Source organism: Pseudomonas sp. 05N36, from assembly GCF_056397385.1.
Window position 1 is genome coordinate 57,672 of sequence record NZ_JBFTNH010000013.1, and the last position, 57,142, is coordinate 114,813.

Sequence of the window (57,142 nt, forward strand, 5' to 3'; positions counted from 1 at the left end):
GACAGCAGCGGGGTTTGTCGAGCTGGAGCATTACTACCGGCCGGCCGGGCTGCCACGTGATCAGCAGCCTTGGTTGGCCAGCGTTTGGCGCAAAGGATAACTGTGAGAGGGTCTCAGGGTTTCAAGTCGACTTGATAATCCATCACGCTGCCGTCCGCCCCAAACGCCGTCATGCTCTTGCCTGCCAGCGGCCTGCCAAGTGCTTCGCGCACGTGTGAATCAAAATTCGCCACCAGCCGCATGCCATCGGCAAAAGTGGTTTGCTGCACCAGTCGATCAACCGTCAAGTAACGAAAATCCGTCATCGGCTGCGTCGCCAGCTGTTCATGCAGCGGCCGGAAGAACGTGTCCTGACGCTGGATCAGCGACAATCGCTGTTTGAGCGTTGCAGCACTCAGGTGATACAGCGGCGGTACGTTATAAAGCAGCTGGGTCAGCTCATTATCAGCCCGCACATTACTCAGTTTCAGGCTGTCGAACAGCCAGTGATGAGTGGTGATCACCGAGCCGTGGAACACCACCTGATACAACGGCAACCGGGTGGTCGGGTCGAAGTGAACCGCACGATAAGGTTCCTTGATCGGCACTGATTTGAAAAACACACTCGGTTGTTCCGGTGGATACCAGTTGCCCAGGTAATACGGCGACTGTTTGTTCTGGCTCAGGTCCGGGTCGCCCCAGCCAATCACCGGGGTTTGCATGCCGTGGGCAAACAGGATGCCTTGCGCGGTGACGGCGTTACCGTCCTCGGAGCCTGCCGGCAGTTTCAACACCTCATTGATCCAGCGCGAGGCATCGATATTGCCCTCGGCATTTTGCGCCTGGGTCATCGTTGCCCCTGGGCGGTAGCTGTCGAACAACATGCTGGTGGCATAGGCATCGAGAAACCAGCTGTTGAAGCCTGCCTTGGCCTGTACCGCCTTGACCCGTGCTTCGAGCAAGGGGCGGACACACGTCGGATCGGTGTAATGCCCGGATTGCTGAAAACCGCTTTTGAAGGCCCCGCTCTTCAAGATAATCGCGCAATTGACGTTGGCCCCGGAGCCCAGGTGTGCGGTGGTCCAGTCCGGATTTTCAGTCGGTGTCAGCGCCGTCTCATAGGAATCATAGGGCGCCATCAAATACCCGGCCGCCACGCCAGCGCGCACGGCTTCGGGATGCCAAAGCCCTCCTTCCCAGCCTTCGCCGAGCCCCAGCCACAAACGTGATAGCCCGGCCGACTGCAACTGCTCAACGGTCGCGAGAGACAAGGTACTGCCCCAGTGTTCAGGCGTCGGCGTCAACGCCGCAGAGAAGGTGGCCGCCAGTTCTGCGCGTACTTCGCCATAGCGACTGGCGAGCCGCTGCATGTCCGGCTCGTGGGTGGCCTGCCAGCTTTTGCGGGCATATTTGTTCAGCGCGCCATTGAGGCTGCGCAGCAGAGTAGTTTTTTGATAGGTATTGAGCGCTGGTGTGGTGCTGGCGAGTATTTGCGATGCTTCGCGGTCCAGCCCCGTACGCAGCTCGCGAGCCAATGCGTCGTTACCTCGCAGCTGTTTGAGCAATTGGGGCCAGTTGCGCACGTCGCTGAGACCCAGCAAGTCGTTGCCCCACAAGTAAACATGACTGGCACCCAGCAGCTTTTTGGCCTCGGGAGTTTTCAGCAGGTTGTCAGTGAGGGTTTCATAACGCCCGCTGTCGATCAGCCATTGCCGATAGCGCTTGGCGCCAGCCAGCAGATCGGCGTCCCCTAAAGACAGACTGAAGGTCAGCGGCACTGAAAGATCCAGCGAGACGAATTCATGGCTGGCGGCCAACGCCAGGGCCTTGCTCTCGGCGCTGAGGGTCAGGCGATTGTTATAGGGATTGGTCATCAGCCAATTCAAGGTAAAACTGCCGTGATCCACACCCCACAGCGGCAGGCTCAGGTCCTGAGTAGTATTGAACGCCCCCTGATCGATGAGGAAGGTTTGCCAGACGGCATCGCCGCTGGGCACGTAATGCCCTTCGGCCAAGGGCCAGATCAACCCCTTGCCCATCGCACTGCCGGGCTGATTGAGAAAACGCAGTTCGCCAGGGGCCCGCGCCTTGATCGACAGCAAGAGATCACGCTGCTTGAGTTCGGCGCTGAGGGTCCAGGCGCCGTCGTCCCATTGCCAGTCGACGCGGTTGGCACTCTGACGCAGGTCACCAACGTGATGTGCGGCGATACCGCTGGAGGCCTGCACCGCCTGATCTCGGGCCGGCGTGACGCGGATCGCCAAGGTGGCGGGATCGAGTTCGACGCGCCACAGAGGGTTTTCCAAAACCGTGCTGGCCGCCGCCCAGGAAGACAGAAACAGCGGGCAGATCAGCAGCAGACAGCGAGCGATGGACTGCATGGGGTGTCCCTTTTCCATTCAAGGGACGCAGGGTAATACAATTGGATAAGGCTGTACGTCAGACCCTTCCCACGCTCCTGGGTAGGAACAAATAACACTCAACCCTTCTTAGGCTCCTTGATCTTGTACCACGCCACATACAGCGCCGGCAGGAACAGCAGCGTCAGCAAAGTGGCGACGATGATCCCGCCAATCATGGCGTAGGCCATCGGCCCCCAGAATACCTCCCGGGCAATCGGAATCATGCCCATGCTCGCGGCTGCGGCAGTCAGCAGGATCGGCCGACGACGGTGTTCGGTGGCTTGCACCACGGCGTCCCAGGGTGTGAGGCCGCCGTGCTCGAATTCTTCGATCTGGGTCACCAGAATCACCGAGTTGCGGATGATGATGCCGATCAGCGCAAGGATCCCGAGAATCGCCACGAAGCCCATCGGCGTCCCCGACGGCACCAGCGCCAGCACCACGCCGATCAAGCCCAGCGGCGCAACACTGGCCACCAGAAACAGCTTCTGCACGCTGTGCAACTGGATCATCAGGAACGTCGCCATTAAAAACAGCATCAACGGCAAGACTTTGGCGATGGGTCCCTGGGCCTTGCTACTGGACTCGACCGTACCTCCGGTGGCGACTGTGTAGCCCGCTGGCAAGCCTTCAGCAAACGAGTCGATTTGCGGCTTGAGCAACTTCACCAGATCCGTCGGCTGGATTGCATCGCGCACCGCCGCCTTGATGGTGATGGTGGGTTTTCGGTCGCGTCGCCAGACCAGCGGTTGCTCCAGCTCGTAACGCACCGTGGCAAAGGCCAGCAACGGAATCGACGTCCCGCCCGGTGTAACGATCTGCAGGTTCTGCAGGGTTTCCGGCGTCCCCCGCTCGGCATCCACGGCGCGCCCGATCACGTTGATCAGGTAGATGTCATCGTCAACCTGAGTCACCGTCGAACCACTGACAATGCTGTTCATCAGGTTCGCCACGTCCTCGGACGACAGCCCGAGTTGCCGCGCCTTGTCCTGGGCGATGTCGATGCGCAGCACCTTGCCCGGCTCGTTCCAGTCGAAAATGATCTCGCCGATGTGCGCGCTCTTGTCCAGTTCGCTGGCCAGATCGATGGCATGCTTGCGCACCTGATCGATGTGCTTGCCGCTGACCCGGTACTGGATCGGACGCCCCACCGGAGGGCCCATTTCCAGGGCTTGCACGTAGCTGCCAATGCCCACGAAGTCCTTGCGCAGTCGCTCGCGCAGGCGCTCGCTGAGCACCTGCCGTGACTCGAAGTTCTTGCTGACGATCACCAACTGCGCGTAGTAGGGGTTCTGCAATTGCTGGTCGAGCGGCAGGTAGAAACGGATCGCGCCCTGGCCGATGTAAGTGCTCCAGCGCACGATATCCGGATCGCCCTTGAGGGTTGCTTCGAGACGGTCGACAGCCTTGCGGGTTTCATCCATCGAGGCGTTTTGCGGCAGGTTCAGGTCGACAAGGATTTCCAGGCGATCCGACGACGGGAAGAACTGGTTCTGCACGAACCGCATGCAAAACACCGCCAACAGGAAACACAGCACTGTGATGCCAATGGCCCACCAGCGGTTGCGCATGCTCCACAACAAGCCACTGTTGAAAGCCTTGCCGATGCGTCCGGGCTCCGCGTCATGGGGTTTCACATTGGCACTGAGGATGTGCACGCCGATCACCGGGGCGAACAGCACCGCGACAATCCACGACACAATCATCGCCACGGCGATGACCGCAAACAAGGTGAAGGTGTATTCACCGGCGGAACTGGCATTCAGGCCAATCGGCACGAAGCCTGCGACGGTCACCAGGGTTCCGGTGAGCATCGGAAATGCGGTCGAGGTGTAGGCGAAGGTTGCCGCCTGCGCCTTGGTTTCCCCCATTTCCAGACGCGTGACCATCATCTCGACGGTAATCATCGCATCGTCCACCAACAACCCGAGGGCGATGATCAGTGCACCAAGGGAAATCCGTTGCATGGTGATGCCGCTGTATTCCATGAACACAAAGACCATCGCCAGCACCAGCGGAATCGAACAGGCCACCACCAGTCCGGCACGCACGCCGAGGCTGATGAAGCTGACGACCAGCACGATGATGACGGCTTCGAACAACGCGCTGGTGAAGCCACCAACCGCCTCTTCCACGACCTGGGCCTGGTCCGAGACCATGTGTATGCCGACGCCCACAGGCAGGTCGGCGGTGAGCTGGGTCATGCGCTCGTGCAGCGCCTTGCCGAACACCTGAATGTTACCGCCCGCCTTCATGTTAATGGCCAGGCCTATGGCCGGTTGACCGTTGAAGCGGAACATCGGTGAGGCCGGGTCGACGTAACTGCGACTGATTTCTGCAATATCGGCCAGGCGGTAGAAACGGTCATTGAGTCGCAGGTTGACCGCTTCCAGGTCTTTCTCCGAGGCGAACTGCCCGGAGGTACGCACGGAAATGCGCTCGGGACCGGCCTCGATAACCCCGGCCGGCGTCACCGCGTTCTGCGCTTGCAGGCTCTGTACCACCTGACGCTGGTCGATGCCGAGCGCCGCCAGTTTGCGGGTGGAGAAGTTCAGGTAGAGCACTTCGTTCTGCTGGCCGACCATCTCGATCTTGCCCAGCCCCGGTACGCTGCGAATTTCGATGCGGGCCTGCTCGACGTAGTCGCGCAACTGACGCATCGACAGACCATCGGCGGTGAAGGCGTAGATCGACCCGTAGACATCACCGAACTCATCGTTGAACGACGGTCCCTGAATGCCCGGGGGAAAAGAGCCGCGAATGTCGTTGATCTTCTTGCGCACCTGATACCAGATATCCGGGATGACCTTGGCAGGTGTGGTGTCCAGCAGATAAACGTAAACGGTGGATTCACCTGGGCGGGTGTAGCTTTTCACGTAGTCGAGCGAGTCGAGCTCTTCGAGCTTTTTCTCGATGCGGTCAGTGACCTGCTTGAGGGTTTCTTCCTGGGTCGCGCCCGGCCAGCGGGTCTGGATCACCATGGTTTTGGTGGCAAACGTAGGGTCTTCCTCGCGCCCCAGGTTGAGGTACGAAAACACCCCCATCAGCAAAGCGACGAACATCAGGTACCAGATGAAGGACTGATGCTCGAGGGCCCATTCGGATAAATTGAAGCTCCCTTTCATCGCGGGCGGTCCTCGTCGACTTTGACTTTCTGCCCCGGTTTGAGGCTGTTCACACCGGCGCTGACCACTCGCTCACCGCTTTTGACTCCGTGCCCGACGATCACGCTGTCAGCGCCACGACTGAGCACGGTGACGTCTCGCGGGGAAACGGTCTGGGTCTGTTTGTCGACCACCCAGATTCGCGATTTGCCGTCGATTTCCTGCAAGGCTGTCAGTGGTAACTCGATACGCGGCTCAACGGCTGAGCTCAAGGTCACGCTGATTGCCGTGCCGAGACGAAAACCCCGCGGGGTTTCGGCCAGGGTCAGACGGGCGCGACGGGTGCGGGTCGCGCTTTGCGCCTGCGGCTCGATCTCGCGGATGATCGCCGTGGTGTGGATACTCGGATCAAGTTGCGCGGCCACTTCAAACACGACGTCGGGGGGCAGTTGCTCGGCGAGGCCTGCGGGCAGATCGATCACCGCTTCCTTGATGTCCGGTCGTGCCAGCGTCACCACTTGCTGCCCGGCCGTCACCACCTGTCCGGCCTCGGCATTCCAGGCAGTCACGATGGCGGCGTGGTCGGTTCGCAGTTCGGTGTAGTTGAGCTGGTCCCTGGCCTGACTGACCGCCGCCCTGGCCTGGTCCAGTGAAGCCTGGGTGGTTTTCAGGTTGGTCTGGGCGATGTCCAGTTGCGCCTGGGCGCCCACCCCCTTGGTGAACAGTTCCTGCTGACGGCGTGCATTGGCCCGGGCATTGATCAGCAGCGCCTCGACCTTCGCCTGATCGCCTTGGGCGGCACGTAACTGGTTCTGCTGATCAGTCGGATCGAGGGTTGCCAGCAACGCGCCCTTCTGGACCTCGCTGCCGACATCAACATTGCGGCTGGCAATACGTCCCGGCACACGAAAACCGATGTTGCTTTCGAAGCGCGCCTGAATGCTCCCGGCAAAACGCCCGAGGTCTTGCTGGTCAAAAGACTGCACTTCGATGGACAGCACCGGCCGCACAGGTTCCGGTGGTGCTTCCTTTTTCGAGCAGGCGGCCAACAATAGCCCCGCCGACAACAGCAGCAACACGCGCTTCATGGCTGGGCTCCCGTCGAACCTTCGGCGGGCGGCGTAACGATCTCGACCAACACGTCGGGGTGCAACAACTGGCCGCCGGCAGTGACGACTTTCTCGCCGCTGTTCAGCCCTTCGCTGATGATCACTTTGCCGGTCAGGTAACGCCCCACTTTGACGGTCTGCAACTGTGCCTTGCCATTGGCGTCCACCAACCACACGGCCGAGTCGCTGAGGTTCTTGGTCAGCGCTGCCCAGGGCAGTTCGATCACAGACTTGCCCGGCACCTTGGCCGTGGCACTGACCACCGAGCCCAACTGCATGCCTTCGGGCAGTGCGCTGAGGGTGACCTTGACCTGCACCGTACCGGTTTGCGCCGACACCGCCGGGGTGATTTCACGCACCGTGCCGTTGGCCTTGATCGCCGGGTTGTCGAGCAGGCTGACCACCACCGACCGATCCGATGGCGGCGCGCTCAACAGCGATTCGTAGACATTGAACACCGCGTCACGCTCACCATCCCGGGCCAGGCTGAAAATCGGCACCGTGGCCTGCACCACCTGGCCGACTTCAGCCTGACGCGCCGTAATTACACCGGGCGCGTCGGCAATCAGCGCGGTGTAACTCAGTTGCTCGCGGGCATTGGCCAACTGCGCCTGCGCTGCGCTCAAGGCGCTCTGGCTGCTGCGCAACGCAGCCTGGGCAGAATCGTATTCACTTTGGCTGGTGTAACCCTTGGGCAAAAGTTTTTGCTGGCGGACGAACGCGGCAGCGCTCTGTTTGACCCGTGCCTGCTCGGCGACCACCTGGGCCTGGGCGGAAGCAACGCTGGTCTGCAGGTCTTTCGGGTCGAGTCTGGCCAACACTTGTTTGGCGGAAACCCGATCGCCGACATCCACCATGCGCTGGATGATCTTGCCCGCTACGCGAAACGACAATTGTGTCTGAACACGTGCCTGAACATCCCCGGTCAGGGTCACCGAAGCCGCGAAATTCGTGGGTTTGACCTCTTGCACAAACACCCGAGGGCGTTCCTTTTCAACCGGTTTTTTATCGCCGCACGCGGCCAGCAGGGCAAACAGGCCCAGGCCAACGATACATTTCAATCCGAGACCAGCCATGCAAGCTCCTTTGTGTGATGCGGGCAGGCGTGATGCGGGCGGACACGTGACGGTACGACTGAGAGCTTAGATCAGGGTTTGGCTGCTGCACCCGGAGACTGAAAAATCGAGGGGGGATGGCAAGGAGGTGGATACAGATGCGTGGAATTGGCCTGATTGATTGGTGACTGGCAAACCCGATCGCGAGCAAGCTCGCTCCCACAGGGATCTTCAGTGAACACAAAATAAGTGCTCACCAACGATCCCCTGTGGGAGCGAGCCTGCTCGCGATGGCGCCCGTTAGATCACTGCAAGATTTGAGATTACCCCTGCCACTTCCCGCCTTCGACAATCACGCTCTCAGGCTGGGTGTCATCGCTCAGTTCCTTACGCACGTACTGGTCGTAAAGCTTGAGCAGGTACTTGTCTTCACCCAGCTTCGCCAGCTCGGCGTTGACCCAGTCACGCAGCTCGATGTTGCCCTTCTTCACCGCAGGCGCAATCGGTGCCTCGGCGCCCAGGGTTTCGCTCAACACACGGTAGCCCGGGTTCTGCTTGGCCCAACTGAACAACACCAGGTTGTCTTGCGCATACGCATCGCCGCGACCGCTGGCCAGAGCTTGCAGCGACTCGGAGTTTTTCTCGAACTTCAGCAGCTTCCAGTCCGGGTGGTTCCTGGTCAGCCAGATATCGGCCGTGGTGCCGGTGGTGACGATGGTGGTGCGGGACGCCAGGTCATCGAGGCTTTTGACCGAACTTGCCTGCGGCACCAGCGCCTGCACCGCAACCTTGAGGTTCGGGTTGGTGAATTCCACCGCTTCCTTGCGCTCCGGGGTGACGGTCATGTTGGCGAGGATCAGGTCGACCTTGTCGCTTTGCAGGAACGGAATCCGGCTCGCCGGCTCGACCGCGACGAACTCGACCTTGTTCTCGTCGCCCAGCAGGTCCTTGGCAAATTGACGGCCGATGTCAGTATCAAAACCCACGTAGCGCCCGGTCTCATCGACGAAGCCGAATGGCGGTTTGTCGGTGAACACGCCGACGATCAGCTTGTCCCGTGCCTTGATTTTCTCCAGGTAGCTGGCCGCCGGTGCCGCGCTGGCGGTAGAGGCCGCAGGCTTGGCGGCATCTTCGGATTTGTTGCACCCGGCCAACAGCGCGAGGCCGAACAATGGGAGTAGCAGCAGTGAAGACTTGGCAGTTTTCATGAGGGTTCCAGTTCCTTTGCAAGTGTCTTTTTTGGCAGTGCTTCGACGTAGGAGAACTTCTCCAGGAACTGCTGCGCTCGTGCGGTTTGCGGGTTCGTAAAGAAAATCTCGGGAGGGTTTTGTTCGAGGATGCGCCCGGCATCCATGAACACAATGCGGTCGGCCACCGCGCGGGCGAAGGCCATTTCATGGGTCACGATCAACAGCGTCATGCCGTCGCGGGCCAAGCCCTGAATCACTTCCAGCACTTCCTTGACCATCTCGGGATCAAGGGCCGCAGTGACCTCATCGAACAGCATCACCTGCGGGTTCATGCACAGCGAACGGATGATGGCGATCCGTTGCTGCTGACCACCGGAAAGCTGGCGCGGGAAAGCCTCGCGCTTGTCCGCCAGACCGACCCGTTCCAGCAGCGCCAAGGCCTGCTCGCGAGCTTCACGCAGTGGGCGTTTTTGCACCTTGAGCGGGCCGAGCAGGAGATTGTCGAGCACGCTCATGTGCGGGAACAGGTGATAACTCTGGAACACCATGCCGATCTGCTGGCGCACTTCGCGCCAATCGGTGGTCTTGTTCAGTAACTCGCGCCCGGCGAAACGCAACTCGCCGCTGTGGGCGACTTCCAGACCGTTGAGGCAGCGCAGCAAGGTACTTTTACCGCAGCCGCTGGGGCCGAGGATGACGATCACTTCGCCGGTTTCGACGCTCAAGTCGATCCCGTTGAGGACCTGATGCTCACCGAAGAACTTGTTGAAACCCTTGAACTCGATCAATGCGCTCATGCTTGCGTCCAGCGCCGTTCCAGCACGCGGGAAGCGGCCGAGAGCGGGTAGCAGATAAAGAAGAAAAACAGGAATAACGCGCCGTAGATCAACACCGATTCGTAGGTGCGCTCGATGATCTGCTGGCCGACCTTGATCACGTCGACCACGCCGATCAACACCGCCAGCGAGCTGGTCTTGATAATCCGTGTGTAGACATTGATGGTCGGTGGCGTCATGCGTTTCAGTGCCTGGGGCAGCAGCACGTAACCGAAAAGCTGCGGACCGGACAGCCCGATCGACAGCCCCGCTTCACGCTGACCACGAGGCAACGAATGCAGTGCGCCGCGCACCACCTCGCCGACTTCGCTGGCGCCCCACAACGACAGCACCAGCACCGCGCACCAGAAACTCGGCAGGCTCAGGCCGAAAAAGATCGGCAGGCCGAAGAACAGCAAATACAGCCAGACCAGCACCGGGATTGCCCGGAACAGCTCCAGATAGACTCGCAGCAACGCGTTCAACCACTTCGAATTCAGACTGCACAGCACGCCGTAGAGCACTCCGCCCACCGTGCTGAGGGCGATACTCAAAAACGAAATCGACAAGGTTTGCGCAGCGCCTTTGCCTAACTGCGGCAAAGACACCCAAAGCAATTCAAGACCCGAACTGGCCATGCTGGAGCCTCCTTTCCAGGCGGCTGAGCAGCAGCGACAACGGCAAGAACAGCAACACGCAGATCAGCGTCAGCACGGCGAGCATTTCGTAGGTTTTGTAATACAGCGCGATGTAGCTCTTGGTGGTGTAGAGAATCTCCGGCACCGCCACCGCCGAGACCACGGTGGTTTCCTTGAGCAGGAAAATGAAGTTGGCGAACAGAGATGGCAGGCTGAGGATCCCCGCTTGCGGCAGGATCACGTAACGCAGCAATTGCCCGCGAGACAAGCCGATGGAGCGCCCCGACTCCAGTTGCGCCGCAGGCACCGCTTCAACGCCGGCCCGCAACACTTCAGTGAGGTAGGCGCCGCCAAGAAAGGTCATGGTGATGATCGCCGCGGCAAAACCGGAAACCTTCACCCCAAGCGCTGGTAACGCAAAGTAGACGAAGAACAGTTGAATCAGCAGCGGCGTGTTGCGCGCCAGCTCCACGTACAACGCCACCAGGCGCTGCAAGTACGGCGTGCGGAACACCAGGAGCGTCGCGTTGATCAGGGCGACCAGCAACGAAGTGCCGATGGCGATCAGACCGACCTGCAGCGTCACGCCCACGGCGCGCAGAAACGCCGGCAGGGTGCTGAGGATGAAAGCGTAATCGAACGTCATTGAAGATCCTGAACGCCGCAGGGTAAGCGACAGTGGCGCAGTCCATTGGGTTGTGGATAACAACCCGGCAGAGATCGACTTTAAGGGTATAAAAAGAAACTTTTAAATACCGATAAAGCATATTGATATCACGCAAAAAACTATTCGCTGGATTGGCGGCGGCGGCAGGAGACAGCTATTTCCCTTTGCGCCGTAGGAAGGATCTTTTTTTCAGATTGTCCCTCCAAGGATGGGCAGCGTGCGGCCACACTCCCCCGGCCGAACCATCACAAGGACGATAAAAATGGCAGACGTGAAAACACCCCAGCGGCTGGATCCGCAGGACATCATGAAGTTATTGACGGCGTTACGCCGGGCGTTGAAGGCCAGAGTGACCTGATTGATCTTGTGGCGAGGGAGCTTGCTCCCGCTGGGGCGCGAAGCGGCCCCTATAGGGCCGAGCATGTCGTAACAGACGTATGTGATGAAGGGCAATTACGGTGGCTTCGCCGCCGAGCGGGAGCAAGCTCCCTCGCCACAGGAAGTACGACCACGCAAAAACGCCGACGCTATCGAAAGCCGTCGGCGTTGAAACCTCGAAAGGGTTTACCGCTCAATCAGAACGCTGGCAGTACCGCGCCGTTGTACTTCTTGGCAATGAATGCCTTCACTTCAGGGCTGGTCAGGGCCTTGGCCAGTTTCTGCATCGCTGCGCTGTCCTTGTTGTCTGGACGCGCGACCAGGAAGTTCACGTAGGGCGAATCCGCACCTTCGATCACCAGCGCATCTTTAGCCGGGTTCAGACCCGCTTCCAGTGCGTAGTTGGTGTTGATCATGTCCAGGTCGACCTGATCCAGCACACGCGGCAGCATCGCCGATTCCAGTTCCTTGAACTTGAAGTTGTGCGGGTTCTTGGCGATGTCTTTCGGGGTAGCCAGGGCGTTTTTCGGGTCTTTCAATTCGATCAGGCCGGCTTTCTGCAACAGGATCAGCGCGCGGCCGCTGTTGCTGCCTTCGTTCGGGATAGCGATGGTTGCGCCGTCTTTCAGCTCAGCCAGGGTTTTGAACTTTTTCGAGTAGCCGCCGAACGGTTCGACGTGTACGCCGATCACGGTCACCAGGTGGGTGCCTTTGCCTTCGTTGAAGCTTTGCAGGTACGGCAGGGTCTGGAAGTAGTTGGCGTCCAGACGCTTCTGATCGACCTGCACGTTCGGTTGTACGTAGTCGGTGAAGACCTTGATTTCCAGATCCACGCCTTCTTTGGCGAGGGTTGGCTTGATCAGCTCGAGGATCTCGGCGTGCGGCACCGGCGTTGCGGCAACCACCAGTTTCTCGCCAGCCTGGGCCAGGCCCGCAGTCAGGGCAGCCGCCAATGCGGTGAACAACAGAACCTTTTTCATGCAGTGTCCTTATTTGTCGTTGTCGACAACGGCTAAAAAATGAAATGCCAGTGAAGGGCTATCGCTGGTGTGGTGCGGACGATACCGAGATTTTTTATTCCCGAACAATATCTTTTATTCACTTTCATATTCCATTTTGTTCATACCCCAAAAAAACACCTAACTCCTGTGGCGAGGGAGCTTGCTCCCGCTGGGGTGCGAAGCGCCCCCAACAAGGCGACTGCGGTTTTTCAGAAAGTACGCGGTGACCTTTTTGGGGCTGCTTCGCACCCCAGCGGGAGCAAGCTCCCTCGCCACAGGGAGTTAAAAGGTTTGCGTCAAGCTTTCGAGCAAACGTTTAAGCGCTGCACGCTCACCGACAGAGCCGGAGGTGATCACCTGCGTTGCCTCTCGCTCGATCAACTCCAATGGCGCAACCACCTGGGGCAAATTCAAATGCTCCGGAAGAATTTCCTCGCCACTGCTCACCAGCAACGCAAAGTGAATGACGTTCTCCAGCTCACGGGTATTGCCCGGCCAGCTGTGCCGTTCCAGAACCTGCTGGGCCGCGTCGCTGATAAACGGCACCGGCAGGTCGAGGCGCTGGCTGTAGATACCGAGGAAATACTCGGCCAATGACTGAATGTCACCGACTCGCTCACGCAAGGCCGGCAATTCGAGCCGACCTTCACTGAGGTAGTGGTAGAGCCGCTCATGGAATTTACCGGCTGCCACGGCTTGTGCCAGATCGATGCTGGTTGCCGCTACCAGGCGCACATCCACCGGGCTCGGTTGTTGCGCGCCGACGCGGGTGACTTCGTGATTCTCCAGCGCGGCGAGCAGTTTGATCTGAATCGGCAACGGCAAATCGCCGATTTCATCCAGGTACAACGTCCCGCCATTGGCCGAACCAAACCAACCCGCGCGACTGCTGGCCGAACCACTGAAACTGCCGCCGGCATAACCGAACAACTCGGCATCGGCATAGGTTGGACTGATGGCGCCGCAGTTGACCGACACGAACAAACCGCCGCGATCACTGGCACGGTGAATATGTCGCGCCAGCAGCTCTTTGCCGCTGCCGGTTTCACCGCGAATCAACACCGAGATCGCGCGCGGCGCCAGTTGCTCCAGCTCCTGGCGCAGCTGTCGCGAGCGCGGGTCGACAAACACCAGTGCCTTGGCGCGAATGCTCAACGGGCTTTTTTCAGCGTCGGGAAAGGTCAGCAAGGGCTGACCGAAAGACTCATGCAAACTCATGGCAGACTCCCGCCCAGAACCGCCAGGAGACGGGGGCGTTTAAATAATAAAGAGGTTCAAGCGCGGCGCAGGGCGTGATGTTCCATGCGGTTTTGCAGGCGATACAGGTAGGCAAAACCCTGCTCCCAACGATGGTGACCAGACTTCACATTGATGTGCCCGGCACCCGCCAGAATCCCCGCTTCGGCGCCCCAGTTTCGTGCCAATTCAAGCGCCCGTGGAGCGCTGACAGCGGCATCGTTGTCGGAACTCACCACCTGGCTCGGGAACGGCAGCAGGTGCGTCGGAATCGGTGCAAAGTTACGCAACGCAGGCACGCAGGCCGGGCGCTCGACGTCGGCAGGCGCCACCAGCAAGGCCCCGCGAACCTGACGCAACGCCTGCAACGGCGCAGTAGCCGCCCAATGGGCCACGGTGATGCAACCCAGGCTGTGGGCGATCAGGATCACCGGCGTGCTGTCGGCATCGATCGCTTCGGCCAGCGCCGCGACCCAATCCTCGCGACGCGGCGTCAGCCAGTCGGCCTGCTCTACCCGTGCGCTGTTCGGCAGGCTGTTCTGCCAATGGCTTTGCCAATGATCCTCTGGCGATCCTTGCCAGCCCGGCACAATCAGGTAGCGAATTGACTCGTTGCGCATGGGGAGCTCTCCTGTGCGTGTCTGTTCCTGGTCGAGTATAGGGAGGGGATTTATATTCGCTAAGGAATAAGAAGCTATTTATTAAGATCTATATCGAATATAAAACTGATATTCCTGTGGGAGCGAGCCTGCTCGCGATGGGGCCGTGCCAGTCAACATTGATGCCCGCTGACACTCCGCTATCGCGAGCAGGCTCGCTCCCACAGGGATTGTGTTTTGCTTTCAGAAAAAAAAGGGGCCGCACCCTGCCAAGGAGACGGCCCCGGAAATCGAAAATCTGTTAACCCGCGGTAATCGCCGACAGCTCGGCACTCTCAAATGTTTAACACGGACAGGTTGCGGTTCAATGAATCGATCTGCCTGCGCCTGCCCCCCCACGACCGCTTCGATGGATGAATCATTGCTTCAATGGCTTATTTCCGAAAGTAATGCTTTATGCTTTGCATAGATCAATACAGAATAACAAAGTCTGTATCTCCTACTAACCCTGGAATCAAAGGGCTACAGAGCAATACAGTGAATGCCATGCTTTTGCAGGCACTGAAACTACTCGGAGAACGCATGGTTTTTCGAGAGAGAACAGGAGCGTTGCGACTATCCAAGCGGCAGGATCAAATATAAAAGCCAGGAAACCACGCCGACTAAAACAGCCAAAACCTATAAACGTCGACTGATTAAAAATCAAAAAACACAAACCAGCCGCCCGCACTTTTTACAGGCGGGCAGCCGGGGAGCATTGATCGTGAAGTTTATTGTTTGACGAACTCGCCAGCCAAGCCTACTACATCACCGTCGAAGTTATTGCGAGAACCAAAAGCCTTGAGTTTTGAGTAATTATGATCGGGCGAGAAGAGTGTCCACGCCTGATAACCAGTGCCATCGTTAAGGGCTGCGATCGTGATGATGGTTGGCTGGCCTGTGCTGTTCTGGAAGTGGTAGTGCCCAAAACTGATATCATAATTCACACCGTTCTGGCTCAATTTACCACTGAAGGATCCATTCGAATCATTGCCATCAGTAATAACCAGTTTGGCGCCAGCGTTGGCATTTACATAAGTTCCGTTAATACTCGACATGATAGATTTCCTTTGCCGTGAAATAAGCTTCATCCAATGAGTGCAAGTTCTCTCCTGAAAACTCACGAAAAAGAGCATGGCCGGATATTCATTTATTGTCTACGCGAAATCAGCCCGTGCTAGAACGAAAACGCTATAGTCACTGTACAAACCATTCATAACTTATTCTTCGAACACGTCCGCTTATTGCCGTTCGCGCTAAGCAATTAGACTTTAAAACTTCCATTAAACGTCATAACGACCAATCTACGCCTGGGCTTCCCGCACCGCTTCGGTTGCCTGCTGCGCCTTGCGCACAAACCGGTTCGCCCGTCCAAACGTGCCGAAATCATTGAAGCGCACACCCATCTCACGCATCACCTTATGCGCCACCGGCACGGTCAGTTGGCGGATATAAAATGGCTCTTTGACCACAAAGTGATGGATGCCATGGCTGCTGCCGAAGTTGAAGCAGAATGCCTGCAACGGCCACATCCACCAGGGGTTCAGCACCTGGGTCTGCTGGATCACGTTGCCTGGCTCGATATCGCCGTAGTAATGCATGTTCGAGCTGACGAAGTGCAGGCAAAAGGTGCGCAGCACGTTCGGGCCGATGATCACCACGGCAGCGATATCAATCACCTGCATCACCGACAGCGTGCTCGCCGACCACTCCACCGAGGTGCCCAGCAAAGACGCTATGCCGTTGGCCGCGTGGAAACCGAGAAACAGGTACCACGCGCCCCAGTGCACCAGCGCCAATGGCGCGTAAACCTTCAAAGAGCGCTTGATGATGCTGAATTTATGCGCCCAGGTCTTGGCCCGCAGCATGCGGATGAACGCCGACATCACGTTGTCACCGACCATCAGCAAACGGGCGATGCCCCACGGCTCGCCGTTGGTGATCGCACGCTCTTCCATGTCGGCTTCGCTGCCGGACACCTTGTGGTGGTTGAGGTGCAGATGACGGCGGATCCATGGGTTGATGGTGCTTGGCCGCGCCAGCCAGACCAACCCCATCATCAGGTTGTGCGGCAGGCGTTGCTTGCGAAAATACATGCTGTGGATCAGGTCGTGTTCCAGCTCATGGGTCAGCGAGGCGAAAAACGCATTCAGCAGCAAACACGCCCACCAGGCCATGTGTCCGGTCATGTAGAGCGCCGCCGAACCGGTCATCCCGGCCAGGGCGAAGGCCAGAATGCCCACGCCCAAGGCGTCCTGATGATTGAGAATCGGGTAGCGTTTACGCAGTTCGACACCGCGGGCGAGCACCACTTCACGAATGTGTGCAGATCGTTGTTGTGCATTCAGGCGTTCAGGACTTGCAGAAGTACCGTACATGCTTCCATCCTTTAGTTATTGATGTTCGCATCCTGCCCTGTGCGATTGCTTCGGGCGTTAGCTGTGAACGCCAACCTGTTGACCGGAAGCGCCAATCATCATGATTGAACCCACCTCCCTCGCCAGCTGGACCCGCGCATTGCGCAAACAACTCGACGCCCTCGGCCTCGACAGCAACGCGCTGTGCCTGCAAGCCGGGCTCGACCCGCAACTGATGGACGACCCGAACGCCCGCTATCCGTTATCGGCCACCACCCGACTGTGGGAACTGGCCGTTGAGGTCAGCGGCGACCCGGCGATTGGTTTGCGGGTATCGCGATTCGTCAGTCCAACCACCTTCCACGCGCTGGGTTATGCGTTGGTGGCCAGCGGCAGTCTGCGCGAGGTGTTCGAGCGCATCGTGCGGTATCACCAGGTCATCAGCGACGCCTTGGACCTGGAACTGACCCGTGGCAAAGATCGTTATTGCTTCACCCTCAAGGTGCCTGAAGGCAGCCCGGCGCCAGCACGGGAAGCGATCGACGCCTTCGCCGCGATCTACGTGCGCACCTGTCGCAACCGTCTGGGCCGGGACTACGCGCCGCTGGCGGTGTACCTGCGTCGCCCGGAACCGGCCGACCCGAAACAATGGCACGCAGTGTTCCGCGCGCCGATCTTCTTTGCCGCTGACGAAGACCGGCTGGAGTTTTCCATCGAAGACTTCGAAAGCCATCTGGATGACGCCAACCCGGAACTCGCCGAACACAACGAAACCGTACTCAAGCGCGCCCTGACGCAGCTGCGCCTGCTGACCTGGGAGCGCAAGGTGCTCGATGCCATCGAAGCACAACTGCCGGAAGGCGAACCCAGCGCCGAACGTATCGCCGAGACCTTGCACTTGAGTTTGCGCAGCCTGCAACGGCACCTGGCGGACGAAGGCTGCCGGTTCGATACATTGCTCAATGAGTGTCGTGAGAATCTGGCACTGCAGCACTTGCGAGACCCGCAGTGCTCGCTGAGCGAAATCAGCTATCTGCTCGGGTTTGCCGACACCAGCAGCTTCAGCCGCGCCTTCAAACGCTGGACCGGGATGACGCCGGGGCAGTTTCGGGATGGGTTGCGGTAAAGCTTCGGGATTTGCGCCGGTTTTGCTGGCCTCATCGCGGGCAAGCCCGCTCCCACAGGAATAGCGTCAACTTTGTGGGAGCGAGCCTGCTCGCGATAGCCATTGAACAGGCACTAAAAAACCATCGCTCTCTTACCGCCCCCGATCACGGCGTAGCAACTTGCGCACCCGCGCCACCAGCTCGCTCACGGCGAACGGCTTGAGCAGGTAGTCATCCTCATGCAGCTCCAACCCGCGCAGCCGGTCTTCAATACCATCGTGGGTGGTCAGGAACAGCACCGGCGTTGCACCGAGCTGGCGGATCTGTTGCAACAGCTGCCAACCGTTGAGGCCGGGCAGCATCACATCGAGAATGATCAAATCGTACTCACCCGCTTCGATGAAGCGTCGCCCGGCCATGCCGTTGTCCGCCACATCCACTGCATAACCGGCTTCGCTCAGGCCTTGGGCCAGATGTTTCGCGGTCTCGGGTTCGTCTTCCACTAACAGCAAACGCATGGCACACCTCGAATAATCATCACCACAGGCTAGGCGCCTTGGTGCACAAAGCCCATCACTAACGGGTATTTCGGATGAGGTGACGGGTTCAAACACCCGCCATCGCCCGCAACCGCCCTGCATCGAGGATCTCGATCTCGCCATAACTCAGGTTGAGAATGCCCTGGCTCTCCAGGTCTTTCAGGATCTGGTTGGTGGTCTGCCGCGACAGCGAAAGCAGCAACGCCAACTGCTCCTGTGGCAGTTGCAAAGTACGGCGTGCCGGTTCGATCTCACCATAGCCGTCGGCGATCATCAGCAAGCGGTGCGCCACGCGGGCCGGGGCCGGCAGCAAGGTCAGCTGTTCGAGATTGATGAACGTCAGGCGCAATTTATGGCTCATCAGCAAAGCCAGCTGTCGCCAATAGTGTGGCTGTTCTTCGAGCATACCGAGCAGCGCTGCCTGCGGTACGTGCAACAAAATGCAGTGGCCCACGCCATAGGCGTCATGGGTGCGTGGCTGGCCATCGAACAGACTGATTTCACCGAACCAGTGCGGCGGCTCGATCAGGCTCAACAACGCCTCCTTGCCCTGCTCACTCACGGCGCCCACGCGCATCGCACCTTCGAGCACTGCGTACAGACCACACGGCGGATCGCCGCGCTTGAACAGCCGTTGCCCCGGCGACAGCCGCCGCACGCGGGCCAGGGACAGCAGACTATCCTGTAACAAGGACGGCAAATGGCTGAACCATTGCCCCTTCATCAGGCGTGACCGCCAGGCCTGCATATCCATGAAAACTCCAAGATGATTGTCGTCTGGCTGACAGAGCAACGACGGACCGCAGGGCATGATCGAGATCCCTACAGGAGGAATAACAATGAAAAGCCTCGTTGACCACCTCAGTCAATACGCCGCGTACCACCGTGACCCGCGCAACATCGCCAGCCACTTCATTGGCATTCCGCTGATCGTGGTCGCCGTCGCGGTGTTGCTGTCACGGCCAGGATGGCCGGTGGCCGGGCTCTGGCTGACTCCTGCGGTGCTATTGGCACTGGCGTCGGCGTGGTTCTATTTGCGCCTGGAAATACGCCTTGGCGGGGTGATGACAGTGCTGCTGGGCCTGTCCGTTTGGCTAGGCCAGATTCTCGCAGCGCACGGTACTCTGCTCTGGTTGAGCAGCGGCATCGCGATGTTTGTGGTCGGCTGGGCGATTCAGTTTGTCGGCCATCATTACGAAGGACGCAAACCGGCGTTTGTCGACGATGTGACTGGGTTGATCGTCGGGCCGTTGTTTGTGGTGGCGGAATTGGCGTTTTTGCTGGGGTTGCGGCGTGAGCTGAAAGAGCAGATCGAGGCGCGGGTTGGTGGAGTGCGGATCAATCGGAAACGTGCTGCGGCGTAGGACGCCATCGCGAGCAGGCTCGCTCCCACAGGGTTTTCGGTTGACCACAGGATTTGTGGTCAGCACCGGTCCATTGTGGGAGCGAGCCTGCTCCGGGCGGCGTTCCGACGATGCTCTTAGAGGTTGGCGACTTTCTGCCAGACCTTGGGCTTGAAGAACAGCGTCTCGCCCTTGGCCAGCCCGGTCAGGCTGTCGTGATCCTTCACCACTTCAGCTTCGATCAGTTCGCTCTGGCCTTCGACCTTCAAGGTGATGCGGGTGGTCGCACCCAGCGGACGGATATCGCGTACTTGCGCCGCGTGATGGTCCTCCAGTTCGGTGCGCGACAGCGACACTTCGTGAGGGCGGAACAGCACATGATTGTCGTCGCCCAGATGCAGGCGGTTCGAATCACCGAGGAAGTGGTAGACGAAATCGCTGGCCGGGTTTTCGTAGACATCGCCCGGTGAACCGATCTGCTCGATCACGCCCTTGTTCATCACCACGATGCGATCGGCCACTTCCATCGCCTCTTCCTGGTCGTGGGTCACGAATACCGAGGTCAGGTTGATGTCTTCGTGCAGCCGCGCCAGCCAGCGCCGCAGCTCTTTACGAACCTTGGCATCCAGCGCGCCGAAAGGTTCGTCGAGCAGCAAGACTTTCGGCTCGACCGCCAAGGCACGGGCCAAGGCGATGCGCTGGCGCTGACCACCAGAGAGTTGTTCCGGATAACGATCCGACAGCCAATCCAGTTGCACCATGTTCAGCAGCTCATGGACTTTGACCGCGATCTGGCTTTCGCTCGGACGCTGGTTTTTCGGTTTCATGCGCAGGCCAAACGCGACGTTGTCGAACACGGTCATGTGGCGGAACAAGGCGTAGTGCTGGAACACAAAGCCGACGTTGCGATCACGCACGTCGTGGCCGGAGACGTCTTCGCCATGGAACACGATGCTGCCGGCGTCCGGGGTTTCCAGGCCGGCGATGATCCGCAGCAAAGTGGTTTTGCCGCAGCCGGACGGGCCAAGCAAAGCCACCAGCTCGCCGCTCTGGATGTCCAGGTTGATGCTGTTCAGCGCCTTGAACGCGTTGAAGTTCTTGCTGACGTTACGGACTTCGATCGACATGAGTTATTCCTCCGCGGCGCTGGCGCGCAGGTGGTTAATACGGTTTTCGCTCCACTGCTTGAGCAGCAGGATGAAGAGCGCCAGGATCAGCAACAGGCTCGCAACGGCAAACGCGGCGACATGGTTGTATTCGTTGTAGAGGATCTCGACGTGCAGCGGCAGGGTGTTGGTCACCCCGCGAATGTGCCCGGACACCACCGACACCGCACCGAATTCACCCATCGCCCGCGCGGTACACAGCACCACGCCGTAGATCAGGCCCCACTTGATGTTCGGCACGGTCACGTGCCAGAACATCTGCCAGCCGTTGGCACCCAGCAACCGCGCAGCTTCCTCTTCCTGCGTGCCCTGCTCCTGCATCAACGGGATCAGCTCACGCGCCACAAACGGCACGGTGACGAAAATCGTCGCCAGCACGATGCCCGGCAAGGCGAAGACGATCTGGATATCGTGGTCCTGCAGCCATGGACCAAAAATCCCCTGGGCACCGAACATCAGCACGTAGACCAGACCGGCGATCACCGGCGATACCGAGAACGGCAAGTCGATCAGGGTCACCAGCATGCTCTTGCCACGGAACGAGTATTTGCTCACGCACCAGGCCGCGCTGACGCCGAACACCAGGTTCAACGGCACCGAAATCAGCACCGCAATGACGGTCAGCTTCAAGGCCGACAAGGCATCGGGTTCAAAGATCGCGGTGAAAAACGCACCGAGGCCAAGCTTCAGGCCCTGGGACACCACGATGAACAGCGGCAGCAGCAGGAACAGCGCAAAAATCAGCCAGCCAAGGCCGATCAGAATCCGCCGTGAAACGGCGCTGCCACGGCGCGCAGCATTGGCCGAAGACGCAGCGGCAATAGACGATTGGGACATTTTCCGCGCCTCCTTATGGGGTTTCGATGCGCCGCTGCAACAAGTTGATCAGCAGCAACAGGACGAAGGAAACCACCAGCATGAGCACGCCAATGGAGGTAGCGCCGGTGTAATCGTATTGGTCGAGCTTGACCATGATCAGCAACGGCAGGATTTCAGTTTTCATCGGCATGTTGCCGGCGATGAAAATCACCGAGCCGTACTCACCGACGCCACGGGCAAACGCCAGAGCAAAACCGGTCAGCCACGCAGGCAGCAACGCCGGCATCAGAATGTAACGGAACACCTGCAACGGCTTGGCGCCCAGGCACGCGGCGGCCTCTTCGATCTCCCGCGGGATGTCGGCCAGTACCGGCTGCACCGTACGCACCACGAACGGCAGCGTGACGAAGGTCAGCGCCAGGGTGATGCCGAGCGGTGTGTAGGCGATCTTGAACCCCAGGTCCGCGGCGAACTGCCCGACCAGACCGGTCGGCGTGTACAACGCCGTCAGCGCAATACCGGCCACGGCCGTCGGCAATGCGAACGGCAGGTCGATCATCGCGTCGATGATCTTGCGTCCGGGGAAGGTGTAACGCACCAGCACCCAGGCCAGCAACGTGCCGATGATGCCGTTGATGATCGCGGCATACAGCGCGGTGCCGAAACTGAGCTGCAACGCCGCCAGCACCCGTGGCGCCGAGATGATTGCCCAGAACTGATCCCAGGTGAGTTGAGCGGCATGCACGAACATCGCCGCCAAAGGTATGAGCACAATCAGACTGAGGTACACCAAGGTGTAGCCCAGCGTCAGCCCGAAGCCGGGTATGACGGGGGAGATACGACGCGACATAAAAGTCCCTGGTTGAGAACGCATCAATGTGGGAGCGAGCCTGCTCGCGAAAGCGGAGTATCAGACGACATGAATGTTGACTGATATCCCCCTCTTCGCGAGCAGGCTCGCTCCCACAGATATGTGCCTGAGCATCAGGCTAGTGGTGAGTCAGGTTACTGCGCCTGATAGATCTGGTCGAACACGCCACCGTCATTGAAGAATTTCGGCTGGGCGGATTTCCAGCCACCGAAATCCTTGTCGATGGTCACCAGCTCCAGGGTCGGGAACTGTTTGGCGTACTTGGCGGCCACGTCCTTGTCACGCGGGCGGTAGAAGTTTTTCGCAGCAATTTCCTGACCCGCCGGGCTGTACAGGTGCTTGAGGTAGGCTTCGGCGATTTGCTCGTTACCCTTCTTCTCGGCGTTCTTGTCGACGACCGCCACAGGTGGTTCGGCGAGGATCGACAGCGAAGGCACGACGATATCGAACTTGTCAGCGCCGCCCTGTTCTTTCAGCGCCAGGAAGGCTTCGTTTTCCCAGGCCAGCAACACGTCACCCTGGCCGTTGTTGACGAAGGTAATGGTCGAACCGCGAGCGCCGGTGTCGAGTACCGGGACGTGCTTGAACAGAGTCTGCACGTACTCTTTGGCCTTGGCTTCGTTACCGCCGTTGGCTTTCAGGCCATAGGCCCAGGCCGCGAGGAAGTTCCAGCGCGCACCGCCGGAGGTTTTCGGGTTCGGGGTGATCACTTCAACACCGTTTTTGGTCAGGTCGCCCCAGTCCTTGATGCCTTTGGGGTTGCCCTTGCGCACCAGGAACACGATGGTCGAGGTATACGGCGTGCTGGCGTCCGGCAGGCGCTTTTGCCAGTCGGCCGGCAGGGTCTTGCCGAGTTTGGCGATTTCGTCGATGTCACCGGCCAGGGCCAGGGTCACCACGTCGGCCCGCAGACCATCAATCACCGCCCGGCCCTGTTTGCCCGAACCACCGTGGGATTGCTGGATCTTCACGTTGTCGCCAGCGTGCTCTTTCTTCCAGAAATTGATGAACTCGGCGTTGTAGTCCTGATACAGCTCGCGGGTCGGGTCGTACGACACGTTGAGCAGTTCGTAATCCTTGGCAACCGCGACACCTGTAAAAATAGCGCTGGCCAGAGCGGCCAAAGCGTAACGGCGAATCGACGACATGGTGCAGCTCCTGAATTCTTTTGTGTTGGCTGTTCTTATGGTTTTCCGGAATCGGGTTGCCCGTTGAGTAGTGCTTCAGCTCGGCTTGTTGCCTGGGTTCTGCAAACGGAATTTCTCTTTGCGTTCGATCTGTACCACCTGCGCGTTGTGCACGGTGATCTCCACTGCCCCAAAGCGCAGATCGCGCAATGCGCTCTGGATCTCGCGCAAAATGGTGGCTTCGTCCTGGCCGTCAACGCTACGTAGAGATGCGCTCATGGTGCTGCTCCTTCAATGAGATGTGCCTGGCAGTGGCGGCACTGCTTACGGCGTGAGGGCAATAGTAGAGAGGCGCAGATATTCTTAAAAATACTATTTAAGAATGTTTATATAACTGAAAGACCGATCGTTCCCACGCGGACTGTTATTGATCGCGAAGGGACGCTCTGCGTCCCGGGCGGCGTTACCCACGCAGAGCGTGGGAGCGATCAGTGCTGAAAAATCACTGGCGCTCGCGTCCAGTCCAGCTCATGCGCCGGCATCGGTCGACCAAACCAGTAACCCTGGCCCAGATCACAACCCTGCTCGAGCAAAAACGCCGCCTGCTCGACCTGCTCGATGCCTTCGGCCTGCACCTGCATGCCCATGCTTTGCGCGAGGGCGATGATCACTTGAACGATCGCCGCATCGTCCTCATCCAACGGCAGGCCAGCGACAAAGCCCTGGTCGATCTTGAGTTTCTGCACCGGCAGACGCTTGAGCCGCAGCAACGATGAATAACCGGTACCAAAGTCATCGATGGCCAGCCGCACGCCCAGTTCGCGCAGACGATGCATTTGTTCCAGCGCGACTTCCGGATCTTCCATCACTGCGCTTTCGGTCACTTCCAGTTCCAGGCACGCCGGGTCCAGTCCTGTGTCGTGCAGCACCTGGGCAACCCGCTCAAACAGTTCACGCCGGGCAAACAGGCGGGTAGAAACGTTCACCGCAACAAACGACAACACCACCCCGGCGTTCTGCCAGGCACGCATCTGCTGACAGGCCTGTTGCATCACCCAGGCATCAATCTCGGCGATCAACCCGGTGCGTTCGGCAATCGGAATGAACTCCCCCGGCGGCACCAACCCGCGCTGCGGATGTTGCCAGCGAACCAGCGCTTCAACGCCGATCAAACGGCAGGTCGTGAGGTCGTGCACCGGCTGGTAGTACACCCGCAACTCCTGCTGCTCCAGTGCGCGGCGCAACTCGAAGGCCATCTCGACCCGGTGCTGGGCGTGGGCGGTCAACTCCTCGGTGTACAAGGCATAACCGTCGCGCCCCGAACTCTTGGCCTTGAACAACGCCGAATCGGCATTGCGCAGCAATTGTTCGGCGCTCAGCGCGTCGCTGGGGAACAGGCTGATACCGACACTGGCGTTGATGAACAACGGGTGAGCACCCATGACAAATGGCTCTTTCAGACCCTCAATGATCCGCTGTGCCAACGCGGCCGCCTGCACCACTTGCGGACAGTTCTCGGCCAGCACGGCAAACTCGTCGCCGCCCAAACGCGCCAATGTAATACCGGGGCCAAACATGCCTTGCAGACGCACTGCCACCGCTTTGAGCAATTGATCGCCAACGTTATGCCCGAGGCTGTCGTTGATCATCTTGAAATGGTCCAGATCGATCATCAGCAACGCAGATCCACGCTTGTGGATCTGCGCCGAGGCCAGCGCCTGCTCGACGCGATCGCTGAACAGCAGACGATTGGGCAGGTCGGTCAGCGGGTCGTGGTGCGCCAGATGCGCGAGTTCGTGCTCGGAGTTCTTGATTGCGCTGATGTCGGAAAACACCGCCACATAGTGGCTGAGCTGGCTATCGTCATCGTGAATGACCCGGATGGTCTGCCATTGCGGATAAATTTCACCACTTTTGCGCCGGTTCCAGATCTCGCCGCTCCATTCGCGGGTGCGGTTCAGGCTCTGGAACATCGCTTGATAGAAATCCGACGGATGATGGCCGGACTTGAACAGGCTGGGCCTCTGGCCCAACACCTCTTCGGCCTGATAACCGGTGATGTCCATAAAGGCCCGATTGACGTGGACGATCACCCCCTGGCGGTTAGTGACCAATACCCCTTCTCGCGTGCAATCGAACACCGCCTGCGCCTGGCGCAATCGTGCGCGATCTTCGTTTCGCTGGCGTAATTTGGCGCCGACTCCGAGAAAACACAGCAAACGAGCCCGGGCGATGAAGATAAACCCAGCGCTAAGTACCACCCAGACATAACCGTTGATCAGTTGCCATCGCTGAAGATCAGCGGATTCATCGAATAAATTGGTTAATAAATAACCAGTGAATTTCAGCCAAACGACAGAAAACACCAAGTAGAGCAGCGCTGCACGCAGGGCATCGCGATAAGAAGCAGACATTCGGTCATCCATGGCCTTACAAAAAAGGTTGGAATTATAGATTAAAGAAACATCCAGCCACTCTTATCTGAAAGCGCGACTGGTTTTATCTGTGTGCTGAGTGATAATGCGCCAGCTGTTTTTTTCTTTATCGAGGGCCATACAGCCTATGTGGTACGAAGGTTTACTCGGCTTGTCGCCCTGGCAACTGGTGGCAGTCACCCTGTTAATGACCCACATCACCATCGTGGGCGTCACGGTTTATCTGCATCGTTATTCAGCACACCGCTCCCTTGAGCTCAATGCGGGTCTTAAACACTTTTTCCGCTTCTGGCTGTGGCTGACCACGGCGCAGAACACCCGCGAGTGGACTGCCATCCACCGCAAGCATCACGCCAAATGCGAAACCGTCGACGACCCGCACAGCCCGGTGATCAAAGGCCTGTCCACGGTCTTGCGCAAAGGTGCCGAGCTGTACCGCGCCGAAGCGGAGAACCCCGAAACCCTGCGCATTTACGGCAAGAACTGCCCTGAAGACTGGATCGAACGCAACCTCTACAGCCGTTATCCGCTGCTGGGTGTGGCGATCATGGCCGTCATCGACCTGCTGCTGTTCGGCACCATCGGCATCACCGTCTGGGCCATCCAGATGATGTGGATCCCGGTCTGGGCCGCTGGCGTGGTCAATGGCCTGGGCCATGCCATTGGCTACCGCAACTTCGAATGCCGTGATGCGGCGACCAATCTGGTGCCCTGGGGCATTCTGATCGGCGGTGAAGAACTGCATAACAACCATCACACCTACCCTAACTCGGCAAAACTGTCGGTGAAGAAATGGGAATTCGACCTCGGCTGGGCGTGGATCCAGGTCTTCAGCTTCCTGCGCCTGGCCAAGGTTCAGCGGGTTGCGCCGATCGCCCACCGCGTCGAAGGCAAAGGCAGCCTGGACATGGACACCGCCATGGCGATCCTCAACAACCGCTTCCAGATCATGGCCCAGTACCGCAAGCTGGTGATCGGTCCGCTGGTCAAGCAAGAGCTGGAAAAGGTCGACCATTCGGTTCGCCACCAATTCCATCGCGCCAAGCGCCTGCTCTCGCGTGAAACCAGCCTGCTGGATGACAAGCACCATGTGCGCATCCAGACCATGCTCGAGCACAGCCACGCACTGAAGGTAATTTACGAGAAACGCCTGGCCTTGCAGCAGATCTGGATCAAGACCAGCTCAAATGGCCACGACATGCTGGCGGCCATCAAGGATTGGGTCCACGAAGCCGAAGCCAGTGGTATTCAATCGCTGCGCGACTTCGCCCACCAGTTGAAAACCTACTCGCTGCGCCCTGCCTGACCCTGTGGCGAGCGAGCTTGCTCGCGCTCGAATGCAGAGCATTCGCAATCCTGGCGACACGTTTTAACTGACAAAACGCAGTCGCCAGATTGGGGCGGTATACCGCCCAGCGGGAGCAAGCTCCCTCGCCACAAAAAGCGGGAACTAAGCTTCAAATCCCCTATCTCAAAGAGCACTTCGCCATCCAGGCGGGCTTTGTTGTGGCCGCTATCGAACTTGCGGCACGCCCTTTGAGAGTTGTGCCGATGGTCAATAAGAACCCGGAAGACCTGCCCTACCCACAGTGGCCCGAGGCCGCACAAACCTTGATGGCCTTGATGCATGCCCAAGGCGAAGTTGCACGCCTGAGCGAGCGTGAGCAGTTGTTCAGCTCGTTGCTGGTCAGCGTCAACGCCATCCTCTGGGCTTTCAACTGGGAAACACGTCAGGTGCTGTACGTCAGCCCGGCCTATGAACGGATTTTCGGTCGCTCCACCGACCTGCTGCTGGCTGACTATCGCCAGTGGCGCGACAGCGTTTACCCGGACGATCTGGACTACGCCGAACGCAGCCTGGCCCAAGTGCTGGAAAACGGCGCCGTTGAAGACCGCGAATACCGAATCATCACCGCCGATAGCCAGGTGCGCTGGCTCAGCGACAAGTGCTTCATCAATCGTCAGGCCGAACCCGGGCAACCGTTGATCGTGGTCGGTTTGGCCGAGGACATTACCGAAAAGAAGCAGCTGGAAACCGAGCTGCAACGCCTCGCCAGCACCGATGTGCTGACCCAAAGCAGCAACCGTCGACACTTCTTCGAATGCGCCAGCCGTGAGTTCGAACAGGCCCGCCTGCAAGGTTCATCGCTGGCGTTTCTGTTGCTGGATATCGATGACTTCAAACTCATCAACGATACATACGGCCATCAGCAAGGCGACCAGGTGCTGCAACAGCTCGCCGAATGCGGGCGCGCTGCATTGCGCCGTGGTGACCTGTTCGGGCGCATTGGCGGTGAAGAGTTTGCAGCGGTATTCCCCGGCTGCGCGCCAGAGATGGCGAGGCAAGTCGCCGAGCGCCTGCAACGGGAAATCCAGCGTTTGAGTTTCAGCCATGACGGGCAGACCTTCAGCATCACCGTCAGCCAGGGCCTGACCAGCCTCACGGCTGAAGATGCGACCGTCGACAGCCTCTACACCCGCGCCGACGCCGCGATGTATCGAGCCAAACGCCAGGGCAAGAACCGGATCATCTCCGGCTGACAGGCTCAACACCGTCCCCTTGTGGGAGCGAGCCTGCTCCGGGCGGCGATCCGACGATGGCGGACTGTCTGCCAACATCAATGGTGAATGTCAGCACCTCATCGCGAGCAGGCTCGCTCCCACAGGGTTTGTGTCAGGCTTACTTTTTGCGTAGGCGCATCAATTCCGGCAGGCCGATTTTCAGCAGGCGCGCCGTTCGGCTTTTGGCCAGCTCTTCAACGCCTTCATGCTCGGTCAGGCGAGCGAGTTGCGCCGCCAGGTTCATCACCAGCGCTTCACGGGAATACACCCCGCCACCGAGCTGATAGACCGCTGCAATCAGCTCTCGCAACTCCAACGGAAGCCGCCAGCGAGTACGCAACGCCGAACCATAGGCCGCGCCAAATTCAGCCAGCGCGTCGCCGACTTCTTCCAGTTCGTCCAGTTCGCCTCCCGCCTGTATCCACTCCTGCAAGCAACGTAACAGCGCCAGATCGCCGAGGCGATGGAGCATACCGGCGCAATAGCAACGCTCCTGATCAAGATCGAGCAAGCGCGCCAGGGTCCGCCCGTATTCGGCGGTGTGCAGTGACAGCTCCCAGTAACGCTCGGCGTAATCGGCCAGGCACGGATCACTCAACTTCGCACTGCGCTTGAGGGCCAGGCCAACGATCAGGTTCATGCTTTGCCCGGTGCCCAGGCGGTTCAAGGCCTGGGACACGGTCTGCACGGTATCGCCAAGGTGCTGCGAGGCGCTGTTGGCGGCGGCGATCAACACGGCAGTGATCTGCGGGTCAGTGCGCACTTCTTCTTCCAGCAGCTTCAGATCGAGGCCATTGGGGTTCAGGCTGCGCTTGACCGCCAGTTGCACATCTGTGAGCAACGGCGCGCCGTCCGCCAACTCACGCCGACGCTCAAGAAAGGTCGATAAGGTCATGCCGGGCGCCAGCGTCGGAACGTCACAGGAAACCGTCTGGCCGGCGCTCAGGAGCAAGTCCTGCAGGCGCTGAGTCAGACCTTCCATGTTCAAGGGCTTGGTCAGATAGGCCGTCGGGGCCAGCGGCAATACCTCGCGCACGCTGGCGCTGTCGTTGCGGCTGCTCATCAGAATGAACGGCAACACCGGGTTACGTCGCCGCTGACGCACGCTGCGCAGCAAACCCAGGCCATCGACACCGGAAAGCTCCCAATCGGCGATCACCAGGTCATAGGGATGTTCACTCAACAACTCCAGCGCCTGCTGGCCATCAGCGCACAGATCCAGTCGCGCATCACAGCGTACGTGCAGCAACACCTGCTTGAGCAGGTCTCGAGACCAAGGGTCAGCCTCGGCGATCAGCACTCGCGGTACAGCCGGTAAATCAACAGCGGTCATCAGTTCACTCCGAGACAATGCTTGCACCTTAGACAATGCTGGCCATTCGATACAGCGCAAAAGCCGCCGATGTGTTTCAAGTGACAAAAAAAACCCGCCGAAGCGGGTTTTTTGTCGATCAGGTCACACTGCGCAATCAGAGCTCGGAGAAGCACTCTTCCATGATCGCCAGACCTTTATCCAATTGCTCGTCCGGTGCAGTCAGCGGCACCAGTACACGCAACACGTTGCCGTAAGTGCCGCACGACAGCAGGATCAGACCCTTGTCGCGGGCCTTGGCCACGACTTTGGCGACGGCTGCAGCGTTAGGCTTGTGGCTGTCGCCGTTTTCGAACAGTTCAACCGCGATCATCGCACCCAGGGCACGCACTTCACCGATCACCGGATACTTGGCCTGGATGGCTTTGAGGCCAGTAACCAGACGCTCGCCGACCGCTTTGCAGCGATCCAGCAGGTGCTCTTCTTCGAACACTTCCATCACCGCCAGCGCAGCGGCGCAAGCGATCGGGCTACCGGCGTAAGTGCCACCCAGGCCGCCTGGAGCGATGGCGTCCATGTATTCAGCCTTGCCGCACACACCGGCCAGCGGGAAGCCGCCAGCGATGGATTTGGCGAAGGTGGTCAGGTCGGCTGCAACGCCCATCTGTTCCATGGCGAAGAAGGTACCGGTACGGCCAGCGCCGGTTTGCACTTCGTCCGCGATCAACAGAATGCCGTGCTGGTCGCACAGGGCACGCAGGCGCTTCATAAACTCTTTCGGTGCAACGTAGAAACCACCTTCGCCCTGAACCGGCTCGATGATGATTGCAGCGATGTCACGCGGCTCGGCGTCGTTCTTGAAGATGCGCTCGATGCTGGCGATCGAATCGTCGATGCTCACGCCATGCAGTTCGTTCGGGTACAACGCGCGGAAGATGCCGCCTGGCATCAGGCCCATGCCGGCCGAGTAAGGCACGACTTTACCGGTCAGGCCCAGGGTCATCATGGTGCGACCGTGGTAAGCGCCGGTGAAGGCAATCACGCCGGCACGGCCAGTGGCGGCGCGAGCGATCTTGATGGAGTTTTCCACGGCTTCGGAACCGGTGGTCACCAGCAGGGTTTTCTTGGCGAAATCACCTGGAACCTTGGCGTTGATTTTTTCGCACAGCTCTACGTACGGTTCGTAAGCCAGCACCTGGAAGCAGGTGTGAGTCAGTTTGTTCAGTTGCTCGGTCACGGCTGCGATGACTTTCGGGTGCAGGTGACCGGTGTTCAGCACAGCGATACCGCCGGCGAAGTCGATGAACTCGCGACCTTCAACGTCGGTCACGGTGGAGTTCTTCGCGTGGTCGGCGAAGATCGGGTGAATCTGGCCAACACCGCGTGGTACAGCGGCTTCGCGGCGTTTCATCAGGGATGCGTTGGTTTTGCTCATAAAGTCCTCATTCGCCGCTCATCGGTCGGCGTGGTCCAAGGAATACGTGGCGGGGAGGCAACTACGGCAGCATGCGATGATCGACTGCCACAGCTTTCCCGGCCACCGAGAAATAACGTTTGAAGCCCGCAAAGGGACAGCGCTCTCGTGCCCTTTGCGTTTAATTCCTTACCCGATCAGATGCCCAGGCAGAGGTATTTGATTTCCAGGTAATCTTCGATGCCGTACTTGGAGCCTTCACGGCCCAGGCCCGAGGCCTTGATGCCGCCGAACGGCGCGACTTCGTTGGAGATCAACCCGGTGTTGACGCCGACCATGCCGTATTCCAGGGCTTCAGCCACGCGGAACACTCGACCCAGGTCACGCGCATAGAAGTACGAGGCCAGACCGAACTCGGTGTCGTTCGACATCGCGATCACTTCGGCTTCGTCTTTGAAGCGGAACAGCGGCGCCAATGGACCGAAGGTTTCTTCCTTGGCCACAGCAGCGCTCTTCGGCACGTTGGTCAGAATGGTCGGTTCGAAGAAGTTGCCTTCCATCACCTTGCCACCGGCCAGCAGGGTCGCGCCTTTGCTCAGGGCATCAGCAATGTGCTCCTGAACCTTGGCCACGGCTTTGCCGTCGATCAACGGGCCAGTGGTGGTGCCTTCTTCCAGACCGTTGCCGATCTTCAGTTTGGCCACGGCCACTTTGAGTTTTTCAGCGAACGCGTCGTACACCGAATCCTGAATGTACAGACGGTTGGCGCAGACGCAGGTCTGGCCGTTGTTGCGGTATTTGGAAATGATCGCGCCTTCGACGGCCTTATCCAGGTCCGCGTCGTCGAACACGATGAACGGAGCGTTGCCGCCCAGTTCCAGGGAGACTTTCTTGATGTCCTTGGCGCATTCAGCCATCAGCTGACGACCGATTTCGGTCGAGCCGGTGAAGGACAGCTTGCGCACGATCGGGTTGCTGGTCAGCTCGCTGCCGATGTCGCCGGCGCTGCCGGTGACAACGCTCAGCACGCCTTTCGGGATACCGGCGCGCTGGGCCAGTTCAGCCAGGGCGAAGGCTGAGTAAGGCGTTTGCGAAGCAGGCTTGAGCACCATGGTGCAGCCAGCGGCCAGGGCCGGGCCGGCTTTACGGGTGATCATCGCAGCCGGGAAGTTCCACGGAGTGATCGCAGCGGTCACGCCGATCGGCTGCTTGATCACGATCAGGCGCTTGTCTGGCTGGTGGCCCGGAATCACGTCACCGTAGATGCGCTTGGCTTCTTCGGCGAACCATTCGATGAAGGACGCGGCGTAAACGATTTCGCCCTTGGCTTCGGCCAATGGCTTGCCCTGCTCCAGAGTCATCAGGCGAGCCAGGTCGTCCTGGTTTTCAATGATCAATTCGAACCAGCGACGCAGCTTGTTCGCGCGCTCTTTGGCGGTCAGTGCACGCCAGGCCGGCAGCGCTTTGTCAGCGGCTTCGATTGCACGGCGGGTTTCGGCAGCGCCCATTTTCGGCACGGTGCCCAGAATTTCGCCCGTTGCCGGGTTGGTGACGTTGATCGTCTGACCATTGTCCGCATCGACCCAGGCGCCATCAATGAAGGCTTGCTGGCGGAACAACAGGGTGTCTTTAAGCTGCATGTCGGCTTTCCTTAACAGCACCGCGCACACGCGGAGCAAATTATGATTGTTGAAAGGCGCCTTGAAGGCTGCCGTCAGGGAAATCATTCACCGGGCTGAAGCACATAAATAGCGCACTATTGAAGCTCGTGCGGTTCAGCACCCAGACAAGAGCGTTTGAAATCTCAAACGAATCCTAGGATCAAAGGGGGTAAAGGACAATAGGCTGTTCGAAAAAAAGAACGAAAACGCCGCATTTGCCTTATTTTTCTGATCAACGTAGTAAACACCCGCTCGGCGGGCGCGAAACATCAGGCTATTCAGCAGCATGGACGCCCGCAGCGCATATGAGTATCATGGCGCCCGCATTGCACCAGTAGCTCAGCTGGATAGAGTACTGCCCTCCGAAGGCAGGGGTCGTGGGTTCGAATCCCGCCTGGTGCACCATATAGCAGTCTAGACCTGTCCCAGACAGTCTACGAAACACCCCAAGAAGCCCGCCCTGTGCGGGCTTTCTTGTTTCTGGCTATCCATCCCTGTCTACCCCTATAACTTCACGCCGTGTATGCCCACGTGTATGCTTTGAGATTCATTGAACTGGAGGCATACACGCAGTGAAGCGTACTGAAATCAAACGCCGCCCACTGGCCGACACTACTCTCGCAGGCTTGGAGCCGGAGAGTGCGACGTATCGGGAGCAAGACGGCAACGGCTTGTATTTTCGGGTCAAGGCAAATGGGCAGAAGTCGTGGGAGTTGCGCTACAAAAAACCAGACGGGAAATGGTCCTGGCTGGGCCTAGGCGGTTACCCCGAAATCAGTGGCTCGCTAGCCAGGCAGAAGGCGGCGCAACTGCGGGATGACGCATCGACTGGTAAAAATCCTTTAGTCAGTAAGCAGGCTCGCAAGATTGCTGACCGGGTGGCTGCCAACAACACTTTCGAAGCATTAGGGCGCGAATGGTTTGAGGCTAGGCGCTCAAGCTGGGAAGCCGGCACGTCCCGTCGAGTCCTTGGTGCCCTGGAACTTCACGTGTTCCCCGTTTTCGGCAAACGCATCTACACAGAAATACTGCCCCTTGAATGGATGGAGTTTCTGCGCGGCATGGAGCAGAAAGGGATCATTGAGCAAATGGGCAGAGTTCGGGCCTTCTGCAAAGAGATCTACGACTTGGCACGCGTGACGGGCCGAGCGATCCACAACCCCCTTGAAGGCCTCAATAAATTTCTACAGACACGCAGTGCTGAAAATTATGCACACGTATCAATAGAAGAGCTGCCTGCATTACTTCGTGCTATCAACTCTTACCCTCACGCGAAGGATGTCCGTCTAGGTCTCCGCTTGCTCGCCTTATTAGCGGCACGCCCGAGTGAGATTCGAGAGGCACGTTGGTCAGAGATCGACCTCAACAAAAAGCTATGGACGATTCCAGCCGAGCGAATGAAGCGTCGTCGCGAGCATGTAGTGCCTCTATCTCGCCAGGCCATTGAAGCGATAACGGAGCTGCGCACGCTAACAGGGGCATACCCCCTTCTCTTCCCTGGGAGAAAAGATCGAACCATCCCCCGTAGCAATACCGTCTTTCTGATGGCGCTGCGCAGACTGGGATACGCGGGCCGGCAAACTGGCCATGGCTTCCGCCATATCGCGAGCACGATCCTTAATGAGCAAGGCTTTGATGAGAACCACATTGAGGCCCAGCTTTCTCATGTAAAAGAGGGGATTGCAGGGGTGTACAACAAGGCGGTGTACTTGCCTCAGCGTAAAGTCATGATGCAGTGGTATGCCGATCATCTCGATGAGCTAGTAACTGGCAATGTAGTGCAAGGCCAATTTGGAAAGGTGGTATGAGATCGCTTATCCATCCCCCCTCCAAAAGCGGTGTTACGTGTGTTACTGGTGTAACGGGCGACATCAAACCCTTGAGTATATTGAGTTTCACGCCTGTAACACGCTTGAGAGCGGTGGCATTCGCGTCGTGTAACGCAACGCCTCCGTGTTACACCGAAAGTCCCAATCATTGCCACTGTTGGCTAGCCATTTCCAGCGTACGCGTCTCTTTCGGCGCGCTGGTCGTACGTCAGAAACACAGGGCGCGGGACAACTGCCAGCGCTTCGGCGAAATGGAGGATCGGCTTGGAGCTAATTGACGGCATTGATCTCGCGGTGGGTTTGAAGCCTACGGCTAGATTGATTGAGTATTTATCGATCCAGTCGCTCTACGCGCTCTGCGCCGAGCAAATCCGGGATGCCTGTCATTTACTCGACCAATGCGCATTTCGGATTCAGGCCAATGGAGCAGCTAGTTATCTGAACTCACTCTGCGTTGGGGCCGTCAGGCACGAAGAGTCAATTTTCCGATGTGCAACAACACTTCCGACATCCCTCTTAGCGGATGCAGTTCGCAATGTCACTCGCTGCCAATCCGCGTCCGATGAAGAAGCTTATGCGGCCTACGCAATGGCTTGTGCAGTAAAGGCTATTGAATCGCTCAGCGACTGGATGCAGGCGAGTGAACAACAAGCCGTTTCGATGAACTGGCGGATATTAGAGTTGCCTTGGGAGGAGTTCTGCCAAGCCGTCGCGAGCGAAATCAACCCAGATGAGCGCATTGACGCATTAGAGAACTATGTCGCGCATTTGGAAGTGGTGACCTCGCTGCTCTCGCTTTACGACGATGACATTACCGAGCTTGCTTCCGCTGCCATCAAAACCGCGAGCCGGCAGAAGGGCGGTGTATTCAGCGGCATAGATCGAAAGGATGAGATGAATGAACGTGATGCTGCCATCGTCAACCAAGCACGGGTCTTGCTGAAGAACGGTATGTCGCGTCGGGCTGTCACAACCGCGGTGCATCGCTGGCTTGAGAGAGAGGTGGCTCAACTAGAGGATCAGCGGCCCGACTGGATCCCCCTCGAAACGACAAAGTCGCTAACCCGTAAGCGAGTGGAAGCCATCCTCAAACAACACAAGGTGTTGTAAACCAGAAATTTCAAATGGAACTGAACTGCTCACCGCAGTTCGACACCTAGATCATTGCTCTCGAGTCCAAACATGCCGAGAGCAATACCTATGAGCCCAAACGTAACCACCCTTTCGAGCAAAGCCCCAAAGCATTCCGCAATGCTGTTTGATGCCGCCTCAACCCTAATTCGCATGCGCGAAGTCGAGGGTATCGTCGGCATGAAACGCTCCACCATCTACAAGCTCATGCAGCGCCCCGAGTGCGGCTTCCCGCAGCCGGTCAAACTGAGCACCAGCACCGCACGCGGCGCGCCGGTCGCGTGGGTGCTGGCCGAAGTTCAAGCCTGGGCGCGGGGCCGCATTGAAGCTCGTGATCAGGTGGCCGCATGAGACGCAGCCACTGCCCATTCAAGGGGCCCTTTCTCGATTCCTACAGCGTCGGGTTCCGCCTTTATCGACCTGACGCAATCAACTGGCGGCACCGCACCATCGCCGGCGTGAGCTGGAACGGGGAAGAACAAGAAGCCTTCTTTTTCAACCCTGATGGCCTGGTCCTTCCGCTTAAACCCAATCCTTGGGAATTGCCTGAACTGCTCCGCAAAAATGCGGTACGCAGGGAGTTTTCCTGCATTCACGGCACCGGGCATTTCGCGATGAAAGAAGGCCGCCGCGCCGCCCTGAAATCGCTTGGTTTAAACGACTGGGTCACGTACTGGCTGGTTGATCAATCGGCTGATTACGCGAACGATCCGACGGTGTGGCGACACATTACTGAGCAGGATCTTGCGGAGGAAAAGACCGCGAGCGAACGCCTGCACCGTGAAATGCGCATGACCTCAGAGCTGACCGGTTATGTGGATGAGTGCCTGGCACAGCGCCGCGATCTGCTCGCGGTAGAACATCGCCGACGGTGCGTTGAGGACAGCAAAATCCTCGCTTGGCTCAAAGGCGAAACGCCACTGCCGCTGTTTACCAACGTGCAGGAGGCAGCATGACCCCGACCTTTCTTCCCCACCAAGCATTGGATCTCGTCGGCGTACTTGAAACGTCTCTGCCATCTACCGCAGAGATCAAAGGTCGCCAGCGCTTGCTTGCCCTCCGCGATCAGGCGATCTCGGCCGGCGCTCAGGTGTTGATCGTGCTGTGGCAGAACCTGGAGTGGACGTTGTTAGCGATTCAGCCGCCAGCAGACGTGGTGGTTGGCGACGCTCGTGAGCTGATTCCAAACCTGCTGCGCAATCCCGAAGCGCTACAGCAGATGCGGCAAAGGGCTCGCCAAGGGAACCACTTGCAATGGCTCACCCTCGCCCGCCCTACCACTACCCAGCACTAACGAAAACGCCCCCGGAAGCAATCCGGAGGCGTTGAGGTAAATCTACATGCCCGCACAATTTATGCCGCATCGAGAAAATGCGCAAGATCTCTACACGGTTGCACTTTTGAAGTCGGGACGCTACTCTTTGGCCGTCGCTGCAAATTCAGCGACCGGGTTTAGCGGCCCGATCAACAATAGGCGCACAGGCGCCCCCATTACGATTGCAGGCGCTTTTTTTGTGCCCGCCAGTCTGTTTTATGGTGGCTGTGCGTGGGAGACCTTCGGGTCTGCCGGGTTCCTATTGTCCCGGTCCGCTAACCCGCGCACAGCTGCCACCTTATTTCGTTTAGCGGCGATTCGTGGCAGCTCCTCAACAATAGGAGTTTCGCCAGATGCACACCCTCAATCCGTCCAAAATTCGCGCCACTGCCCATCGTGCAATGGCTCTTGCCGCTTTACATGCCAACTCCAGCCTCGCTACACGTCTCACCCGTTACAACGCCCATATGGCCAAAGCCCGCGCTCTCGAAGCCGCAGGCGGTGCCCAATGAACAACGTCCTGAGTTTTGCCCTGCCCGAAGATCTGCTCGGTGTCAGCAACGATGCTGAAGCTGGCATTCCGATTGACGCCATCACCTGCGCCATTGACCGCGCCGACTCGGTGTTGACCCTGCTTGAGGACCACTTTGACAGCGACAAACCGCGCCTGGCCAATCACGTGCTGGCGTCCGTTATTTGGGACGTGCGCGGCACTCTGGGCCTGATCAAAACCTTGACCCTGCACGGTGATGCAACTTCGACTCCTCGGGCTAAAACTGGGGGTGCGCAATGAGCCTTCAGGCTAACGTCACCACCCAGGGCGCGACCACGTTCGCTCGGTGCGGACAACCCAATCAGACGCTGTTTCGGCTCAGCGCCGGCATCCCGGTGTCCGACGCGCTTGAATACGCCTCCGACCTGCTGAGCTGCGCAAATCGCATGACGCTCCTGGCCACCCACGGCGACAACACTGAGCAGTGCGCGATGGCCGCTCACTACCTGAGTGAAATGGGCAAGGCGGTGATTGATGATGTGACCACCGCCCTCCTGCGATTGGAGGCTGGCCATGACCAATAACGCGAAACGCCCCAGCTTCGCCGACGTGAAAGCGTCCTCTCTGAAAGCGATCGATCGGGTGCTTGCCCATTGGCTGCCCAACGGCAAGCGTGTGGACGGCGGCAAGGAATACACCGCCCCGAATCCGACTCGCAGCGACAAGCGTGCCGGTTCGCTCAAGGTCAACTTGAGCAAGGGTACCTGGGCCGACTTCGCCACCGGCGACAAGGGCGGCGATCTGATCGATCTGGTGCGCTATCTGGATGGCGGCACCGATGTCGAGGCCTGCACCAAGCTGGCGGACCTGCTCAACGTCTCGCCCGGCGCCGCCCAGTCGAAGACCCTCCCCGGCAAGGTCAAAGCACCGGAGTGGATCGCCATTCAGCCGATCCCGGCCGAGGCCATGAACAAGTGCCCGGCCAAGCATCGTCAACACGGCGCACCGTCGAAGGTGTGGATCTACCGTGATACGGAGGGTCAGCCGCTCATGGCGCTCTACCGCTTCAACCTCGGCCCTGATGAAGGCGGCAAGCCGAAGAAGGTCTTTGCGCCACTGACGTGGTGTCTGCGCGCCGATGGCCAAACCAAGCAATGGCGCTGGCAGGGTCTGCCGGATCCGCGCCCAATGCTGCGCCTTGATGAACTGACCCAGCGCGGTGACGCACCGGTTGTCCTGTGCGAAGGCGAAAAGGCCGCTGATGCCGCCACCGAACTGCTGCCCGACTACGTGGCAACCTGCTGGCCGAACGGTTCCAACTCCTGGCACAAAGCCGATCTGACACCGCTCAAAGGTCGCGACGTGCTGTTGTGGCCAGACAACGACGTCAGCGGCAAAGCCTGCATGGAAGCTGTCGCCGACAAGCTGCGCAAAATCGGTGCCGCCTCGGTCCGAGTCATCGCGCTGGACATGTTCAAACGCAAGCCCACGCTGAAGAACGAACGCGCCGCTTTCGCCAAAGGTGGTCAATGGGACGACGGCGACGATGCGGCCGATGCTCTCTCTAAAGGCTGGACAGCGGCCCATTTGGCCGAGCTGGAAAGCAGCGGTGAACTGTTTGGTTTGCCTGTGGAAAAGTCGGCACCGGAGCAGGCTGAAACCAAGCCAGAGCCAAAGGCGAAAACAGCGGTCAAGCGCCCGGCAAAATCGAAAAATGACCTGATGCCCGGTGGCTTTCGCCTGACGTCCGAAGGCGTGTTTTATGCCGGTGACGACGGCGAGGCACGCCCGGTGTGTTCGCCTCTGGAAATTCTCGCCCGTACCCGTGACGACAAGGGCCACAACTGGGGCTTACTGGTCGAGTTCGACGATCCAGACGGCACCAAGAAGCGCTGGAACATCCCGGCGCGCACCATGACCGGCGACTTTGGCAAAGACGTTCTCGGCCCGTTGGTGGACATGGGCTTGCGTCTCGCTGGGAGTCGTTCGGGGCGCAACGCACGCAACGACCTGCAGAGCTACCTCGGAGGCTTCGACAGTGCGCAGCGGGCACGACTGGTCACCCGTTTGGGTTGGCACGACAGCGCCTTTCTGCTGCCCGAGCAGCAGGTCGGCGCGCACAGCGAACACCTTCACTTCTACGAGGCCGGTGCACAGCTCCCACCGATCAGTGAAGCCGGGACCTTGGAGCAGTGGCAACAGCAGATCGGCGCTCTCTGCGTCGGTAACCACCGCTTGGCGTTTGTCGTCGGCGTGGCGTTCGCGGGTCCGCTGCTGCACATGCTCGGCCATGAGTCGGGCGGCTTTCACCTGTACGGCGACAGCTCCGGCGGCAAGACCACTCACCTGCAGGTTGCCGCTTCGATCTACGGCGGACCGCGCTTGGTGCGTTCGTGGCGCTCGACCGACAACGCCCTGGAGTCCATCGCCGCCGCGCATTCCGACGGCCTCCTGGTACTGGACGAAATCGGCATGTGCGACGCGCGGATCATCGGCGAGACGGTGTACATGCTCGGTAACGGCACCGGCAAGGCACGCGCCAATGACCGGGGCCAAGCAGGTCGGCAGGTGCAGGAGTGGCGCTTGCTGTTTCTCTCCACCGGCGAGAAGACCTTGGCCCAGCACATGGCCGAAGCCAACAAGGAGCTGAAAGCCGGTATGGAGGTGCGCATGCTCGCCGTTCCGGCCGATGCCAGCAAAGGTCTCGGCATGTTCGACACACTGAACGGCTTTGAAGATGCCGCAGCCCTGTCTGACGCACTCAAGGCACGGGTGGCGAACTACTACGGCACACCGCTCACCGCGTTCCTGACGGAGCTCTGCGAACCCGGCAAACGCCACGGCTGGTCAGCCATCCTGCGCCGCACGCTGGAAGGCTTTATCGCCAAGTCGCTCCCGGCATCAGCCAGCGGACAAGCGCACCGTGCCGCCGCTCGCTTCGGCCTCGCCGCTGCAGCAGGCGAGTTGGCCACCGCCATGGGCATCACCGGCTGGCCGGACGGGACAGCCACTACTGCCGCTCGTGTGTGCTTGAACGCGTGGCTGAACGAGCGCGGCGGCGCCGGTAACTTCGAGGGCGATGCGATCTTGGCGCGGCTGCGCCAGGTCATCGAGCGCTTCGGCGAAAGCCGTTTCACTCGCTGGGAATCGGCCGCAGCAAAGATCGACGAACACGGCCCGCGCACCATCGATCGTCTCGGTTTCCGCAAAACGCTGGAGCACGGCATGGGAGACACCATGCACACCACAAACACCTATTACGTGCTGCCTGAAGCGTGGCGCTCCGAGATCTTCCGGGGCATGAACATCAATGCAGTGAACAAGGAACTGCTGCAGCGCGGCGTGCTGGAGCCGGGCAGCGACGGCAAGGCATCGAGTCTGGTCCGGTTGCCCGGTCTTGGCCCGCAACGCTGCTACATCGTGAAGACGATTCCGGGAACGGATGAGAGCGAGGCTCGGGCTGCCTGAAGGCCCCCCCATTGATCGAGGTCATGCCGGCTTATTCCCGGCCTCGCCAGCCGCTCAACCAACCCACAATCAAATTGCACAGAGACAACTCAAATGAATGAGATCCAAGAACTGAAAGACCGCCGCGACCAACTGACCGCCGAAAAGGAACGCGTCGGAGCCCAAATCTTTCCCCTCGAAGCAGCGCTGGAAAGTCCCGAAGTCATCGAACAGGACCGGGTGCGTGAAGTGCGGGATCAGTACAACGAACGGAAGAGGAAGTTTGATTCGCTGGACCTAGAGATCAACGGGCTGAATCGGAAGATTTACCGTCGAGAGAACCTCGCCAATCGGGAAACACTGATGACGGACTACATCGAAGGCATGGCCAGCCGGAAAGCCGACGAGCAGGAGCTCAACGAAAAGCGTCAGAGCGTCAGCACCCGCCTGGAGCAGATCCGCCAGCAAGCGATTGAAGACATGGCGAAGGCCCGACAGGCGGAGACGGAAGCGGCCACTGCCTACGCGCAGGCTGTAGCCTGGGGCGACACAGAAGGCGAGAAGAACGCCAATGCTGACGCGCAAAAGGCCGCAAAAAATCTCGCAACAGCCAGCGAACATAACCGTCGGCAACAGCTGATCATCTCCGCCCTAGAGCAGGAACTGATCACGGTTGATCGATACATCACCGAAGCTCAGCAAGAGCACAAAGCTATCGAGAGAAATGCTCTTCACCTAGCGCACACGGTACTGGAAGAGAAGTGGAATGAAGCAGCTGAAGCGTTGCTCGATGTTGGAGGCAAGCTTTGGGCCTCTTATCGCCTCATTGAGCGCGATCAGGTTGGACTCCTGAAAGTGTTCATTCCAGAGCAGGGTGAAAACTTCGGCAGTTGGCAATTCGGTGAACTATCGGACCGCTCGTTTAAACATACCGTGCAAGACGTGCTGGCGATGTAACGACCGGCCACACCCGAAACAGCCCGCGAACGTGGGCTGTTTAGAACGCCGCAAGGATAAACACAATGAATGCGCCGATACAGAACAGCTCAAGCCTGTCCGACACTCTCAAAGCGAGGAAAGCCCATCTGACAGCCCTGCTGAAAGTCGTTGACGTAAGGTCCGGAAAAATCACGCAGATACAAGCTCTCACCATTAATGCGATCAAAGCGGAAATGGGTCACATCGATAGCCAACTGAAAGGCCGGAAATAACGCTGAACTTACATCCTGCAACACGATTCGGAACAATACGCCCAAACACATGATCAAGTAAAAATCAATGTCTAAACTCGCAGAATACCGTCAGTTGGAAAAGCACCTAGCCGAACAACTCCAAGCACTGGAAGCACTAAGAGGTGATGGCGGTCTGAAGAAAGAAATTGAGTTCGAATCCAAACTCCGTGAGCTGCTCGCACAGTATTGATTCAGCTTGAAAAAGATCACTAATTTACTGGATCCACAGAGCAATACCCGCCGCCAAGCCCCAGATCATGCAGCTGGCACGCGCAAACTTCGCCAGCTCAAGGTCTACAAAAACCCACATATTGGCGAAGTTGTTGAAACGAAAGACGGTAACCACAAAACGTTGAAAGAGTGGAAAACTAAGCATGGCTCTGACGCTGTCGAGAGCTGGTTGCACAAATAAGGAAAATCGGAAGACTAAAAGGACCCTTTTGAGGTCCTTTTAGTCTTTCTAGATGAAGGTTCTATTTTTTCTGCACATTTCAATGTCGTTTTGGGCTATCAGTTCCGTCTCGATCATTAAATCAGTTTAAAACGGTGCTCCAAGCAGCACTCCAAAACATACACCAAGCCCTATGGAAGCGTTTATTTCAACGCTCCCCCAAAGTGAAAACTACGCACAAGAGTAAACTGCACCTTGCTTTCGGATAAAAGCAGTCATCCCACAGACTTGAACAAAGTCCACGACAACCTCATACATTATGGTTGCAGAACCTCATGCCACACGCTAGATAGCGCGACCCGCTCTATATGCAGAGCTGTACTTTCATAAAGCATCTTCACGGAAAAAGTTGTTGCAGGGACATCAAAGCGCTCAAAAATCGCCATACCTACACCTATTTGACATACATGTTTGTCAAACCTGATATATCTGTCATGACCAATTTTTTGAAAGTCGGCGGTATTCATAGACAAGAGTTTTAAATTTGATAATTTTTGTGCAAGTGGCGGGGACTTAATAATGTACTTATCGAAATAATTTTGCAATTCGGTATGCATCTGACTAGACGCCTCCCCCCCATCTGAAAGAATGGTAATTGAAAACTTTTTGTCTAATGGCAACATTTCGATAAATTTGGCAATACTTGTTTTATAGCCATTTCCGTGATCTCTTAAAATACTTGAAAAAACATACCTATCAGAGATAAAAATCTTTTTGTTGTATTTTGTTAGCTTTTCAAATTTTTCCAACCAAACATTATTAATATCTGAACCGATAACAATATCCCTTGTTGAGCTATCTTTAGAAGCTCCAAAGTGTATTGACTCTGTTATTGAGCCGACACCTACCAACTCAAATGAACTCGTTAGGCAATGCCTAGTTGTTTTTTCGTTATCGCAAATTACCGCACTAATAGTATCTTCAGCCAATGCAGTTAAAAAGAACTGACTGAGCGAAGTAGCGCTCTGAAAAGTAGTGTACGAGCTACATTCATTCCACGTTTCGGTAGATTGCAACTTCGAATAGCTAGTAAATGCTTGAATCCATCGCTGGTGAAACTTCGGTGGTAAGCTCTTAATTGAGTCAAGATATTCTTGCCCCGAGCCACTTGGAATAATTAAAATCCCGTAGCGCTTCCAGTACTCAATAATGGTGTCATGTACAGCACTAAAAGATTCATCTTGTAGTAGTGCCGCATCAAAAACGCTTCTATCCAAGTGAAAGTCGGTAAGCATAATTTATAATCCAAAAGTTTCTTTGAAGCGCTCTTCAAAAAAGCCTTCTGGCCACTCAGTTAGAAAGTCACCATCCTCATCCATTGGAATCTCAATAATTTGCGCTCCAGATGTAGTTGGATGAACATAGATAATTGAGACATCTGATGGCTTGATTTCTTTTTGCTTGACTTTATTTTGCATTCTCAACATCAATGATTCGCTATGTGTTTCTATGATCCATTGATTCGTCTTACACGTATCTATAAAAAAATTTGCAAGATGAGCTTGAAGACGCGGATGCAAATGAATCTCTGGCTGTTCGACGCAGATAGTACTTTCATTTCTAACTATGCCCTCCACGATAATAGGGAGTAGCTGCCCTATTCCAAATCCAACATCCGAAGGACCAACCACAACTTGAGTTCTAAGATCTTTCAACTGGAGACATATCACAGAACCCGTAACTTCCGACCCTATACTTTCAGCGGTCAAAGTATACGGAATCTCAAAGTTCTTAAACCATTCGTTAATTTCACCAGTTATTTCTGGTGATTTCTCATATATAAATCTTGCAGTGTTTTCACCTTGCTTACCCACAGACCCACTCTGATCACCTTTGGGGGCATAGAACCTACTCGGATGACTCCTAAGAGGGCCTAGGTATGTAATAGAGTTGAATGCTTCCTGTATGTCTTTGGCGATCAAAGTCATTATATTATTAGTCAGCGCCGCCCCAAACCCACTTTCAATTTTATCTTCAATTGCCACCGACGAAGGCGTCGCATAATTCAAGTCACTTGTAAAGCTAACATCATTTAAGTCCTTTACTATTTCCGTATGATGCTCTTTAGAAATGAACTTAAGCTTCGACAAATATGCAAACAATGAGTCCCTGCTTGCGGCTGTTGCAAAATTAAAAATTCGAGCATGCTTTAGTCGCTGTGCTTTTTCAGCGAATTCTCTGGTAGTAAGCTCGGAGCGCAGATCAAGATCAAAAGTACTAACCTTATCTGACGAATATGTAGTTTTTATATTACTCAGATAAGTAAACGCTTCATTTTTATTTCTTTTATTTTTACCAGACAGCAAATACGTGAGTTCGTGATTTCTTCTTTGTGCCTTGGGTAGCGACATAAACCCAGAGGACCACTCACTTTTTGCAGCATTTTTTGGCGGGGAATATGAGCATGAAAACTTTATTTCGCTTTCAACATTGTGATTGTGCGCCATTGCTGCATAGTCGCCGAGATCTACAAAGTCTCCATTTGAAACCAGGCCACCTTGTTCGCTGGGCCTAGTAAGCGACTGTTTTAACAACATCAACGCTTGAATTAGTGAGCTTTTGCCGGACGAGTTCGGGCCATATATCAAAGTAATCGGCGCCAACTTGACACTTTGTTTGGTTGCAAAACTTTTGAAGTTTTCAACGCTCAGCATATGAAACATAGCACACCTACATTGATTGTATTTTGATTTTAAGAAAAAGCCAAATGCACTTATAGTTGAAATCAATTCGATTGATGAGATATACCAAGCGATAAGCGTGCAATGAAAAACTCACATTAGCTTGCCCATTTCGGATCACGAGCTGATCTTCCAGCGATAGATTCTCAGCCGAAAACTCAATCGCGGAAAATTTAATTAAGCAAAATATCGGTGGAATAAAAGTTAGAATTTTAAAATCCATTTTATCACTCATTCGGCTGAGCTGGCCAATGGCCAATCTGAGTGAACAACGAGGAACTGTCAAGCCAATCGTACCCGTCAAACCCGAATCATTCTCATTCTGTAAAACCTCCCGACGGCTGTTAAACTGCCTGGCACGTCACTCATACACGTTTGCTAGGAGCCGAGCCAGTCGACCATCGCTACCTGAAAGCAGTCACCAACGAGATTAGGGGAGTTGCCGCCAGACTCCCAAAGCGCAGCTTGACCGTTAAGAATGGTGCCTAGATTTCCCGGCCACCGGCCACATCACCTGCAAGCTGTGATAAAGCCTCCACGGTCTCAACCATCTGCTCGTAATGGATTTTGTCTACTTCTTTCATCCAAGTAAAGATATCCCCAATAATGTTGTAACCCTCGCCGATTAGGTTCTCCGAAGAATCTTCGCCCACTTCAATAACGGCGCTATGAGAGTATCTATTGATGAAGCGATAGATCTTTTCTTTTGTTTGAGGCGTCGTAATGGTACAGCCTGTCAGCCCAAGCCTGAAAAGCTCAGACATGTCTCCTTTATGTCGTGGATATTTGAAGCTGAAGAATGATTCAAGTATTTTCCGAGCCAGATTAGCAGCTAAGAACGCTTCATCTCTATCGATTCCTGCCTTCCCATTGTACTTGTACAAGCGGTGAAAAATGTAATGGTATTCAGAATTGTAGTCATGCAGGCTTTTCGGGGCGGATTTTATTGAAGAGGCACGCGGCACTTCCGGAGTGGCTTCGACGATATAGAAAAAAGCAGTCGCGGGCTTATCCTTTCTCCTCCGGTTTGCATTAGTTCCGTCAAACCAATCTCTTATTAATTTGAAAAAGTTAAAATTATGTGTAAGAACGAATAGCTGACAAGCGTTTTCACAATGATTTCTGAGAAAGGCATAAGCGTGAAACAAATGATTAGAGTCGAAGCTGGATATTGGATCATCCACTACGACAATGATATCAGTTATTTTTTGATCCGCCTCCGCAAGTTTCGTTATAAAATAAACAAAAGCAATAGCGGTCTTCTCGCCCTCACTTAAATTTTTTGCGTGCTGCCCTTCGCCACCACGAATAATCTCGTAGCCCAGCAGGCTGGGATTAAAACGGAGGCAAAGATCCTCTCTTCCAAGAAAGCTGTGGAGATGCTTATTAAACTCATCTGCCCCTAGCGCCTCATTTGATAGAACACTTTCCAAGCGTTGAATTTCTTGTCGACGAGCAGCAATTTTTGTCCTTAGTTGAACTGCCTCTTTTTCGATGTTTTCTTTCTTCGTCACCCTTGAGAAATAACCAAATACTTTAACCTCAGCCGCGGCATAGTGAAGTTCAATTTTCTTTTTCGCCGAGCCTGTTTCCCTTGCAAAGTCATTTGTTTTCCGGTTATGCCGGGCAATGGTCTCATTCATCGCAGCTATCGCCGTGCGGCCCCCCTCACAAGCGGTGCTATCCACTGGTTTTACGTCGAAATCCATCCTAAATTGACTCTCAATCTTTTGACGCAGCAACGTTCTCCAGGAGTCGATATCACGATTGATGGATGCCGTATATATATTGAGCTGCGTCTTAGCAGAAGTAAATTCGGGCCGCATCTCCTCATATAGCAGGTCTTCGTACGCTAGATCACCAGTGTCTATAATCTGTTGGTCTAACCACAGCTCCGCGCTCGCCAAACGGGTCTGAAGTTTTTTATACTCATCACTAAAGTGTGCATTAATCGCCTCTAGGCGCAACATATCGAGGGGCCCACCACAGAATTCACAGCTTTCTGATGAGTGATTAGTATGAATTCCCATCCCTGCTTGAACCCAAGATTGAATATCTGGATTATCCTTCAAGCGTTCTAGTACAACGCTTGTTGCGGTCGTCTTTAGTAAACCTTCGAGGCGTAGTTTGGCTGCTTCAAATACTTCGGAATTTAACTTGTTAGAAATAGCGCCAACCTGAGGCTTAGTCTCAGGTCTTGCTGTGACGACCAACTCCGAAAGTTCATTATCTTTCAATATTGAAGCCGCTGCTCGCACCGCTTCGCTATTACCGTTGATGAATGCCTCGAGTTTTGTTCTGTTGTAGTTTAGATAATGACTATCATCAGTACCAATCACTTGAAGACTAGACTTTGTCCGCTTAGCGCTGTCTGTAAGAAACTTTTGAAGATCCGCCCCCGCCTTTTCTGTATCAGCATTCGCCTTGACTAATTTCGAGTCATCGGATTGTTGATCTTTCTTCAGACTCTCTAACTGTTTGCGCTCTTCAATTTTTTCTTTCGCTACAAGGAGTATACTTTTGACCGAATTATTCCAGTCAATATTCTCCTTAATAAATCCTGCATTGAATGTACGAACCTGGATGATGGTTTGTGCAACCGTTTTCTCTGTAATAGTTGAACTATTTTCTAGTGTAACGGTAAACTCGCAGGAATCATCGATACCTACCCGGAGATTGCGCCGCCGCTCCAACGACTCGAATAAAGTCGACAGAGTTGATTTACCGCTGCCATTCCACCCGTAGATTAAATTAAGTTTCCCAAACTCTTGAACCTCGCCGCCATTAAAGTCCTTAAATATACCGAACCCCTTTAGTTTTTTTATTCTCTTAATCATGAGTTCAAGTCCTTTTACTGACGGCCTTTGGGTCACTAAAAAAGGTAAGCGCTGGATCAGCTTAGGAATAGAATTTAAGCTTAGCAATTATCAAGATCAAAAATGCTCTCAACCAATTGATTCAAGAGCTTTATCTTGCCTCAACGTCAAAAAACGGACGACCCTCGCCAGCCGGAAAAGCAACCTAACTGATGATTATTTGCATCAGATGGCATTCAGTACGAGTGCATTTGGAGAAATAGTAGTAGCCAGATAGATTACACTGGTGCGCGTTTTTTGACGTGAGCCCTCGCTACTCTGATGTAACACCATTTTAGCTGTAACACTTTTCAATAACTACATTCATCACCGGTGTAACACACATAAACTCCCTTATTTTCAATGACATGATTGCATAAGTAACACCGGTAACACCCGTAACGTAGTTTTAGCCCCACTCCCCAAGAGTGCTAATGCCAGCAGCGAATAAAATGCGTGCCGTTGCCGCGTTCTGAATGTTCATCGGGTCCCTATGGCGTTCCTCCATGAGAGGCGGGAAGCCCACAGCTTCTTGACTGCAGTTGACTTTCTACGTTGGTGTTGACACGCCAAACTACTGTTGTCACCAATCCGGTGTTCACGATTGAGCACACCCAAAGGCACCTTCAGATGTTGTAAAGGTGCTCGTTTTTTATCAAGCCCCTTTCAATTTCAACATTGAAATTTCAGTAAGCTGGGTTGACTGTCGCTAGCACAAAGCCGCGGGTTTCCGACCCCGTACCGTGAGAAAAGCCTCAGGGTCCCCGGCAGTTTTCCGGGTTCGGTGACAGGACTTTGCGCTTTCGCCAACAGCACGGCGCCGAGCTGCCGGTCATCGGCTAGTATCAAAAGCCAAGCTACCAGGTCGGTTGGCAATCAGAGTTAGGGAAAGCGCTATGGATATGGTTCGTGTGATCTCGTCGGCAATCACCGCTGTGGGCTACGACGCCACCACAGGCCGGATGAAAATCACGTTCAAACAAGGGCGCACATACGACTTCTGCCGCGTGCCATCAGACGTACATCAGGGTTTGATGGCGGCAGGTTCCAAAGGGTCGTATTTCGACAGAGTCATTAAAGATCGCTACCAGTGCTAGCTCATTGCATGGGGTAAGTTTTCAAGCCAATACCCTACCAGCAGCATGGACCGTGTATGCCAACGTGTATGCCTAACCAAAACACTACCAACCAAACCCTTATAGAACGGGGCCCGCAGAGTTCAGTTCAAACGACGCCTGGCCATCTTCTTTCCCTTGTATGACAAGGGAATAGCGCTCCTGATAAAAACCTGTCCTGGTCCTGAACGTCGTTTTTGCCACACTTGAACGTGGCGAGTATCAGTGGGAAGCGCAAATCCGCCGTAAGGGCTATCCAGCCCAAAGAAAAACCTTCGAAACCAAATCCGATGCCCAAGCCTGGGCGCGCATGATCGAAAGCGAAATCGACCGGGGCATCTTTGTCTCTCGCGTCGAGGCTGAACGCACTGCCTTTCATCAACTCATTGATCGTTACGTCTCCGCGGTCGCTCGTCACGATTACCGGTTGAGTCTGCAGCCAATCGCAGACGCTTAAAGGTGTCCAGGAAAGCCGGGGCGATTCAGCATTCAGATAGTGCGAGGCCCAGATCAATTGCGGGTTTTCTTCCATCAGGCCGCGACCTGCCAGCAAAGTGGTGGTTTGCATCTTGGGCGCTGTTTATAGAGAATCCCCCCTCTTGCTCGAAAGGATGCTCGCAATGAAGGCCGAAGGGACTTTCCAATACATGACCCCGCACGGGATCGTCTTCAACGTCTCGCAGATCACCCTCACCGACAGCGAGCGCGGCCGCCTGCGCGAGCTCCATTTTGGCGAAGCGAAAAACGCCCACTATCAGGTCAACTGCAAGGTCGTAGAGGTGTACGACAAGATGCGATTGGCCCACAGCGCTCTTCCGAATCCCTGATCATCAAGACCTGAGTGGGGCTGCACATGTCCGAAATTACCCAGACGGTCATCGTCGTGGCGCTGGCCTTTCTACTTGATCGGTTTCTTAAGCCGTACCCGCTGCGCAAGTGGCTAGGGGTAGCGCTGGTGGTGGCTGGCGCAATCGGYTGCGTTGCAGTGAGCCAGGCCCGGTTGCTGGGCTTTGACCTGGGATTGATGTCGGTCCTTGCCGTGCCGGTGGGCGCGGGGCTGTTCGTGACCAGGCGGCGGTTTGTGCAGGTTGGCTGAAGTGCATCATCCCTGGCTCGGCATCATCCACCAGCGCCTTGGCCAAAGCGATGTGAAAAGGGGCGCCTGCCTTCGATTGAAGCAGGCTGACTGCCGTAGACCGATTGCTGCTGTTTTGGTGCGGGTCAATGCATTACAGCCGCAAGCCCGCCAAGAGCTTGGCGCTGCTCATTGACTGCTGTGAACCGAGCCTCCGCCCGCACCAGTCGTTTCACTTTCTCTGCGTTACCTACCCGCCTCAACATCGCGAATGCGATCGTCAAATGGCTCTCGCCGCCATCGTTTACGCGCATGCAGATACGCAGCCAGGTCCCCGTAACCCAGCTGACTGGCAATTTGCGCGCGGTTCTCACCCAGAAACTCAAGATGCTGTTCCAGCTCGGCCCTCACCAGATCGAGCAGCAGGCGGAACGTCATGCCTTGCTCTTCCATGCGACGGCGCAAGGTACGCGGGCTCTGGTGCAGAGCTTCTGCCTGATTTTCCAGGCTGGGTACCACGCCACGCGCCAGGCTTTGTCGCATGCCGGCCGCGACTTTCCCGGTCCAGCCATTGAGCTGGAGATGCCGGGCGATCCGTCGGTCCATCTCACTGCGCAACAACTCCGCCATCCCGTCGTGTCGCGTCAGCAACGGTAACCGCAAGACACTCGGGTCGTAATACAGGCAGTCATGCGCGCACTCGAACACGATGTTATCCCCGAACCATCGGGTGTATTCGGCGTGGTAGGTTGGTCGTGGATGGGCGAAGTGAGCCAGCACCGGCCGGACCGGTTCGCCCGTGGCTTTGCGCAGTTGGGTCACGGCCATCACGCAGTAATGTTCCACCACGTAGCGGGCCAGTTTGGCGGGTGCGTCGATCCGCAGCTCTACGCCCAGGCCACGGGCATCGTTGATCAGCTTGACGCTGTCCATGTCCGACGCCAGCCCCGCATAGTCACACCAGCACTGGATAGCTGCGCTGACGTCCGGGCAATACATGCAGATGTACGTCAGCTCGTGGCAGTCCTGCGGCGTGAACCCGGCGAACAGGTGCAGGCCAATGGCAGGATCTTGTTGGGCCGCCGCCGTCCACAATTGCTCAAGCTCAAGCAGGCTGTAATCGCGACGGTTACTGCGTGTCTGCTTGTGCAGTACACGTTCCAGAACCTGTCCGAGCTGCCCCCGATGAAAGCGACGGGCTGGCTGATTGGCCTCTTCTCGAGTGATTTTGTCCATTTCGCACATGTTGTCCGGAAGGCTCATGGTTTCTTATTGCTCAGGCAATGCCCAAATCGGGCCTGACTCGAGATTGCCATGAATACAATAATGCTCGCCAACAATCCAATCCTGGTCGTCGCCGGGATTTTTCTGGGTTTCATCCTGCTGGAAATTGCGTGCGCCTGTTTCCGCCAACCCAAAGGCCAGCGCCGCGATACGCTGATCGAGGTCATTGGTTCGTCGCTCCTGCTGGGTATCACCTTTCCATTGGTGATGTTCCTCAGCAACCTGTTGCTCGGTGGTCTGGCCCCTCAACTCAAGAACAGCCTGGCCAATATTCACTGGGTGGCCGGCCTCGGGTTGTTTCTGCTGTTCGATGACTTGACCCAGTACTGGTGGCACCGCCTGACCCATCGGCTGCCGTTTCTCTATGCCCTGCATCGCGCTCACCATTCGGCGCCCTACATGAGCATTCGCATCGTTTACCGAAACAACAGCTTTTACTACCTGCTGATGCCGGGCATCTGGCTGTCCGGAGCCCTTATCTACCTGGGCCTGGCACCGGTTTACTACGGTTACCTGATCGTCAAGATGACGGTGATCTTCGCCGCGCACAGCAGCGTCGCCTGGGATGAAAAACTCTACCGCATTCCGGCCTTGCGTCCGCTGATGTGGGTCCTCGAACGAACCATTTCGACCCCCGCCACCCATGCGGCCCATCATGGTTTGAACGCCAATGACGGCGTAACCCACTACAAGGGAAACTTCGGCAACCTGCTGTTCTTCTGGGACGTGCTGTTCGGAACGGCCAAGATCACCCAGCGTCGCCCCTCAACCTATGGCATAGAGGATCTGCATCCGGTGACGTGGCAGCAGGAGCTGTTCTGGCCGCTGGTTCGTTCACCAAAACGAGTGCGGCAAGGCGATCTCAAGCAAGAGAAAGAAGCTCGCTCGATATCGTCCGGGTCTTGAGTTCGGAATTTGTTTCAGATGCAAGGAAAGAGGTTCACCGGTCGACATCTAGGCCAAAGCGGCTATCAGCGAAAATATCAGCCACATCTTCGCCGAGTGCGAACCCGTGGAAAACTCAGTTGTTCGACTTTAAAAGGTACCTGACAATGCTCAATTTACAGCGCACAAGGGTCACCACTTCAGACCAACTGCCAGCCACACCAAGTGACCGATTTGCACATCGCGCCGGAGTAAAAACGCGACGCTGCATCGGGTACCTATTTAACCGATAAGGATTGGCCAACCGCCAAGTGAGTGTTTTTTGCACGGACGTTTTTTAGTCGTACTCATCGCCTTGGGCTTGTTGGCGGGTTGCTCGACGACACCGCCAAGAGAGCAAAGCAACCTTTGCAGCATCTACCGCCAATACCCGGCCTGGTATGAAAACTCGCTGAAGATGGAGAAAGCCTGGGGCCTGCCGCCGCATGTGGCGATGGCGATCATCAAGCAGGAAAGCAGCTTTGTGCACGATGCCCTGCCCCCTCGCTACTACTTTTTGTGGGTTATTCCCTGGGGACGGGTCAGCTCGGCATACGGCTATGCCCAGGCGCAGGATCCGGTGTGGAGCGAGTACAAGAGCGCAACCGGCAACGGCGGTTCGCGTGACAACTTTAACGACGCGATCATGTTCGTCGGCTGGTACGTCGCCGGCACTCAGCGTCAGTTGGGGGTTTCCAAGTGGGATGCCTACAGCCAGTACCTTGCCTACCACGAAGGACGCGGCGGGTTCAGTCGCCAGACCTATCTACAGAAACCCTGGCTGATGCAGGTCGCGCGCAAGGTCGAGCAACAGGCGAAAGATTATGGCTGGCAACTCCGGCAATGCAGGGGTGAACTGGAGAGCAACCGCAGCTGGTGGTAGTCATGCCCTGGATGACGGCTCATCCACGACGTCCACCTCGGCAGGCTCCTCCTCGTCGTCATCCTCTTCATCGTCGTCGAGCAGAAAGTCCTTGCGCGCTTCAGTGATCGCCCGGCGCATGTCTTCGCCCTTGATCGGGCAGTTGAGCAATTGGGCAATGCGGTCAATTCGTTGTGTCACAGCTGGCCTCCAACGCACCAGTAATTGGCTTGATAGTGCTCGCTTTCAACGAACGACGCCAATGCCCTGAACACCCGGACCGCAATAGCCCTGTAAAACTATCAGTCAAACCTTACCGCAGCTCACGTCACAGGCATCTGATCGTCATTTGCCGCCAACACCAACGCCTTCTGATGCACCAGTGAGGCCGGCGGGTGCAACTGCTTCTGGAGCTCGGGATCGATGCGCAAGAAGCGTGGGACAACGTGGCTGACGTCGCCGTCTTCGTTGTTGTGGATCACCATGGTTCCCAGATCGCGCAGCTGAGCCAGATGCTCTTCGGTCAGGTTGAAGCTTATGCTCAAGCCTTTGTCATCGATCACCGGTGCCGGTAGACGACGCTGGGCGAAGCTTTTGCTCTTGCGGTGCTGGTAACGCGCCCAGGAGATCAGGACCACCGCGTTGAACAGCGCCACCCACAAGTAGATTTGCAGCGTGCCAAGGGCGTCGAGCATCGTCGATTCGATACGCAACCCTTCGTGGGTATCAAACAATGGCCAGAGGCCGCTTACCAGCAGGTACAGCAAGCCGAACCAGGCCAATACCGTGAAAAAGGCATCAATAACGACCAGAAATGGTCGTTGACGGGTTCTGATGATTTTCATTTGCTGAACTCCTCGTCATCGTCATCGTCATTCAGCGGCTTGATGCCACGGTCGGGACTGACCCAGCGCGCACGCTTCTGATGTTGGCCAAACAGCACTTTGGGGAAGCTGACCAGGGTGGTGAGCAGGCTGATGAACCAGAACACCAGCGGGTACCAGACCACCCAGAACATGGTTTTCCACAGCCCGCGCTCGTAGCGACGGTCGATCAGGATGCTGACCGCGAACTGCAGCAAGCAGACCATCGCCAGCAACAGCCCGGTGAAGGCCGGCGGCAGCAAGTGGTGCACGGCAATGGCGGCCGGCATGTCGACGAACTTGYCCACGCCCCAGAAAATCACCGACAGAAAAAAGGTGAAGGCCCAGCCGGTGGACAGGCAGTACTCGAACAGCAGCGGCCAGAGGTAGCGATGGCGGTATTGCCAGATGCCGCGGATGTTTTTGAACAGCACCTCGGCGCCGCCCTGGGCCCAGCGCAAACGCTGCTTCCACAACCCGGACAGGGTTTCCGGCATCAGAATCCAGCACAGTGCGCGCGGCTCGTAGAAGATGCTCCAGTGATCCAGTTGCAGCTTCCAACTGATGTCGATGTCTTCGGTGATCATGTCCGGGCTCCAATAGCCGACCCGATGCAACGCCGAACGACGGAACGCCACAATCACCCCGGACACAGTAAAAATCCGCCCGAAGACCCGTTGGGTGCGCTTGATCAGACCGATGATCGAAGAGAACTCGCCGACCTGAACACGCCCGACCAGCGTTGAACGGGTTCGAATCCGTGGGTTGCCCGTCACCGCGCCCAGCCGCGCGTTATCGAGCATCGGCGCCACCAGGTAGGCCGCCGTGTTTGGTGCGAGCAAGGCATCGCCGTCAATGCACACCAGATACTCGCTGCGCGCGGCAATCGCGCCCATGCGCAGTGCCACCGCTTTGCCCTGGTTTTCCGCCAGGTGCAGCACCCGCAAGCGTGGGTCTTCGGCAGCGAGGGCATCGAGGACGGCGGCCGTGTTGTCCTTGGAGCCGTCATTGATGGCGATCACTTCGATGTTCGGGTAATGCTGGCCCAGCGCGGCATGAATGGTATCAGCCGCGTTATCGCCCTCGTTGTAGCAAGGGATCAGGATCGAAATCAGCGGCTCACCCGCCAGCGGCGGCGGCAGCGTGTCGTCCGTCCACGGCCAGTGGCGCTCCCAGTGCAGCCAGAAATACAGGCCACCGGCGATCCACAGTCCGGACATGAACAGCGGATAGAAAAACACGAAGTCCATCAAGAATTGCCCGGTGACCAGAAAGATCAGCCCCAGGGGAATCCCCAGGACGATCGCCAGGACCAGCAGAGCTAGAAGTCTATCCAGCATGTTATGGATTCCACTTGTCGGAGAGCGCGGGACGCACGGTTTTCAGGTCCGGCTGGTTCTCAAGGAAGTTGTCCGGGTAGTAACCGAAACTGGTCGCTCCCTGGCGTTTGAGGCGACCCATCCAGTCAGTCAGTTGCCCGCCATCGATGTCGGCGCCGCTTTTTTTCGTCCAGTCCCGGGCCTGCAATTCGAACACCGTGCGCTCCAGTGCTCCCGGCCGGACCTTGACCGTGGCCACCAACTCTTCGAGCCATTCACCCGATTGCTTGAGGGGTTTACCTTCCATCAACGGCATAGCCATCGGTGCGGTCCAGTCGTAGGTGCCGAGGAAGTCGTCGAGGTTCTGCGCGAACCAAGCCTCACTGGGCGGATTGAGCATCGGTTCGGCGAAGATGTTGCGCGCCGTCAGCACCTGTGGCCCACGAATGGCGCGAACCTTGGCGGTGAGCTCTTTGGTGAAGTCGATCAGGTAGCGACTCTTGAACCGAGTCCAGCGCTGCATCATCGCCGGATCATCGCGCAGGGCCGCCATCGACCCCGGCAAGCCGTTGGCCGCATAGGTGCGCAAGGCCTCGGGACTGGCGTCCTCGAAGTCCGACAGCACCGCATCGTCGTGGTAGAGGATGCCGTCGACCGAGGTCAGACGCGCCACGTCCTCGTAGATTTCACCGATGATGCGCCGCACGGTCGGGTCGAACGGCGACAGCCGTCGATACTGTCCCGGGTCAACCGAGGTCTGGCCTGTGGCCGGGTCCCAACGGGTGACCCGGGGCAGTTTTGGATCGAGGGCAAAGCTGAGCACCGGCATCCAGGCAAAAACCTTGACGTGGGCGCGAGTACGCAACTGCCAGGCCACCCGGTCGAAGATGTCGGCGCGAACCGGAAGGTGGCGGTTCGGGAAGTACAACGAGTGCACCAGACCGTCGCCCTGTGGATCGGCGAAGGCTTGCAGGAACACGGTGTTGGCGCCCATGTCGGCCATGCGCTGGATCAGCTTGCCCAGATTGACTTCCTGCTGGGCCGGGTCCGGGTCATAAACGTTGTCCAGGTCGACATGCACCACGCGCATCGGTGAGCTGGACTGCACCGCGACGATGCTGTTGGCAAAGTGTTCGCCATCCGGGTCCGAGGCCACCAGGAAACGCGGGCTGCTCATCAGGTTGTCGAGTGCATCGAGCCCGTCATCCAGGGTCAGGGCCATCTGGTACCCCTGGGAATCGACCACCTGCAATGCAGTGCCATCGGCCGTGCCGTACGGCCAGACCCATACACGCGGGTTATAACCGGTAGCCTTGCGGATTTTTTCGGTAATGGTGACCAC

Annotated in this window: 53 protein-coding genes, 1 tRNA gene and 1 pseudogene (2 of these 55 only partly in view); 22 read left to right on the top strand and 33 right to left on the bottom strand. The window is 57.0% G+C overall.

What is annotated here, in order from left to right:
- Positions 1-100, top strand: the 3' end of a protein-coding gene (locus tag AC1DIH_RS17755) for a class I SAM-dependent methyltransferase (RefSeq protein WP_477772672.1). 527 nt of this gene lie to the left of the window's left edge; the window shows 100 of its 627 coding nt (coding positions 528-627); its start codon lies off the left edge, out of view; the stop codon is at positions 98-100.
- A gap of 13 nt (positions 101-113) precedes the next feature.
- Here AC1DIH_RS17755 and AC1DIH_RS17760 read toward each other — a convergent pair whose 3' ends face one another.
- The 13 genes from AC1DIH_RS17760 to AC1DIH_RS17820 all read right to left on the bottom strand — a co-directional run bounded on the left by AC1DIH_RS17760 (position 114) and on the right by AC1DIH_RS17820 (position 16,590).
- Positions 114-2,360 (bottom strand): glycoside hydrolase, encoded by a 2,247-nt coding sequence (locus tag AC1DIH_RS17760; protein WP_477772673.1) that lies wholly within the window; start codon positions 2,358-2,360, stop codon positions 114-116.
- A 98-nt stretch (positions 2,361-2,458) separates the two neighbouring features.
- Complete coding sequence (locus AC1DIH_RS17765) at positions 2,459-5,506, bottom strand: efflux RND transporter permease subunit (RefSeq protein WP_477772674.1); 3,048 nt, start codon at positions 5,504-5,506, stop codon at positions 2,459-2,461.
- Positions 5,503-6,573, bottom strand: a complete 1,071-nt coding sequence (locus tag AC1DIH_RS17770) for an efflux RND transporter periplasmic adaptor subunit (RefSeq protein WP_477772675.1) — start codon at positions 6,571-6,573, stop codon at positions 5,503-5,505. Before AC1DIH_RS17770 ends, AC1DIH_RS17765 begins: the two co-directional genes overlap by 4 nt.
- A complete protein-coding gene (locus tag AC1DIH_RS17775) occupies positions 6,570-7,670 on the bottom strand; it encodes an efflux RND transporter periplasmic adaptor subunit (RefSeq protein ID WP_477772676.1) in 1,101 nt (366 codons plus the stop codon). Before AC1DIH_RS17775 ends, AC1DIH_RS17770 begins: the two co-directional genes overlap by 4 nt.
- Before the next feature lie 302 nt (positions 7,671-7,972).
- Positions 7,973-8,857: a transporter substrate-binding domain-containing protein gene (locus AC1DIH_RS17780; protein ID WP_477772677.1), complete on the bottom strand. Its 885-nt coding sequence runs from the start codon at positions 8,855-8,857 to the stop codon at positions 7,973-7,975.
- Positions 8,854-9,636, bottom strand: coding sequence for an amino acid ABC transporter ATP-binding protein (locus tag AC1DIH_RS17785; RefSeq protein ID WP_477772678.1), 783 nt, complete (start codon positions 9,634-9,636; stop codon positions 8,854-8,856). The genes AC1DIH_RS17780 and AC1DIH_RS17785 overlap by 4 nt, the downstream gene beginning before the upstream one ends.
- Positions 9,633-10,292 carry an amino acid ABC transporter permease gene (locus AC1DIH_RS17790; protein ID WP_477772679.1) on the bottom strand — a complete coding sequence of 220 codons (660 nt, stop codon included), beginning with the start codon at positions 10,290-10,292 and terminating at the stop codon, positions 9,633-9,635. The genes AC1DIH_RS17785 and AC1DIH_RS17790 overlap by 4 nt, the downstream gene beginning before the upstream one ends.
- Positions 10,273-10,938 carry an amino acid ABC transporter permease gene (locus AC1DIH_RS17795; protein ID WP_477772680.1) on the bottom strand — a complete coding sequence of 222 codons (666 nt, stop codon included), beginning with the start codon at positions 10,936-10,938 and terminating at the stop codon, positions 10,273-10,275. Before AC1DIH_RS17795 ends, AC1DIH_RS17790 begins: the two co-directional genes overlap by 20 nt.
- A 596-nt stretch (positions 10,939-11,534) precedes the next feature.
- Entirely contained in the window at positions 11,535-12,317 is a 783-nt protein-coding gene (locus AC1DIH_RS17800) for a MetQ/NlpA family ABC transporter substrate-binding protein (protein ID WP_477772681.1), read from the bottom strand.
- Between the two features lie 303 nt (positions 12,318-12,620).
- A complete protein-coding gene (locus AC1DIH_RS17805; RefSeq protein WP_477772682.1) occupies positions 12,621-13,556 on the bottom strand; it encodes a sigma 54-interacting transcriptional regulator in 936 nt (311 codons plus the stop codon).
- Positions 13,557-13,612: 56 nt separating this feature from the next.
- Positions 13,613-14,194, bottom strand: coding sequence for an alpha/beta hydrolase (locus AC1DIH_RS17810; protein ID WP_103320512.1), 582 nt, complete (start codon positions 14,192-14,194; stop codon positions 13,613-13,615).
- Positions 14,195-14,943: 749 nt separating this feature from the next.
- Positions 14,944-15,270 (bottom strand): hypothetical protein, encoded by a 327-nt coding sequence (locus AC1DIH_RS17815; RefSeq protein WP_427543447.1) that lies wholly within the window; start codon positions 15,268-15,270, stop codon positions 14,944-14,946.
- A gap of 246 nt (positions 15,271-15,516) precedes the next feature.
- Positions 15,517-16,590, bottom strand: coding sequence for a fatty acid desaturase (locus AC1DIH_RS17820; RefSeq protein WP_477772683.1), 1,074 nt, complete (start codon positions 16,588-16,590; stop codon positions 15,517-15,519).
- A 100-nt stretch (positions 16,591-16,690) separates the two neighbouring features.
- On the opposite strand from AC1DIH_RS17820, the gene AC1DIH_RS17825 reads away from it, so the two are divergent.
- Positions 16,691-17,695 (top strand): AraC family transcriptional regulator, encoded by a 1,005-nt coding sequence (locus AC1DIH_RS17825; RefSeq protein ID WP_477772684.1) that lies wholly within the window; start codon positions 16,691-16,693, stop codon positions 17,693-17,695.
- A 132-nt stretch (positions 17,696-17,827) separates the two neighbouring features.
- On the opposite strand, the gene AC1DIH_RS17830 is transcribed toward AC1DIH_RS17825, so the two are convergent.
- Both AC1DIH_RS17830 and AC1DIH_RS17835 read right to left on the bottom strand, forming a co-directional pair.
- Positions 17,828-18,193 (bottom strand): response regulator, encoded by a 366-nt coding sequence (locus tag AC1DIH_RS17830; protein WP_477772685.1) that lies wholly within the window; start codon positions 18,191-18,193, stop codon positions 17,828-17,830.
- Positions 18,194-18,281: 88 nt separating this feature from the next.
- Positions 18,282-18,968, bottom strand: a complete 687-nt coding sequence (locus AC1DIH_RS17835; RefSeq protein ID WP_477772686.1) for a Crp/Fnr family transcriptional regulator — start codon at positions 18,966-18,968, stop codon at positions 18,282-18,284.
- A gap of 85 nt (positions 18,969-19,053) precedes the next feature.
- Here AC1DIH_RS17835 and AC1DIH_RS17840 point away from each other — a divergent pair, with 85 nt between their 5' ends.
- On the top strand, positions 19,054-19,578 hold the full coding sequence (locus tag AC1DIH_RS17840) for an Mpo1 family 2-hydroxy fatty acid dioxygenase (RefSeq protein WP_477772687.1): 525 nt from the start codon (positions 19,054-19,056) through the stop codon (positions 19,576-19,578).
- A gap of 116 nt (positions 19,579-19,694) precedes the next feature.
- Here AC1DIH_RS17840 and AC1DIH_RS17845 read toward each other — a convergent pair whose 3' ends face one another.
- The 6 genes from AC1DIH_RS17845 to dibA form a co-directional block, all read right to left on the bottom strand.
- The gene (locus AC1DIH_RS17845; protein ID WP_477772688.1) at positions 19,695-20,684 is read right to left on the bottom strand and encodes a sulfate/molybdate ABC transporter ATP-binding protein; all 990 of its coding nucleotides are present in this window, start codon (positions 20,682-20,684) and stop codon (positions 19,695-19,697) included.
- Between the two features lie 3 nt (positions 20,685-20,687).
- Positions 20,688-21,560: a sulfate ABC transporter permease subunit CysW gene (cysW, locus tag AC1DIH_RS17850; RefSeq protein WP_477772689.1), complete on the bottom strand. Its 873-nt coding sequence runs from the start codon at positions 21,558-21,560 to the stop codon at positions 20,688-20,690.
- 13 nt (positions 21,561-21,573) lie between these two features.
- Positions 21,574-22,392: a sulfate ABC transporter permease subunit CysT gene (gene cysT / locus AC1DIH_RS17855; protein ID WP_477772690.1), complete on the bottom strand. Its 819-nt coding sequence runs from the start codon at positions 22,390-22,392 to the stop codon at positions 21,574-21,576.
- Between the two features lie 155 nt (positions 22,393-22,547).
- Entirely contained in the window at positions 22,548-23,561 is a 1,014-nt protein-coding gene (locus tag AC1DIH_RS17860; protein WP_477772691.1) for a sulfate ABC transporter substrate-binding protein, read from the bottom strand.
- Between the two features lie 75 nt (positions 23,562-23,636).
- Positions 23,637-23,819, bottom strand: a complete 183-nt coding sequence (gene oscA, locus AC1DIH_RS17865) for a sulfur starvation response protein OscA (RefSeq protein ID WP_007941032.1) — start codon at positions 23,817-23,819, stop codon at positions 23,637-23,639.
- Between the two features lie 209 nt (positions 23,820-24,028).
- Positions 24,029-25,954, bottom strand: coding sequence for a phosphodiesterase DibA (gene dibA, locus AC1DIH_RS17870; protein WP_477772692.1), 1,926 nt, complete (start codon positions 25,952-25,954; stop codon positions 24,029-24,031).
- Positions 25,955-26,102: 148 nt separating this feature from the next.
- On the opposite strand from dibA, the gene desA reads away from it, so the two are divergent.
- Both desA and AC1DIH_RS17880 read left to right on the top strand, forming a co-directional pair.
- Positions 26,103-27,281, top strand: a complete 1,179-nt coding sequence (desA, locus tag AC1DIH_RS17875; RefSeq protein ID WP_477772693.1) for a delta-9 fatty acid desaturase DesA — start codon at positions 26,103-26,105, stop codon at positions 27,279-27,281.
- A gap of 245 nt (positions 27,282-27,526) precedes the next feature.
- Complete coding sequence (locus tag AC1DIH_RS17880; RefSeq protein ID WP_477772694.1) at positions 27,527-28,516, top strand: GGDEF domain-containing protein; 990 nt, start codon at positions 27,527-27,529, stop codon at positions 28,514-28,516.
- A gap of 139 nt (positions 28,517-28,655) precedes the next feature.
- Here the strand turns inward: AC1DIH_RS17880 and AC1DIH_RS17885 are convergent, their stop codons facing one another.
- The 3 genes from AC1DIH_RS17885 to gabD all read right to left on the bottom strand — a co-directional run bounded on the left by AC1DIH_RS17885 (position 28,656) and on the right by gabD (position 32,903).
- Positions 28,656-29,870, bottom strand: coding sequence for an HDOD domain-containing protein (locus tag AC1DIH_RS17885; RefSeq protein ID WP_477772695.1), 1,215 nt, complete (start codon positions 29,868-29,870; stop codon positions 28,656-28,658).
- A 136-nt stretch (positions 29,871-30,006) separates the two neighbouring features.
- Entirely contained in the window at positions 30,007-31,284 is a 1,278-nt protein-coding gene (gene gabT / locus AC1DIH_RS17890; protein WP_054595051.1) for a 4-aminobutyrate--2-oxoglutarate transaminase, read from the bottom strand.
- Positions 31,285-31,460: 176 nt separating this feature from the next.
- Entirely contained in the window at positions 31,461-32,903 is a 1,443-nt protein-coding gene (gabD, locus tag AC1DIH_RS17895; RefSeq protein ID WP_054595050.1) for an NADP-dependent succinate-semialdehyde dehydrogenase, read from the bottom strand.
- Between the two features lie 349 nt (positions 32,904-33,252).
- Between gabD and AC1DIH_RS17900 the strand changes: the two genes are divergently transcribed.
- The 12 genes and pseudogenes from AC1DIH_RS17900 (at position 33,253) to AC1DIH_RS17955 (ending at position 42,783) form a co-directional block, all read left to right on the top strand.
- Positions 33,253-33,329: transfer RNA gene (locus tag AC1DIH_RS17900), tRNA-Arg, on the top strand.
- A gap of 167 nt (positions 33,330-33,496) precedes the next feature.
- On the top strand, positions 33,497-34,732 hold the full coding sequence (locus AC1DIH_RS17905) for a tyrosine-type recombinase/integrase (protein ID WP_477772696.1): 1,236 nt from the start codon (positions 33,497-33,499) through the stop codon (positions 34,730-34,732).
- Between the two features lie 285 nt (positions 34,733-35,017).
- The gene (locus tag AC1DIH_RS17910) at positions 35,018-35,863 is read left to right on the top strand and encodes a hypothetical protein (protein WP_477772697.1); all 846 of its coding nucleotides are present in this window, start codon (positions 35,018-35,020) and stop codon (positions 35,861-35,863) included.
- A 90-nt stretch (positions 35,864-35,953) separates the two neighbouring features.
- Positions 35,954-36,235, top strand: a complete 282-nt coding sequence (locus tag AC1DIH_RS17915) for a helix-turn-helix transcriptional regulator (RefSeq protein ID WP_477772698.1) — start codon at positions 35,954-35,956, stop codon at positions 36,233-36,235.
- Entirely contained in the window at positions 36,232-36,840 is a 609-nt protein-coding gene (locus tag AC1DIH_RS17920; protein WP_477772699.1) for a hypothetical protein, read from the top strand. The genes AC1DIH_RS17915 and AC1DIH_RS17920 overlap by 4 nt, the downstream gene beginning before the upstream one ends.
- On the top strand, positions 36,837-37,178 hold the full coding sequence (locus tag AC1DIH_RS17925) for a hypothetical protein (protein WP_477772700.1): 342 nt from the start codon (positions 36,837-36,839) through the stop codon (positions 37,176-37,178). Before AC1DIH_RS17920 ends, AC1DIH_RS17925 begins: the two co-directional genes overlap by 4 nt.
- Positions 37,179-37,707: 529 nt before the next feature.
- A complete protein-coding gene (locus AC1DIH_RS17930) occupies positions 37,708-37,992 on the top strand; it encodes a hypothetical protein (RefSeq protein ID WP_477772701.1) in 285 nt (94 codons plus the stop codon).
- Positions 37,989-38,276 (top strand): DUF3077 domain-containing protein, encoded by a 288-nt coding sequence (locus AC1DIH_RS17935; RefSeq protein WP_477772702.1) that lies wholly within the window; start codon positions 37,989-37,991, stop codon positions 38,274-38,276. The genes AC1DIH_RS17930 and AC1DIH_RS17935 overlap by 4 nt, the downstream gene beginning before the upstream one ends.
- Entirely contained in the window at positions 38,266-41,160 is a 2,895-nt protein-coding gene (locus AC1DIH_RS17940; RefSeq protein ID WP_477772703.1) for a DUF927 domain-containing protein, read from the top strand. Before AC1DIH_RS17935 ends, AC1DIH_RS17940 begins: the two co-directional genes overlap by 11 nt.
- Positions 41,161-41,253: 93 nt before the next feature.
- On the top strand, positions 41,254-42,096 hold the full coding sequence (locus AC1DIH_RS17945) for a chromosome segregation protein SMC (protein WP_477772704.1): 843 nt from the start codon (positions 41,254-41,256) through the stop codon (positions 42,094-42,096).
- A 65-nt stretch (positions 42,097-42,161) separates the two neighbouring features.
- A complete protein-coding gene (locus tag AC1DIH_RS17950) occupies positions 42,162-42,350 on the top strand; it encodes a hypothetical protein (protein WP_477772705.1) in 189 nt (62 codons plus the stop codon).
- Between the two features lie 67 nt (positions 42,351-42,417).
- Positions 42,418-42,783 (top strand): annotated as a pseudogene (locus AC1DIH_RS17955) (histone-like nucleoid-structuring protein, MvaT/MvaU family).
- Positions 42,784-43,079: 296 nt separating this feature from the next.
- Here AC1DIH_RS17955 and AC1DIH_RS17960 read toward each other — a convergent pair.
- From AC1DIH_RS17960 to AC1DIH_RS17970, 3 genes are all read right to left on the bottom strand, one after another.
- Positions 43,080-44,057, bottom strand: a complete 978-nt coding sequence (locus AC1DIH_RS17960) for a hypothetical protein (RefSeq protein ID WP_477772706.1) — start codon at positions 44,055-44,057, stop codon at positions 43,080-43,082.
- Positions 44,058-44,060: 3 nt separating this feature from the next.
- Positions 44,061-45,485, bottom strand: coding sequence for a DUF3696 domain-containing protein (locus AC1DIH_RS17965; protein ID WP_477772707.1), 1,425 nt, complete (start codon positions 45,483-45,485; stop codon positions 44,061-44,063).
- Positions 45,486-45,988: 503 nt separating this feature from the next.
- Positions 45,989-48,340: an AAA family ATPase gene (locus tag AC1DIH_RS17970; RefSeq protein WP_477772708.1), complete on the bottom strand. Its 2,352-nt coding sequence runs from the start codon at positions 48,338-48,340 to the stop codon at positions 45,989-45,991.
- A gap of 914 nt (positions 48,341-49,254) precedes the next feature.
- Between AC1DIH_RS17970 and AC1DIH_RS17975 the strand changes: the two genes are divergently transcribed.
- Entirely contained in the window at positions 49,255-49,455 is a 201-nt protein-coding gene (locus AC1DIH_RS17975) for a KTSC domain-containing protein (RefSeq protein ID WP_226298346.1), read from the top strand.
- Positions 49,456-49,582: 127 nt separating this feature from the next.
- Here AC1DIH_RS17975 and AC1DIH_RS17980 read toward each other — a convergent pair whose 3' ends face one another.
- Entirely contained in the window at positions 49,583-50,041 is a 459-nt protein-coding gene (locus tag AC1DIH_RS17980) for a hypothetical protein (protein WP_477772709.1), read from the bottom strand.
- Positions 50,042-50,093: 52 nt separating this feature from the next.
- Between AC1DIH_RS17980 and AC1DIH_RS17985 the strand changes: the two genes are divergently transcribed.
- Both AC1DIH_RS17985 and AC1DIH_RS17990 read left to right on the top strand, forming a co-directional pair.
- Complete coding sequence (locus tag AC1DIH_RS17985) at positions 50,094-50,300, top strand: hypothetical protein (protein ID WP_477772710.1); 207 nt, start codon at positions 50,094-50,096, stop codon at positions 50,298-50,300.
- Between the two features lie 26 nt (positions 50,301-50,326).
- Positions 50,327-50,569, top strand: coding sequence for a hypothetical protein (locus AC1DIH_RS17990; RefSeq protein ID WP_477772711.1), 243 nt, complete (start codon positions 50,327-50,329; stop codon positions 50,567-50,569).
- A gap of 225 nt (positions 50,570-50,794) precedes the next feature.
- Here AC1DIH_RS17990 and AC1DIH_RS17995 read toward each other — a convergent pair whose 3' ends face one another.
- On the bottom strand, positions 50,795-51,793 hold the full coding sequence (locus AC1DIH_RS17995; RefSeq protein WP_477772737.1) for an AraC family transcriptional regulator ligand-binding domain-containing protein: 999 nt from the start codon (positions 51,791-51,793) through the stop codon (positions 50,795-50,797).
- Between the two features lie 69 nt (positions 51,794-51,862).
- Between AC1DIH_RS17995 and AC1DIH_RS18000 the strand changes: the two genes are divergently transcribed.
- The gene (locus AC1DIH_RS18000) at positions 51,863-52,738 is read left to right on the top strand and encodes a sterol desaturase family protein (RefSeq protein WP_477772712.1); all 876 of its coding nucleotides are present in this window, start codon (positions 51,863-51,865) and stop codon (positions 52,736-52,738) included.
- Between the two features lie 301 nt (positions 52,739-53,039).
- Entirely contained in the window at positions 53,040-53,639 is a 600-nt protein-coding gene (locus AC1DIH_RS18005; protein WP_477772713.1) for a transglycosylase SLT domain-containing protein, read from the top strand.
- Here the strand turns inward: AC1DIH_RS18005 and AC1DIH_RS18010 are convergent, their stop codons facing one another.
- The 4 genes from AC1DIH_RS18010 to pgaB all read right to left on the bottom strand — a co-directional run.
- Positions 53,640-53,819, bottom strand: coding sequence for a hypothetical protein (locus AC1DIH_RS18010; RefSeq protein WP_477772714.1), 180 nt, complete (start codon positions 53,817-53,819; stop codon positions 53,640-53,642). It abuts the gene before it with no gap.
- A 122-nt stretch (positions 53,820-53,941) separates the two neighbouring features.
- Positions 53,942-54,463, bottom strand: coding sequence for a poly-beta-1,6-N-acetyl-D-glucosamine biosynthesis protein PgaD (gene pgaD, locus AC1DIH_RS18015; protein ID WP_054595028.1), 522 nt, complete (start codon positions 54,461-54,463; stop codon positions 53,942-53,944).
- Positions 54,460-55,821 carry a poly-beta-1,6-N-acetyl-D-glucosamine synthase gene (gene pgaC, locus AC1DIH_RS18020; RefSeq protein WP_477772715.1) on the bottom strand — a complete coding sequence of 454 codons (1,362 nt, stop codon included), beginning with the start codon at positions 55,819-55,821 and terminating at the stop codon, positions 54,460-54,462. Before pgaC ends, pgaD begins: the two co-directional genes overlap by 4 nt.
- Position 55,822: 1 nt before the next feature.
- On the bottom strand, positions 55,823-57,142 hold the 3' portion of the coding sequence (pgaB, locus tag AC1DIH_RS18025) for a poly-beta-1,6-N-acetyl-D-glucosamine N-deacetylase PgaB (RefSeq protein WP_477772716.1). Its footprint extends 678 nt past the window's final position; the window shows 1,320 of its 1,998 coding nt (coding positions 679-1,998); its start codon lies beyond the right edge, outside the window; the stop codon is at positions 55,823-55,825.

What these genes read in the sequence shown, in the direction of transcription:
- AC1DIH_RS17760 (WP_477772673.1), bottom strand. Translation starts at nt 2,360, where the DNA reads ATGCAGTCCATCGCTCGCTGTCTGCTGCTGATCTGCCCGCTGTTTCTG.
- AC1DIH_RS17765 (WP_477772674.1), bottom strand. Translation starts at nt 5,506, where the DNA reads ATGAAAGGGAGCTTCAATTTATCCGAATGGGCCCTCGAGCATCAGTCC.
- AC1DIH_RS17770 (WP_477772675.1), bottom strand. Translation starts at nt 6,573, where the DNA reads ATGAAGCGCGTGTTGCTGCTGTTGTCGGCGGGGCTATTGTTGGCCGCC.
- AC1DIH_RS17775 (WP_477772676.1), bottom strand. Translation starts at nt 7,670, where the DNA reads ATGGCTGGTCTCGGATTGAAATGTATCGTTGGCCTGGGCCTGTTTGCC.
- AC1DIH_RS17780 (WP_477772677.1), bottom strand. Translation starts at nt 8,857, where the DNA reads ATGAAAACTGCCAAGTCTTCACTGCTGCTACTCCCATTGTTCGGCCTC.
- AC1DIH_RS17785 (WP_477772678.1), bottom strand. Translation starts at nt 9,636, where the DNA reads ATGAGCGCATTGATCGAGTTCAAGGGTTTCAACAAGTTCTTCGGTGAG.
- AC1DIH_RS17790 (WP_477772679.1), bottom strand. Translation starts at nt 10,292, where the DNA reads ATGGCCAGTTCGGGTCTTGAATTGCTTTGGGTGTCTTTGCCGCAGTTA.
- AC1DIH_RS17795 (WP_477772680.1), bottom strand. Translation starts at nt 10,938, where the DNA reads ATGACGTTCGATTACGCTTTCATCCTCAGCACCCTGCCGGCGTTTCTG.
- AC1DIH_RS17800 (WP_477772681.1), bottom strand. Translation starts at nt 12,317, where the DNA reads ATGAAAAAGGTTCTGTTGTTCACCGCATTGGCGGCTGCCCTGACTGCG.
- AC1DIH_RS17805 (WP_477772682.1), bottom strand. Translation starts at nt 13,556, where the DNA reads ATGAGTTTGCATGAGTCTTTCGGTCAGCCCTTGCTGACCTTTCCCGAC.
- AC1DIH_RS17810 (WP_103320512.1), bottom strand. Translation starts at nt 14,194, where the DNA reads ATGCGCAACGAGTCAATTCGCTACCTGATTGTGCCGGGCTGGCAAGGA.
- AC1DIH_RS17815 (WP_427543447.1), bottom strand. Translation starts at nt 15,270, where the DNA reads ATGTCGAGTATTAACGGAACTTATGTAAATGCCAACGCTGGCGCCAAA.
- AC1DIH_RS17820 (WP_477772683.1), bottom strand. Translation starts at nt 16,590, where the DNA reads ATGTACGGTACTTCTGCAAGTCCTGAACGCCTGAATGCACAACAACGA.
- AC1DIH_RS17825 (WP_477772684.1), top strand. Translation starts at nt 16,691, where the DNA reads ATGATTGAACCCACCTCCCTCGCCAGCTGGACCCGCGCATTGCGCAAA.
- AC1DIH_RS17830 (WP_477772685.1), bottom strand. Translation starts at nt 18,193, where the DNA reads ATGCGTTTGCTGTTAGTGGAAGACGAACCCGAGACCGCGAAACATCTG.
- AC1DIH_RS17835 (WP_477772686.1), bottom strand. Translation starts at nt 18,968, where the DNA reads ATGGATATGCAGGCCTGGCGGTCACGCCTGATGAAGGGGCAATGGTTC.
- AC1DIH_RS17840 (WP_477772687.1), top strand. Translation starts at nt 19,054, where the DNA reads ATGAAAAGCCTCGTTGACCACCTCAGTCAATACGCCGCGTACCACCGT.
- AC1DIH_RS17845 (WP_477772688.1), bottom strand. Translation starts at nt 20,684, where the DNA reads ATGTCGATCGAAGTCCGTAACGTCAGCAAGAACTTCAACGCGTTCAAG.
- cysW (WP_477772689.1), bottom strand. Translation starts at nt 21,560, where the DNA reads ATGTCCCAATCGTCTATTGCCGCTGCGTCTTCGGCCAATGCTGCGCGC.
- cysT (WP_477772690.1), bottom strand. Translation starts at nt 22,392, where the DNA reads ATGTCGCGTCGTATCTCCCCCGTCATACCCGGCTTCGGGCTGACGCTG.
- AC1DIH_RS17860 (WP_477772691.1), bottom strand. Translation starts at nt 23,561, where the DNA reads ATGTCGTCGATTCGCCGTTACGCTTTGGCCGCTCTGGCCAGCGCTATT.
- oscA (WP_007941032.1), bottom strand. Translation starts at nt 23,819, where the DNA reads ATGAGCGCATCTCTACGTAGCGTTGACGGCCAGGACGAAGCCACCATT.
- dibA (WP_477772692.1), bottom strand. Translation starts at nt 25,954, where the DNA reads ATGTCTGCTTCTTATCGCGATGCCCTGCGTGCAGCGCTGCTCTACTTG.
- desA (WP_477772693.1), top strand. Translation starts at nt 26,103, where the DNA reads ATGTGGTACGAAGGTTTACTCGGCTTGTCGCCCTGGCAACTGGTGGCA.
- AC1DIH_RS17880 (WP_477772694.1), top strand. Translation starts at nt 27,527, where the DNA reads ATGGTCAATAAGAACCCGGAAGACCTGCCCTACCCACAGTGGCCCGAG.
- AC1DIH_RS17885 (WP_477772695.1), bottom strand. Translation starts at nt 29,870, where the DNA reads ATGACCGCTGTTGATTTACCGGCTGTACCGCGAGTGCTGATCGCCGAG.
- gabT (WP_054595051.1), bottom strand. Translation starts at nt 31,284, where the DNA reads ATGAGCAAAACCAACGCATCCCTGATGAAACGCCGCGAAGCCGCTGTA.
- gabD (WP_054595050.1), bottom strand. Translation starts at nt 32,903, where the DNA reads ATGCAGCTTAAAGACACCCTGTTGTTCCGCCAGCAAGCCTTCATTGAT.
- AC1DIH_RS17915 (WP_477772698.1), top strand. Translation starts at nt 35,954, where the DNA reads ATGAGCCCAAACGTAACCACCCTTTCGAGCAAAGCCCCAAAGCATTCC.
- AC1DIH_RS17920 (WP_477772699.1), top strand. Translation starts at nt 36,232, where the DNA reads ATGAGACGCAGCCACTGCCCATTCAAGGGGCCCTTTCTCGATTCCTAC.
- AC1DIH_RS17925 (WP_477772700.1), top strand. Translation starts at nt 36,837, where the DNA reads ATGACCCCGACCTTTCTTCCCCACCAAGCATTGGATCTCGTCGGCGTA.
- AC1DIH_RS17930 (WP_477772701.1), top strand. Translation starts at nt 37,708, where the DNA reads ATGAACAACGTCCTGAGTTTTGCCCTGCCCGAAGATCTGCTCGGTGTC.
- AC1DIH_RS17935 (WP_477772702.1), top strand. Translation starts at nt 37,989, where the DNA reads ATGAGCCTTCAGGCTAACGTCACCACCCAGGGCGCGACCACGTTCGCT.
- AC1DIH_RS17940 (WP_477772703.1), top strand. Translation starts at nt 38,266, where the DNA reads ATGACCAATAACGCGAAACGCCCCAGCTTCGCCGACGTGAAAGCGTCC.
- AC1DIH_RS17945 (WP_477772704.1), top strand. Translation starts at nt 41,254, where the DNA reads ATGAATGAGATCCAAGAACTGAAAGACCGCCGCGACCAACTGACCGCC.
- AC1DIH_RS17950 (WP_477772705.1), top strand. Translation starts at nt 42,162, where the DNA reads ATGAATGCGCCGATACAGAACAGCTCAAGCCTGTCCGACACTCTCAAA.
- AC1DIH_RS17960 (WP_477772706.1), bottom strand. Translation starts at nt 44,057, where the DNA reads ATGCTTACCGACTTTCACTTGGATAGAAGCGTTTTTGATGCGGCACTA.
- AC1DIH_RS17965 (WP_477772707.1), bottom strand. Translation starts at nt 45,485, where the DNA reads ATGTTTCATATGCTGAGCGTTGAAAACTTCAAAAGTTTTGCAACCAAA.
- AC1DIH_RS17970 (WP_477772708.1), bottom strand. Translation starts at nt 48,340, where the DNA reads ATGATTAAGAGAATAAAAAAACTAAAGGGGTTCGGTATATTTAAGGAC.
- AC1DIH_RS17975 (WP_226298346.1), top strand. Translation starts at nt 49,255, where the DNA reads ATGGATATGGTTCGTGTGATCTCGTCGGCAATCACCGCTGTGGGCTAC.
- AC1DIH_RS17980 (WP_477772709.1), bottom strand. Translation starts at nt 50,041, where the DNA reads ATGCAAACCACCACTTTGCTGGCAGGTCGCGGCCTGATGGAAGAAAAC.
- AC1DIH_RS17985 (WP_477772710.1), top strand. Translation starts at nt 50,094, where the DNA reads ATGAAGGCCGAAGGGACTTTCCAATACATGACCCCGCACGGGATCGTC.
- AC1DIH_RS17995 (WP_477772737.1), bottom strand. Translation starts at nt 51,793, where the DNA reads ATGTGCGAAATGGACAAAATCACTCGAGAAGAGGCCAATCAGCCAGCC.
- AC1DIH_RS18000 (WP_477772712.1), top strand. Translation starts at nt 51,863, where the DNA reads ATGAATACAATAATGCTCGCCAACAATCCAATCCTGGTCGTCGCCGGG.
- pgaD (WP_054595028.1), bottom strand. Translation starts at nt 54,463, where the DNA reads ATGAAAATCATCAGAACCCGTCAACGACCATTTCTGGTCGTTATTGAT.